Source organism: Leyella stercorea (assembly GCF_021531655.1).
This window is the reverse complement of record NZ_JADYUF010000020.1, coordinates 1-57,671: the sequence shown is the minus strand read 5'-3', so window position 1 is coordinate 57,671 and position 57,671 is coordinate 1. Positions and strand designations below refer to the sequence as shown.

Annotated in this window: 42 protein-coding genes, 3 tRNA genes and 2 pseudogenes (1 of these 47 running past the window's edge); 21 read left to right on the top strand and 26 right to left on the bottom strand. The window is 47.1% G+C overall.

What is annotated here, in order from left to right; all coding sequences use genetic code 11:
- On the top strand, nt 1–114 hold the end of the coding sequence (locus I6E49_RS07450; protein WP_235394451.1) for a phage holin family protein. The gene continues 237 nt to the left of window position 1, outside the view; 114 of the gene's 351 nt are visible here — the last part of the coding sequence; the start codon falls outside the window, past its left edge; its stop codon occupies nt 112–114.
- Between the two features lie 84 nt (nt 115–198).
- Complete coding sequence (locus I6E49_RS07445) at nt 199–489, top strand: hypothetical protein (protein ID WP_235401460.1); 291 nt, start codon at nt 199–201, stop codon at nt 487–489.
- 65 nt (nt 490–554) lie between these two features.
- Here the strand turns inward: I6E49_RS07445 and I6E49_RS07440 are convergent, their stop codons facing one another.
- Nucleotides 555–1,934 carry a threonine/serine ThrE exporter family protein gene (locus tag I6E49_RS07440; protein ID WP_235401457.1) on the bottom strand — a complete coding sequence of 460 codons (1,380 nt, stop codon included), beginning with the start codon at nt 1,932–1,934 and terminating at the stop codon, nt 555–557.
- Nucleotides 1,935–2,125: 191 nt separating this feature from the next.
- Between I6E49_RS07440 and sppA the strand changes: the two genes are divergently transcribed.
- From sppA to I6E49_RS07395, 9 genes are all read left to right on the top strand, one after another.
- Entirely contained in the window at nt 2,126–3,901 is a 1,776-nt protein-coding gene (gene sppA / locus I6E49_RS07435) for a signal peptide peptidase SppA (protein WP_235401454.1), read from the top strand.
- Nucleotides 3,902–3,913: 12 nt separating this feature from the next.
- Nucleotides 3,914–5,038, top strand: coding sequence for a tetraacyldisaccharide 4'-kinase (gene lpxK, locus I6E49_RS07430; RefSeq protein WP_235401451.1), 1,125 nt, complete (start codon nt 3,914–3,916; stop codon nt 5,036–5,038).
- Complete coding sequence (locus I6E49_RS07425) at nt 4,977–5,786, top strand: purine-nucleoside phosphorylase (RefSeq protein WP_441006966.1); 810 nt, start codon at nt 4,977–4,979, stop codon at nt 5,784–5,786. The genes lpxK and I6E49_RS07425 overlap by 62 nt, the downstream gene beginning before the upstream one ends.
- Nucleotides 5,787–5,807: 21 nt before the next feature.
- A complete protein-coding gene (thiL, locus tag I6E49_RS07420; RefSeq protein ID WP_235401445.1) occupies nt 5,808–6,878 on the top strand; it encodes a thiamine-phosphate kinase in 1,071 nt (356 codons plus the stop codon).
- 291 nt (nt 6,879–7,169) lie between these two features.
- A tRNA-Phe gene (locus tag I6E49_RS07415) sits at nt 7,170–7,242 on the top strand.
- 740 nt (nt 7,243–7,982) lie between these two features.
- Entirely contained in the window at nt 7,983–8,288 is a 306-nt protein-coding gene (locus I6E49_RS07410; protein ID WP_235401442.1) for a hypothetical protein, read from the top strand.
- 75 nt (nt 8,289–8,363) lie between these two features.
- The gene (locus tag I6E49_RS07405) at nt 8,364–9,821 is read left to right on the top strand and encodes a hypothetical protein (RefSeq protein WP_235401440.1); all 1,458 of its coding nucleotides are present in this window, start codon (nt 8,364–8,366) and stop codon (nt 9,819–9,821) included.
- A 24-nt stretch (nt 9,822–9,845) separates the two neighbouring features.
- Entirely contained in the window at nt 9,846–10,346 is a 501-nt protein-coding gene (locus I6E49_RS07400; RefSeq protein WP_235401438.1) for an exonuclease domain-containing protein, read from the top strand.
- A gap of 11 nt (nt 10,347–10,357) precedes the next feature.
- Nucleotides 10,358–12,031: a DUF262 domain-containing protein gene (locus I6E49_RS07395; protein ID WP_235401435.1), complete on the top strand. Its 1,674-nt coding sequence runs from the start codon at nt 10,358–10,360 to the stop codon at nt 12,029–12,031.
- Between the two features lie 615 nt (nt 12,032–12,646).
- Here I6E49_RS07395 and I6E49_RS07390 read toward each other — a convergent pair.
- The 3 genes from I6E49_RS07390 to I6E49_RS07380 all read right to left on the bottom strand — a co-directional run bounded on the left by I6E49_RS07390 (nt 12,647) and on the right by I6E49_RS07380 (nt 13,919).
- Nucleotides 12,647–13,663, bottom strand: coding sequence for a Fic family protein (locus I6E49_RS07390; protein ID WP_235401432.1), 1,017 nt, complete (start codon nt 13,661–13,663; stop codon nt 12,647–12,649).
- A gap of 69 nt (nt 13,664–13,732) precedes the next feature.
- Nucleotides 13,733–13,803: transfer RNA gene (locus I6E49_RS07385), tRNA-Gln, on the bottom strand.
- 45 nt (nt 13,804–13,848) lie between these two features.
- Nucleotides 13,849–13,919, bottom strand: a tRNA-Gln gene (locus I6E49_RS07380).
- Nucleotides 13,920–14,148: 229 nt separating this feature from the next.
- Here I6E49_RS07380 and rsfS point away from each other — a divergent pair.
- The 3 genes from rsfS to I6E49_RS07365 all read left to right on the top strand — a co-directional run bounded on the left by rsfS (nt 14,149) and on the right by I6E49_RS07365 (nt 17,471).
- Nucleotides 14,149–14,508, top strand: coding sequence for a ribosome silencing factor (gene rsfS / locus I6E49_RS07375; RefSeq protein WP_235394638.1), 360 nt, complete (start codon nt 14,149–14,151; stop codon nt 14,506–14,508).
- 12 nt (nt 14,509–14,520) lie between these two features.
- The gene (gene ftsH / locus I6E49_RS07370) at nt 14,521–16,539 is read left to right on the top strand and encodes an ATP-dependent zinc metalloprotease FtsH (RefSeq protein ID WP_235401430.1); all 2,019 of its coding nucleotides are present in this window, start codon (nt 14,521–14,523) and stop codon (nt 16,537–16,539) included.
- Between the two features lie 62 nt (nt 16,540–16,601).
- Nucleotides 16,602–17,471 (top strand): phosphatidate cytidylyltransferase, encoded by an 870-nt coding sequence (locus I6E49_RS07365; RefSeq protein ID WP_235401427.1) that lies wholly within the window; start codon nt 16,602–16,604, stop codon nt 17,469–17,471.
- Between the two features lie 337 nt (nt 17,472–17,808).
- Here I6E49_RS07365 and I6E49_RS07360 read toward each other — a convergent pair whose 3' ends face one another.
- The 9 genes from I6E49_RS07360 to pepT form a co-directional block, all read right to left on the bottom strand.
- Entirely contained in the window at nt 17,809–18,954 is a 1,146-nt protein-coding gene (locus I6E49_RS07360; protein WP_235401425.1) for an OmpA family protein, read from the bottom strand.
- 36 nt (nt 18,955–18,990) lie between these two features.
- Nucleotides 18,991–19,587, bottom strand: coding sequence for a hypothetical protein (locus I6E49_RS07355; RefSeq protein ID WP_235401423.1), 597 nt, complete (start codon nt 19,585–19,587; stop codon nt 18,991–18,993).
- 107 nt (nt 19,588–19,694) lie between these two features.
- Nucleotides 19,695–22,865 carry a collagen-like protein gene (locus tag I6E49_RS07350; RefSeq protein ID WP_235401466.1) on the bottom strand — a complete coding sequence of 1,057 codons (3,171 nt, stop codon included), beginning with the start codon at nt 22,863–22,865 and terminating at the stop codon, nt 19,695–19,697.
- 208 nt (nt 22,866–23,073) lie between these two features.
- Nucleotides 23,074–24,156, bottom strand: a complete 1,083-nt coding sequence (locus I6E49_RS07345; protein ID WP_235401421.1) for a tyrosine-type recombinase/integrase — start codon at nt 24,154–24,156, stop codon at nt 23,074–23,076.
- A 628-nt stretch (nt 24,157–24,784) separates the two neighbouring features.
- Complete coding sequence (locus tag I6E49_RS07340) at nt 24,785–25,273, bottom strand: S-ribosylhomocysteine lyase (protein ID WP_235401419.1); 489 nt, start codon at nt 25,271–25,273, stop codon at nt 24,785–24,787.
- A gap of 61 nt (nt 25,274–25,334) precedes the next feature.
- On the bottom strand, nt 25,335–26,018 hold the full coding sequence (locus I6E49_RS07335) for a 5'-methylthioadenosine/adenosylhomocysteine nucleosidase (protein WP_235401417.1): 684 nt from the start codon (nt 26,016–26,018) through the stop codon (nt 25,335–25,337).
- Nucleotides 26,019–26,399: 381 nt separating this feature from the next.
- Nucleotides 26,400–28,682: a cation:proton antiporter gene (locus I6E49_RS07330; RefSeq protein WP_235401415.1), complete on the bottom strand. Its 2,283-nt coding sequence runs from the start codon at nt 28,680–28,682 to the stop codon at nt 26,400–26,402.
- 38 nt (nt 28,683–28,720) lie between these two features.
- Nucleotides 28,721–30,055 (bottom strand): ATP-binding protein, encoded by a 1,335-nt coding sequence (locus I6E49_RS07325; RefSeq protein ID WP_235401413.1) that lies wholly within the window; start codon nt 30,053–30,055, stop codon nt 28,721–28,723.
- Between the two features lie 624 nt (nt 30,056–30,679).
- Nucleotides 30,680–31,903 carry a peptidase T gene (gene pepT / locus I6E49_RS07320; RefSeq protein ID WP_235401407.1) on the bottom strand — a complete coding sequence of 408 codons (1,224 nt, stop codon included), beginning with the start codon at nt 31,901–31,903 and terminating at the stop codon, nt 30,680–30,682.
- Nucleotides 31,904–32,042: 139 nt separating this feature from the next.
- On the opposite strand from pepT, the gene nadB reads away from it, so the two are divergent.
- Nucleotides 32,043–33,629, top strand: a complete 1,587-nt coding sequence (gene nadB / locus I6E49_RS07315; protein WP_235401405.1) for an L-aspartate oxidase — start codon at nt 32,043–32,045, stop codon at nt 33,627–33,629.
- An 18-nt stretch (nt 33,630–33,647) separates the two neighbouring features.
- The gene (locus I6E49_RS07310; RefSeq protein ID WP_235401403.1) at nt 33,648–34,034 is read left to right on the top strand and encodes an FMN-binding protein; all 387 of its coding nucleotides are present in this window, start codon (nt 33,648–33,650) and stop codon (nt 34,032–34,034) included.
- A 227-nt stretch (nt 34,035–34,261) separates the two neighbouring features.
- Here the strand turns inward: I6E49_RS07310 and rhuM are convergent.
- A pseudogene (rhuM, locus tag I6E49_RS07305) lies at nt 34,262–34,387 on the bottom strand (RhuM family protein); the annotation flags it as partial.
- 474 nt (nt 34,388–34,861) lie between these two features.
- Here rhuM and I6E49_RS07300 point away from each other — a divergent pair.
- Both I6E49_RS07300 and I6E49_RS07295 read left to right on the top strand, forming a co-directional pair.
- Nucleotides 34,862–35,902: an adenine-specific methyltransferase EcoRI family protein gene (locus I6E49_RS07300; protein ID WP_235401399.1), complete on the top strand. Its 1,041-nt coding sequence runs from the start codon at nt 34,862–34,864 to the stop codon at nt 35,900–35,902.
- Between the two features lie 25 nt (nt 35,903–35,927).
- A complete protein-coding gene (locus I6E49_RS07295; protein WP_235401397.1) occupies nt 35,928–37,046 on the top strand; it encodes an HNH endonuclease family protein in 1,119 nt (372 codons plus the stop codon).
- A 102-nt stretch (nt 37,047–37,148) separates the two neighbouring features.
- Here I6E49_RS07295 and I6E49_RS07290 read toward each other — a convergent pair.
- The 6 genes and pseudogenes from I6E49_RS07290 to I6E49_RS07265 all read right to left on the bottom strand — a co-directional run.
- Nucleotides 37,149–37,295: pseudogene (locus I6E49_RS07290) on the bottom strand (GGGtGRT protein); the annotation flags it as partial.
- On the bottom strand, nt 37,285–38,307 hold the full coding sequence (locus I6E49_RS07285; RefSeq protein ID WP_235401395.1) for a virulence RhuM family protein: 1,023 nt from the start codon (nt 38,305–38,307) through the stop codon (nt 37,285–37,287). The gene I6E49_RS07285 and the pseudogene I6E49_RS07290, both read right to left, overlap by 11 nt.
- A 141-nt stretch (nt 38,308–38,448) precedes the next feature.
- Complete coding sequence (locus tag I6E49_RS07280) at nt 38,449–39,462, bottom strand: GGGtGRT protein (RefSeq protein ID WP_235401393.1); 1,014 nt, start codon at nt 39,460–39,462, stop codon at nt 38,449–38,451.
- A 17-nt stretch (nt 39,463–39,479) separates the two neighbouring features.
- A complete protein-coding gene (locus tag I6E49_RS07275) occupies nt 39,480–40,181 on the bottom strand; it encodes an iron-sulfur cluster assembly scaffold protein (RefSeq protein ID WP_007896975.1) in 702 nt (233 codons plus the stop codon).
- 212 nt (nt 40,182–40,393) lie between these two features.
- On the bottom strand, nt 40,394–42,010 hold the full coding sequence (locus I6E49_RS07270) for a RagB/SusD family nutrient uptake outer membrane protein (RefSeq protein ID WP_235401391.1): 1,617 nt from the start codon (nt 42,008–42,010) through the stop codon (nt 40,394–40,396).
- A gap of 22 nt (nt 42,011–42,032) precedes the next feature.
- On the bottom strand, nt 42,033–44,729 hold the full coding sequence (locus I6E49_RS07265) for a SusC/RagA family TonB-linked outer membrane protein (protein ID WP_235401389.1): 2,697 nt from the start codon (nt 44,727–44,729) through the stop codon (nt 42,033–42,035).
- Nucleotides 44,730–44,840: 111 nt separating this feature from the next.
- On the opposite strand from I6E49_RS07265, the gene I6E49_RS07260 reads away from it, so the two are divergent.
- On the top strand, nt 44,841–46,295 hold the full coding sequence (locus I6E49_RS07260) for an oligosaccharide flippase family protein (protein ID WP_235401386.1): 1,455 nt from the start codon (nt 44,841–44,843) through the stop codon (nt 46,293–46,295).
- Nucleotides 46,296–46,303: 8 nt separating this feature from the next.
- On the opposite strand, the gene I6E49_RS07255 is transcribed toward I6E49_RS07260, so the two are convergent.
- Genes I6E49_RS07255 through I6E49_RS07240 form a run of 4 tightly spaced genes read right to left on the bottom strand, consistent with a single transcriptional unit; the run spans nt 46,304 to nt 50,598 of the window.
- A complete protein-coding gene (locus tag I6E49_RS07255; RefSeq protein WP_235401383.1) occupies nt 46,304–48,190 on the bottom strand; it encodes a family 20 glycosylhydrolase in 1,887 nt (628 codons plus the stop codon).
- A 26-nt stretch (nt 48,191–48,216) separates the two neighbouring features.
- Nucleotides 48,217–48,663: a YhcH/YjgK/YiaL family protein gene (locus I6E49_RS07250; RefSeq protein WP_235393075.1), complete on the bottom strand. Its 447-nt coding sequence runs from the start codon at nt 48,661–48,663 to the stop codon at nt 48,217–48,219.
- Nucleotides 48,664–48,669: 6 nt separating this feature from the next.
- Nucleotides 48,670–49,782 carry an SGNH/GDSL hydrolase family protein gene (locus I6E49_RS07245; RefSeq protein WP_235401381.1) on the bottom strand — a complete coding sequence of 371 codons (1,113 nt, stop codon included), beginning with the start codon at nt 49,780–49,782 and terminating at the stop codon, nt 48,670–48,672.
- Between the two features lie 27 nt (nt 49,783–49,809).
- A complete protein-coding gene (locus I6E49_RS07240; protein ID WP_235401379.1) occupies nt 49,810–50,598 on the bottom strand; it encodes a Cof-type HAD-IIB family hydrolase in 789 nt (262 codons plus the stop codon).
- 325 nt (nt 50,599–50,923) lie between these two features.
- Between I6E49_RS07240 and I6E49_RS07235 the strand changes: the two genes are divergently transcribed.
- Entirely contained in the window at nt 50,924–52,741 is a 1,818-nt protein-coding gene (locus tag I6E49_RS07235; protein WP_235401377.1) for an ATP-dependent DNA helicase, read from the top strand.
- A gap of 96 nt (nt 52,742–52,837) precedes the next feature.
- Here I6E49_RS07235 and I6E49_RS07230 read toward each other — a convergent pair whose 3' ends face one another.
- Nucleotides 52,838–54,172, bottom strand: coding sequence for an NADP-specific glutamate dehydrogenase (locus I6E49_RS07230; RefSeq protein WP_235401375.1), 1,335 nt, complete (start codon nt 54,170–54,172; stop codon nt 52,838–52,840).
- A 40-nt stretch (nt 54,173–54,212) separates the two neighbouring features.
- Nucleotides 54,213–55,559, bottom strand: coding sequence for a citrate/2-methylcitrate synthase (locus tag I6E49_RS07225; protein WP_235401373.1), 1,347 nt, complete (start codon nt 55,557–55,559; stop codon nt 54,213–54,215).
- A gap of 649 nt (nt 55,560–56,208) precedes the next feature.
- Here I6E49_RS07225 and I6E49_RS07220 point away from each other — a divergent pair.
- A complete protein-coding gene (locus I6E49_RS07220; RefSeq protein ID WP_235401372.1) occupies nt 56,209–57,552 on the top strand; it encodes an ATP-binding protein in 1,344 nt (447 codons plus the stop codon).
- Nucleotides 57,553–57,671: the final 119 nt, after the last annotated feature.

The window sequence follows — 57,671 nt, the reverse complement described above, 5'->3', positions numbered from 1 at the left end:
GCGTGCATAGCCGGTGTTTACTTTGTAGTGCTCCTGCTGTTTGTAGTGTTCAGAAAGAAATGGATAGAGCGTCCGCTTGTGCGGTTTCTCGCCAGCATGCTTATGCAGGAATAGTCCATACCTAAGCTGAAGCATACACTAACGTAATTGCAGCACGACACACAAATAAGTGAAACATCCAAACAATAAATAAGCCGTATGAAACAAGACAATACAGTACACAGCGAACGCAAATTCAGTTCGCTCGACGACATAAGGGCATACAAGGAAGAATTGCTGGAGCAGATAAGACAGGACCGTGACGTAATATCGACAAAATGGAACGACCTGTTTCACCGGGAAGAGCCAACCCCACAGAGCAAGGCCCAGAAGATAATGAAAATGCTCAGTATGGGCACGGGCGTGCTCGACGGAGCTATGCTCGGATGGAAACTCTACCGCAAATATCAAGAAGGCGCTTTCCTATTCGGAAAACGTAGACGCAAATAAAAAGCCTATTGCCATTACAGCAATAGGCTTTTTATTTTTATATTCAATTTGTAATGCAACCAATATTAGTCGGCATTAAACTCTGACAAATCAACGAACTTGCCACGAGCCTTGCGGTCGGCAATGGCTTTCTGAAGACGCTTGCGACGTGAAGGCGCAATCCACTGACGGGCGAATACGTTAGGAATAGCCACACCAATGGCTATACACATGATGGTAATGGCTGAACCCATGCCGAACTTCACTGCATTGGTCAACTCGCCTACAACACCCTGCATCTCGATCAAAGCCACAAGAGCACGATACATGAGCACACCCGGCACCATAGGAATAACGCTCGGGATTGACAATACGTGATGGGGCACGTGGAACCAGTGTACTGCCTTGACGCAGATGAGCGAAATGAGCGCACTGCCAGCAAGCGAGCCGATTGCCAGTCCCATATCGAGACCGATGTTGTTGTTAGACGGACCAAGATTGACAAAGTTGCGTGTACATACTGCAATGATACCACCGATAGCTACTACCCACAACAGTCGACGCTGAATATTGAAAATCATAGAGAAGCCCATAGCCGAAATGGCGGCGGCAGCAGCGTAGCTTATATAATTATTGTGGGGAATCATCGGGATGGTATAGAACTGCGTCAAGTCGAAGTTGGACAGCTTCAGGAAGAAAGCAATACCAAACGACATAGCCACAATCATAAGGAACGTATTGATGGCACGCGTGAGTCCCACCTGTATATAATTGTCGAGCATGTCATCGACAAAGTTGATGAGAGGCACACCGGGCACGATGAAGAGCGCACAAGCCAACAGCGGATGCAGCGGTGTAGAAGTCCACGACGACGGAAGCCACATTGTAAGGAAAGCGATGAGCGTGCTGACGAAAGCAGCCACGGCAATGCCCATATAGTTGTTGAATCCCTTGCGAAGCAACCAGCCGCGCAGATACATGCCAATGGCAGCTGCCAACGATGCATAGAAGAAAGCAATCCAGTCGCAGCCGAACTGAATACAGAATCCACCGCAGGCAAAACCGGTTCCGATAGCCACCTGAAGCGGAGTGTAATTGCGCGGACGCTGACGAATCTTCTCGAGTTCTTCGGCATACTGCTCGATAGTGTAGTCCTCGGCGATGGCCTGCCATGAGAGCTTAGAGATGAGCGAAATGGTAGTCATGTTGATGCCGTGCTTGGTGCAGCGCTGAAACTTGGTGAACGAGTGTTCGCCGTCGCTGAGGTTCACCATGAGCATGTTGAACTGCACATACACATGGAGGTGCTCCTCGGGCAATCCGAGAAAAGCGGCCACACGGTTCATGTTGCGGATGATACGGTTGGTGTCGGCAGCGCTCTCGACAAGCATCTGACCAGTCTTCAAAAGCAAGTCGAGCTTGCGACGTAACAATTTTTCTTTGTCAAGTTCTTGAATCTGAGACATACGTTCTCTTTTTGTACTTTGATAAAATCTGTAAAATAGTTGTAGTTTACCTGCAAAACGTGTGCAAAGGTACGCTTTTTTTATGACATTATAAAATGTACGCATTCAAATATTAATAAGATTAATGGACAAGTGTCGGCAAAAAGTGTTATCTTTGCATTATTATAAACCAATAAAACACATTCATCAGTATGAAGGGTTTCATCAAAAGCGTACTCGCAACTATCGTAGGCATAGTTGTATTTGTAATCATAGCCGGAATATTCGGCGTGATGAGCATTGTAGGAATGGTGGCCTCGGGCCAGGCTACACAAACCGTGGAAGACGGTTCTGTACTCGTATTAGACCTATCTGGAACCATCGAGGAGCAGGGACAGGATGACATTATAGGCAAACTGACTGGCTCCTACGCATCGACTACGGGCCTCAACGACATACTCGCAGCCATAGGCAAAGCCAAGGACAACCCCAACGTGAAGGGAATATACATAGAGGCTGGCGTGCTAAGCGCAAGCTATGCCACACTGCAGGAGATACGTGGCGCACTGGAGCAGTTCCGCAAGAGCGGCAAGTGGATTGTAGCCTACGCCGACTCATACTCGCAAGGCGCCTACTACGTGTCGTCGGCTGCCAACAAGGTGTACATCAACCCGCAAGGTATGCTCGAATGGCACGGAATAGGCACCCAACCCATATTCTACAAGGACCTGCTTGCCAAGTTCGGCGTAAAGTTCCAGGTTGTGAAGGTTGGAACATTCAAGAGCGCCACCGAGACATATACCGAAGAGCACATGAGCGATGCCAACCGCCTGCAGACCCAGACCTTTGTGGGAGGAATGTGGAACAACGTGTGCCAGGCTGTAAGCAAGAGCCGCGGCATAAGCATCGACTCGCTCAACTCATACGCTGATGAACTGACAGAGTTCCAGCCTACCAACCTGCTCGTAAAGCGCAAGATGGTGGACGGTGTAATGTACACCGACAAGGTGAAGGACGTTGTGAAGAAGATGCTTAAGCTTGAAGACGACGATACGGTGCCGCAAATCAGCGTGAGCGACATGCTCAACACAAAGGACACAAATACTGCCGACGACGAGATTGCCGTATACTATGCCTACGGCAGCATCGTACAGAGCGATGCCGCATCGGCACTGACCGGTGGCGGACATAACATAGTAGCATCTAAGGTGTGCAAAGACCTCGAAGCACTGATGAACGACGACGGCGTCAAGGCTGTAGTAATACGCATCAATTCGGGTGGCGGCGACGCATACGCATCCGAACAGATATGGCACCAGGTGAGCATGCTGAAGCAGAAGAAGCCTGTAGTGATATCAATGGGCGATTATGCCGCATCGGGCGCCTACTATATGTCGGCTCCGGCATCGTGGATTGTGGCACAGCCCAACACCCTGACGGGCAGCATCGGAATATTCGCTGCCATTCCAGACATGAGCGGACTGGTGACACAGAAGCTCGGAGTGAAGTTTGACGAGGTGAAGACCAACCGCCACACTACCTTCGGCAACATAATGGCTCGTCCGTTCAGCGCTGAAGAGACAGCCATACTGCAGGCTTATGTCAACCGTGGCTACCAACTCTTCCGCAAGCGTGTAGCCGATGGACGACACATGCCGACAGAAGCTGTTGAAAAGATAGCACAAGGACGTGTATGGCTTGGCAACGATGCGTTGAAGATAAAGCTGGTAGACCAGCTTGGAAGTCTTGACGATGCTGTGCGTAAGGCTGCACAACTTGCCAAGGTGAAGAGCTACTACACAACCGACTACCCGGCTCCTTTGTCATGGACCGACCAGCTGCTCAGCTCTGTCAGCGGCGGCAACTACCTCGACGAACAGCTACGTCTGACGCTGGGCGACATGTATGAGCCGTTCTGCATGATGCGCAATCTCAACAACCGACAGGCTCTGCAGGCACGCATGCCATACGTATTGAACATTAGATAGCAAACAAAAAAAATGAGAACAGAAGGAGATTTCATAAAAATAAATGAGTGGCTTATGCCTTTGAGCTGGCTGTACGGCATCGGTGTGCGAATACGCAACTGGATGTTTGACATCGGAATGCTCAAAAGCCAAAGCTACGACATACCCATCATATCGGTGGGCAACATCACCGTGGGAGGTTCGGGCAAGACCCCTCACGTGGAATATCTCATAAACCTGTTGCACGACAAGTTGAAGATCGGAGTGCTCTCGCGCGGATACAAGCGCAAGAGCCACGGTTATGTGCTTGCCCATAAGGACACTACTATGCCCGAGATAGGCGACGAGCCCTATCAGATGCGACGTAAGTTTGACGACATATACGTGGCTGTAGACCGCAACCGCCGCAACGGCATCGACCGCCTTACGCACGACGACGAAACCAAGGACATCGACGTGATACTGCTCGACGATGCCTATCAGCACCGATATGTGAAGCCGGGCATCAACATACTGCTCGTCGACTACCACCGACTCATAATCTACGACAAGCTGTTGCCTGCCGGACGCATGCGCGAACCGCAGGAGGGCAAGTCGAGAGCCGACATAGTAATAGTGACAAAATGTCCGAAAGACCTGAAGCCGATGGAATATCGTGTACTGAAACGTGCCATGAACCTGTACCCATATCAGGAACTTTACTTCACCACGCTGCAATACGAAACGCTGAAACCCGTTTTCGAGGGTGAACGCAAATCTATCAGCTCGCTGCCGAAGGACATCAACATACTGCTGCTTACGGGCATCGCGTCGCCACAACAGATGATAGTAGACCTGCAACCCGTGTCGAAGAACATTACACCCGTCACCTTCGGCGACCACCATCAGTTTACCGACGCCGACATAGAGCGCATATGCCAGACATTCGACTCAATGCCTTCGCCCAAAATGATTATAACAACCGAGAAGGACGCAACGCGACTGACGCATACGGGCGACATCCCCGACGACGTTAAGAAGAACATCTACGCCCTACCTATCAGAATAAAATTCATGCAGGACGGCGAAGAGGAGTTTAACAATAAAATCATAAGCTATGTACGAAAAAATTCAAGAAACAGCATCTTGGCTAAAACAAAGGATGACCACAAGTCCTGAAACAGCCATCATACTCGGTACCGGACTCGGACAACTTGCCACGGAGATAACCGACAGCTACAAATTTTCATATAAGGACATACCTAACTTCCCCGTGTCGACAGTTGAAGGACATGCCGGAAAACTGATTTTCGGCAAACTCGGAGGCAAGGACATAATGGCTATGGAGGGACGCTTCCACTACTACGAGGGCTACTCGATGAAGGAGGTGACTTTCCCCATACGCGTCATGTACGAACTGGGCATCAAGACCCTGTTTGTAAGTAATGCGTCGGGCGGCATGAATCCCGAATTCAAGATTGGCGACCTCATGATCATCACCGACCATATCAACCTCTTCCCCGAACATCCGCTGCGCGGAAAGAACTTCCCCACGGGCCCGCGCTTCCCTGACATGCACGAGACATACGACCACGCTCTCATCAACGAGGCTGACAACATAGCCCGCGAGAAGGGCATCCGTGTGGTGCATGGCGTATACGTGGGCGTACAGGGTCCAACATTCGAGACTCCTGCCGAATATCGTATGTATCACCGCATGGGGGGCGACGCTGTGGGTATGAGCACCGTGCCTGAAGTCATTGTGGCTCACCATTGCGGCATACGCACCTTCGGCATATCCGTAATAACCGACCTCGGACTGGAGGACACGCCTGTTGAGGTGTCGCACGAGGAAGTGCAGGTGGCTGCCAATGCCGCCCAACCGCTCATGACCGAAATAATGCGCGAGATGATACGCAGAGCATAAATCACACATTATATAATATATATGACAGATATTTCAAAACTCGGTGAGTTCGGACTGATCCATCATCTCACCGATAACATAAAGACAAAGAACGAATCTACTATCAAAGGCGTGGGCGACGACTGCGCCGTACTGCACTATCCCGACTCAGAAGTGCTCGTGACTACCGATATGCTTATGGAGGGTGTACACTTCGACCTTACCTACATCGACATGCAGCACCTCGGATATAAGTCGGCTATGGTCAACATCAGCGACATATTCGCCATGAACGGCACTCCGCGACAGCTCACTGTGAGCTTGGCACTGAGCAAGCGATTCAAGGTGGAGGACATGGAGCAGTTCTACAGCGGTCTGCGTATGGCTTGCGAGAAATGGGGAGTTGACATCGCAGGTGGCGACACCACATCATCTTATACTGGTTTGGCTATAAGCATCACTTGTATAGGCGAGGCTCGCAAGGAGGACATTGTATATCGCAACGGTGCAAAGGACACCGACCTTATCTGCGTTACGGGCGACCTCGGAGCTGCCTATATGGGTCTGCAGCTGCTCGAACGCGAAAAGAGCGTCTACTATCAGCAGGTGGACGAGGCTCGCAAGAAGAACGACAAGCGTGCCCTGGAACAGTTACGCGACTTCCAGCCCGACTTTGCAGGAAAGGAATATCTGCTGCAACGCCAGTTGCAGACTGAAGCTCGTGGCGACATCATTGCACGCTTCCGCGAACTCAACATCCACCCTACTGCCATGATGGACATCAGCGACGGACTGTCGAGCGAACTGATGCACATCTGCAAACAGTCGAACTGCGGATGCCGAATCTACGAGAAGAACATTCCTATCGACTACCAGACTGCTGTCATGGCTGAAGAGCTGAACATGAATGTCACTACTTGTGCCCTGAACGGCGGCGAAGACTACGAATTGCTCTTCACCGTACCTATCGGCGACCACGAAAAGATTCAGCAGATGGATGGTGTGAAGATGATTGGACATATCACTCGCCCAGAACTCGGACAAATGCTCGTGACACGCGACAACCAGGAGTTTGAACTGAAAGCGCAGGGATGGAATCCGCTGAGCAAGTAATGATTGTTTTTTGAGAGTTGAGAATTGAGAGTTGAGAGTTATGATATGTATTGTATGCTATTGTTATTGATTGTGATGAATAATCCAAATGAGCAATCAAGCTAATCATAACTCTCAATTCTCCACTCTCAACTAACTCTCAACTAACTCTCAACTTTCAACTAACTCTCAAATTTCAACTAACTCTCAAATTTCAACGATTTTGGCTTTTAAAAGCAAAAAAAAATCGGATTTCGTTTTGTCAATTAAAAAATTATTTGTACCTTTGCACTCGCTAAACAAAACACAGTTGGTGCCATAGCTCAGTTGGTAGAGCAAAGGACTGAAAATCCTTGTGTCCCCGGTTCGATTCCTGGTGGCACCACGATAAAAAGGAGTTACTCTTGAAGAGTAACTCCTTTTTTGTTGTTATGGTGTTTTGTTGTGGTGGTGGGATTACCAAACCGTTTTGTAAAATATATAAGATTCGCCATATTCAAATGTGTACAAACAAAAACGACCCGCACATTTGAGCATCGTTGAGAGGCTTGGCGGGTTCTCGTGCTGCAAATATACGAATACACTCATTGATAATATATACTTTTCAGCATGGAAAATCACGCAAAATGGATTTCTTTGAAGTTCTTATATTTAATAATGTTAAATAGGGCTATAAAGCCATGTTCTTTCTACAAAATAAGAAAGAATATGAGAAAAAATGTTACCTTTGCATTGTCTATACCCATACCGGAAGCCCCGATGGGCAGAGGTTGGGCAGACATATATACATATAAGGCGTAACTGTACGCTTTGGTTTTGACGCAGTAAGAATCTGGCAGTTCGAGCAAAGTTGTCAAGAACAAAGCAACGGGAACGCCTCATAAGGTGTATTGTATACAGCCCTCATTGGCTTCGGACGATTCTATTGTTCATTGTCAAGAGTGCTTTCTATATACTTACACATGCGTGGGGCTTTCGGCGTTGCTCGTTTCGGACGAACAGGGCAATGCGAAGGCCTTAACAAGTGGAACGAGTGACAGGATTGGCTCCACGTTTTCATGTATATATACTAACCTTTTGTAAAACAAGCCAATATGGTAGCCGTTGGCAAAAAACATATGTAATATGGCAATATCAAGTATTGAGCATCGAAGCGGTTGGTATGATATATTCGATGCACGAGGTAAAAAAGCAAAAACTATTCCTGACTACATCGGAGAACTACTGGGGTGGAGTGACAGGTTTTTCATTGTTATGAAAGGTTCTTACTATGACACCTACGATGAGCAAGGTAAAAAAATAAAATCAATTCCAACATTCATCGGCAATTTCGTTTCTATCTGCGCTGATCAATTCATTGTCAGAAAGGGTTCATATCTTGATACATACGATGCTTGGGGAAAGAAAATAAGCTCTCGTGTTGCAAGATAAAATTTAGTAACCAACAAACTCTCCACTGTCATAATGGGGAGTTTGTTTTTATGACACCAGAAAAATAGCTCTTTTATGGAAAACAAAAGATTCTTCACATACACAGCAATTGCTGCTTGTATGATATGTGCTATTGCGGTAGCTTTCAATGTTTTTACGGACTTAGAGTTACCTGGCAGAATCATGGCTGCAATATTAGGCGTTGTCATTACGGCAACCATAACACAGGTTCTTCTTCAGGGACAAACCCAAAAAGAGGGAACGTTGAAACGGAATTCTAAAATATTCGAGGAAAAATTGAAAATATATCAGAATTTTCTCAACAGTCTCTACAAAGCCGTAAAAGACGGAAAATTAACCGACAGTGAGAAGATGGAGCTTCAATTCCAGACATCTCTTGTAGCCATGCATTGTGACCCTAAATTCATCAAGACTATAAGTGAGGCAGTAAATGGCGTGATAAAAAGCACTTGTCCAAACAAAGGTGATGAACATACTCCGCAGACAGCACTAATAGCCAGTCTGTTTGATGTGGTAGAAGCATTCAGACAGGATTTGTATCCAGATGAATTTGAAAAATTCGACAAAGAAGACAGGGACTATGCTATCAAGAAATTTGACGATGCATATCAGAATGCAAATGAGGGTGAAGATTCTCCAAAGGAGCATCTCATTGTTGATGTAAATTTGCTTTCTAATATATCAACGCTAATAACGCAAGCGACAACTCAAAATAGCCCAGAACTTGCTGACGACAATAACCCAAAGGTAAATAGCATAGAGAAGGAAAGTACAGGCAATCTTGGAAGTTTATGGGAAAAAGCTATTGAAAGATGGAAAAACGCAGGATGGACAGTAAACCCCGAGCCAATAACCGAGGAACGTCCTTTGTGGCTGAAGAGGGAAGATGGTGTTCTAGGCGAAATATACATGGGATTTCATGATGGTCATTACTATTTGGAGGCGAGTTATGAGAACGATTCCAATTTCTCGCAATGCCTGAAATGGAAGAATGGAGGTCGAAGAAGATATGGAGAGTGGTGGGAATATCCGCCATTATGTTTTGACACTCCACAAGGAGAATTCTTGCAGAAATTTGAATCTTCCTTAGAACTACGGAAGTATATTATAGACAAGGTGGAATACCTGCAATCTGTCATCATGAAGAATGATCTTACAACCCGTTGGATGAAGGCTGTAGGCAAGCAGAAAGACTGGTATTTGTTCACTTGGTATTGGTCTACTCTTGCCTGTGAATACCAGAATGATGCGGAAGGGAAAATCTATATGGATACTATGCCTATTGAGGGTAAGGAATCAGCAATCATCCAGTTGGGCAATAGGGCTAACGACAGAGAACTGCTCAAACAAACTTTGAATAGAATCGGATTGGCAGACAGAATCAGCGAAATTCAAGAAGACTGCTTCATCAACTTGGAAGAAACAGGCTCGTTAGATCCAAATGTCATAGGAGACAAACTGCAGCATTGGATAAAACTGATATCCGAATCTGTACCATCATCTGCCAATTGACTAACAGAAAAAGATTTTTCGAATATGAATAGTTTTGCAGCAATTGACTTTGAGACAGCCAACCAGCACCGCTCCAGCGTGTGCAGTGTTGGAGTGGTAGTTGTGCACAATGGCAAGGTGACGGACAAACTGTATCGGCTGATAAAGCCGACTCCCAATTTCTACACTTACTGGTGTACAGAAGTGCATGGAATGACCAATGCGGACACTGATGATGCTATGGATTTTCCAGAAGTATGGGCAGAAATTGCACCGCATATCCATGGCTTACCATTGGTTGCCCACAACAGTCCGTTTGACGAGAGTTGCCTGAAGGCTGCATTTGAGGCATACGACATGGAGTATCCTGGGTATAGATTCTACTGCACATGCCGTGCTTCAAGAAAATTGTTGGGGGACAAACTTCCCAATCATCAACTTCAAACTGTTGCTGCATATTGTGGATACGACCTCACCAAACATCACCATGCAATGGCAGATGCGGAAGCTTGCGCTGCCATTGCAATTAAACTCATAGACCTTTAAATGTTTTCATCATGGACGCTTCAACAACTATAAATCAAATGCTGTCGGGCAACAAAATCTTTGTCCCGACTTATCAAAGAGCATATTCCTGGGAAGACAAGCAGACAAAGCAGTTTCTTGTGGACTTGCAGGATTATGTAGAAAGCCATACGGCATCAAGTTATTATTTCGGACATTTTCTGTTCGAGGATAAAGGCAGTCGCAATTTTGCCATCATTGACGGTCAACAGCGTCTGACCACTATTACTATATTCATCTCCGCCATCTACAGAAGATTGGAAGAGTTGGCAGGGTCTTTATCAGAGGATGACGTTTTTCTTTATGGCACTCTTGTGAAAGTCGGACAAACCTACAGATTCTCTACTGTTGATTACGATAACCAATTGTTCCGTGACTATGTCATCAATAAAGTAAAAACTGACCGTAATGGGTTGGAGACAGAATCACAAAAGCGTATTGTCGCGGCTTACGACTACTTTGTTAGTCAATTGAATGCCTATGACGAGGAGTCATTGCATGATATATTAGAAGCAGTCGTAAATGCCACTTGCACTACGCATACAGTAAAGGACGAGACTGAAGCCATCCAGATGTTCATCTTCCAGAACAACCGTGGCAAAAAGCCATCCAATCTTGAAATAATCAAAGCGCAGTTCCTATACAATATTCATCTTTATTGTACATCTGAAGATGAGAAGGCAGAGTTGATAAGCGAGGTAAAGAATCGCTTTGAACACATCTACAAATCTATATCAAAGATAGAAGGCAATATAGATGAGGATGATATACTCACATACACTTTGCGTGTGTACTTCAATAGACTGGATGCAAGCAATGCCTTGCAAAGAGTGGATGAAGAATTAGGGAAAGATGATTCACGCATCAATTTCATTCGCAGTTTCACCCATTCACTTGCTGATAGTTTTGAACAAATGACCGTTTTCTTCCACAACGAGCAAACGGATATTATGGCACACACACTGTGGATTATCGGCCAGCCTGCTATTATTTTTCCATTTGTAATCAAGGCTTATAGCAATGGCGTTTCTGATGACGATTTCAGATTATTAGCCAAGGCTCTAACCTCTGTATTCTTGCGTCACAGAGTTATTGGTACACGCGCTGTTCTCACATGGAGATTGAATGATGTCTTCAAGGAATTTGAAGGTGACGTTCATGCTGTTGTCAATCATATAGAATGGATGAAGACTACAACAGACGGATGGTGGGATTATTGGAACAACGTTGAATTTAAACGTATGCTTGAAGGCAATTTCGATGGAGGACATGGCATTGCCAAAATCATCCTTTGGCTTTATGAGAATCACCTAATAGAAAAGGGCAAGTCTGGCTATGGGTTGAAACGTTATGATGCTGTTGAGAAATCTCAGTGTGAGCATATTGCTCCAAACACAGAAAATCAAGATGCCAATAGTGGCTATTGTCCGTACGATGATGAATTTAGAGAGTCGTATCTAAATTGTCTCGGAAACTACTTGCTGCTTTCTGGCCATCATAACGAATCTATCGGAAACAATTCTTTTGAAGCTAAACGAAACACCTATACCCAGTTACTCCAGCAACAGGAAATACGTAATATGACAGAACAGGATCATCTTTGGGACAAGGCTAAAATTGACAAAAGAAAAGAGCTTATTGTTGATTTTGTGATGGCAACATTCTAACTAATTATGACCTCAATGGAAGTCTACACCTTCCATTGAGGCTGCAAAGCTATCGTCAAATAGACTGCTGTCGTGAATACTCGTCATACGTGGATAGATGTCTGCAATCTCTGTCAACGCCTTCATACCAGCCTGAGCCCAAATCTTATTGATTATCTGTTGCTGGTATAAAACAGCTGTTTTTTCTAAAAAAAATTCAGTCTTCTACCATTTATATATTATCGATGCCCCTTAACATTGACGTTAACTCTCCTCGTTACTTATTCGTTACTTCTTCATTCGCTCTCCGATATTTCTCCGTTACACCTTCGTTATGGCTTCGTTATGCCTCCATTATGCCTTCGCTTCGTTAACGAAGGTAGATCGAGTTCACTACGGAGGATGATCGAGTTCACTACGAAGGATGAACGAAGGACGAACGAAGAACTAACGAAGGAACATATATACAAAAGAGACGGTCAGCATACGAATCTGCATTCCTCCCTTAACGTATTCTGCAATAACAGCACAGCTTGAAACAACCATATCATGGCATGAAACGACCGTATCACGACTTGAAACAATCATATCATGCCATGATACGACGATTTTTCCACACCATGATACATGAAAATATCAGGCAAGACCAACAACCCATTTGCCATTTTTGTTACTTCCCATACGAGACAGGATACCGGCAGACTTTAGTGTTGCAATATGTTTTCTTACCATACGTTCAGACATACCGAGAGCTTCAGCAGCAATTATAGCTGACGCACAGGTGTTTTCACCAAGATAATCAAGCACCTTCCATGCCGAATCTGAAACTTCCGGATATTTATCATGAACTTTATCATGAACTTTATCATGAACTTTATCGTGAACGTCATTCAATTCTTCACCTTGATGATTCTTGAGGGTTTCAAGAATTTCAGACAGCATAAAGTCGATAAACACACCAGAATCGGCAGTTTGCGTACTTGCTGTTATTGCATCATAGTAGGCTTGCTGATTAGAAAACACCATATTCTCTACTGGCAAATGCTCAAACAACGGATGCAGCTTGCCCAGAATAAGCGATTGCCACAACCTTCCCATACGTCCATTGCCATCAGCAAAAGGATGTATAAACTCAAACTCGTAATGGAACACACACGAGCGTATAAGCAGGTGGTCTTTGCTTTGCCTTAACCAAGCAAACAAATCCCCCATAAGATATGGAACCCTGTCGGCAGGGGGTGCCATGTGCACAAGCCCTTGTTCTGAAAACACACCTACGCCACTATGCCTATATCTACCAGGATAATCAATGATTGCCTCCATCATCTGTGCATGAGCCTTGAGCAAGTCTTCTTCCTTAAAAGCATCAAGATATGGATACATCTCATATGTCTTGATGGCATTCTTCACCTCTTGTATTTCCTTAAGTGGCGCAACGATATTTTTGCCGTTGATTATGTCGCGCACCTCACCCTCCGTCAGCTTATTACCTTCTATAGCAAGCGAGCTGTGGATTGTACGTATTCTGTTAACCTTGCGTAGATGCAGAGCATCCTTCTGTTCAAGTCGTATGGCATAACGCTCTATCAGACCTGAAATCTCAGCAATCTTATTGATTGCTTCTGCACTTATTGTGAACGGTGGCGTATACATAATCAATTAACATAAAATGCCTAATAACGCAAAAAGGTGCAACATCTATTTGTTGCACCTTTTCGTATGTTGGGATACTCGGACTCGAACCAAGAATGACAGGACCAGAATCTGTAGTGTTACCATTACACCATATCCCAATAAGATTGAATAAAGAACTGACGCTTCAGACTGAATGTCTGCTGTTGGGATACTCGGACTCGAACCAAGAATGACAGGACCAGAATCTGTAGTGTTACCATTACACCATATCCCAATATCAGCGCAACTCGTTCCCTAATTGCGAGTGCAAAGATACAAATAAAATTTGAAATGCAAACATTTTTCGTGTTTTTTTTTAATAAAATCTAATAAAAAGCCGTTTTTATAGGTTTTCAGCCGTTTTTCAGATTATTCACTGTACCTTTGCATTACTAAAAAATATACAAACCAAGCAGTATATACACATTATTATATATAATAAAGAAAACAATAAAGAAATCTGAATGGAAACTAAGAACAAACTTGTAGAAGCCATTGTTAAAGGTATTCAAGAGAAAAAGGGACAGGACATAACAATAGCCGACTTGCGCGAGTTGGACGGCTCAATAGCCAATTACTTCGTAATCTGCCAGGGTAATTCGCCGTCGCAGGTGGAAGCCATTGCCGACTCCGTAGAGGAGACAGCACGCATCGAAGCCGGCGACAAGCCAATACACGTACAGGGCCTGCCTCAGGCTTACTGGGTGGCTATGGACTACGGCGACGTACTCGTACATATATTTATCCCTGAAGCACGCGATTTCTACAATCTTGAAAATCTCTGGCAGGATGCTGCCATCACCAACGTGCCAAATCTCGATTAAGAGCAAACAATTATGGACAACAAAAAAAATCCTCTGGGAGACAACCAGCCGAAGATGCCACGGTTCAATATGAACTGGATATACACGATTATACTCGTGGTTCTGCTGGTGGCGTTATTCTCCGACGGAGGCTCTGCCATCATTGGCGGGCCATCGGCAAGCCAGGAAGCAACATACACCAGGTTCATGACCTATGTGCAGAAGGGCTACGCCAAGAGTGTAGTAATAAACAAGGACAAGGGTACGCTGCGTATGTACGTGAAGCCCGACAAGATACGCGACGTGTTCGGACAGTCGGGTCAGCAAGTAGGACGCGATCCCTTCGTGAGCGTTACCTATGGTTCGACCGATGCTGTCGACACCTATCTGTCGGCAGCACTGCAAAAAGGCAAGATAGCCGACTACAGCTATGAGAAGGACAGCAACTCCGGACTGATGTCACTGTTCTACACATTCGGTCCGATAGTATTGTTCGTACTGCTTTGGATGTTTATCATACGACGCATGAGTGGCGGAGGCGGAAGTGTCGGAGGCGGCATCTTCAACGTAGGCAAATCGAAAGCACAGATGTACGAGAAGGGCAACGACATGGGCATAACATTCAAGGATGTGGCTGGTCAGGCTGGTGCCAAGCAGGAGGTGCAGGAGATAGTCGACTTCCTGAAGGAACCTCAGAAATATACCGACCTTGGCGGTAAGATACCTAAGGGCGCATTGCTCGTAGGTCCTCCGGGAACCGGTAAGACTCTGCTTGCAAAAGCTGTGGCTGGCGAGGCCGGCGTACCTTTCTTCTCAATGAGCGGTTCGGACTTCGTCGAAATGTTCGTAGGTGTAGGTGCAAGTCGTGTTCGCGACCTGTTCCGCCAGGCCAAGGAGAAGGCTCCATGTATCATCTTCATCGACGAGATTGACGCTGTGGGTCGTGCACGTAGCAAGAACCCGTCAATGGGAGGCAACGATGAGCGCGAGAACACGCTCAACGCCTTGCTTACAGAGATGGACGGATTCGGCACCAATAGCGGTGTCATCATACTTGCAGCTACCAACCGTGTCGACATGCTCGACAAGGCATTGCTGCGCGCCGGACGTTTCGACCGTCAGATTAGCGTCGACCTGCCCGACCTTACCGAGCGTAAGGAGATATTCAACGTGCATCTGCGCAAGGTGAAGATTGATCATACTGTCGACATAGACTTCCTCTCACGCCAGACACCGGGATTCTCGGGTGCCGACATTGCCAACGTCTGCAACGAGGCTGCCCTTATAGCTGCACGCCATAACAAGAAGAGCGTGGGCAAGCAGGACTTCCTCGACGCTGTAGACCGTATCATCGGCGGACTGGAGAAGAAGACCAAGGTGATGACCAACGACGAGAAGCGCACCATTGCGCTGCACGAAGCAGGTCACGCCACTGTGTCATGGTTCTGCGAGCATGCCAATCCGCTCGTCAAGGTGAGCATTGTGCCGCGCGGACGTGCACTGGGTGCAGCATGGTATCTGCCCGAAGAACGACAAATCACTACCAAGGAGCAAATGCTCGACGAGATGTGCTCATTGCTGGGTGGACGTGCCGCTGAGGAACTCTTCACCGGACACATATCTACCGGTGCTATGAACGACCTGGAGCGCGCTACCAAGTCGGCTTACGGCATGATAGCCTATGCCGGCATGAGCGACCGACTGCCCAACATCTGCTATTACAACCAGCAGGAGTATCAGTTCCAGCGTCCTTACTCGGAGACAACGGCAAAGATTATGGACGACGAGGTGCTCAAGATGATCAACGACGAGTATGCACGCGCCAAGCAGATACTCAAGGAGCACAGCGAGGGACACAACCAGCTGGCTGAACTGCTTATGACACGCGAGGTGATATTCGCTGAAGACGTGGAGCGCATATTCGGCAAACGCCCCTGGGTGAGCCGCTCGGAAGAGATAATCGAGGACAATCTGCCCAAGCTTGAGGACATGCCCGAAGAAGTAAGAAAGGCACAGGAAGAGCACGAGGCAGCAAAACACAAAGAAGAGTAGCGGAGGCATTTGGCCTCCACCGCCAATAAGAAAATACTAATAAAACAAACTTCTTTCAGACTATGAGTGATAAAATGAAAAACCTCATCGTACGCTCGATTACAGGCGTGATATTCGTGGCAGCTGTAGTGACATGCTTCCTGCGCCCCGAGGCTATGATACTATTGTTTGCACTGATTACCGGACTGACCGTGTGGGAATATACGGGCATTGTAAACAACATCGAGAATGTGACGGTAAACCGCTTTCTCGCCACTGTGGCAGGTGTATATCTGTTCTTCGGCGTTGCGGGCTTCTGTTCGGGCATAGTGCCGTCGGCAGTATTCATCCCCTATCTGCTGACTGTAGTGTATATGTTCATATCGGAGCTGTACACCAAAGCGCCCAACCCCATCAACAACTGGGCATACACCATGCTGTCGCAGATGTACATCGCCCTACCCCTCTCGATGCTCAACGTGCTGGCATTCAGAGGCACTGCCGACGGTGTGGTTTATACATCGCTGCTGCCGCTGAGTGTGTTCATTTTCCTCTGGACCAACGACACAGGTGCCTACCTGAGCGGTTCGCTCTTCGGCAAGCACAAGCTGTTTCCACGTGTGTCGCCGGGCAAGAGTTGGGAAGGAAGTATTGGAGGCGGCATTCTGGTAATTGTAGTAGCAGCCTTGATTGGCATGTACGAGAACTCTGACATGCACACAGGCAATGCTGAGGTATCGCTCAATATAACACAGTGGATTGGTATGGGGCTCGTAGTCGTGTTCTTCGGAACATGGGGCGACCTCGTGGAGTCGCTGTTCAAGCGCACCATAGGCATCAAGGACTCGGGCAACATTCTGCCAGGACACGGTGGCATGCTCGACCGCTTCGACTCGTCGCTGATGGCTATTCCGGCAGCCGTGATTTATCTGTATACACTTACGCTGATGTAATTCTCAGGCTACGGCGAGGACGCAATAGCCTCCTATATAGAGTGCTGACATCCTGTCATTAATTGCGACAGAATGTCAGCGCTTTTTTGTTGGTACATATATTGCAGAATACATAATGTAAGAACATTTGAGAATGAATTGATTATTAGGTTACACATAGATTAGTAGGTTACACATAGTAGGTTTTAGTTAGGTTATAGGTTAATATTGATTGTTTCTGAAAAACACAAAAAAGTGGGGGATGCATCAAGACATTAAAGTCTTGGTGCATCCCCTTTACATTATACCTACATTTTAAACCATATAGAACTTTCACAAGTTCTGAAAACCATACATACTACTTTGCTATCATGATAGTAACACGGTTCTTATTGTTTTCAGCAAACGGCTGAACACGTGCACCCTTTGAATCTGTAGAAATACGTTCCTTAGCAATGCCATACTTCTCGACGAGAGCCTTTGTAACAACCTGAGCACGCTGCTTTGCAAGGCGGTCGTTGATAGTATTGTTGCCTGTGCCGGCATCGGCATAGCCAGTCACCTCTACCTTAGCCTCAGGATTGTTTTGGAGGAAGTCGACAATCTCCTGAATCTTATGCTGCTCCTGAGTACGGATAGTCTTAGAGTTGATGAGGAAGAATACGTCGCGACGGATGTCCTCTATCTTTGGCTCAGCCTTAGGCTGCTCTACGGGAGCTACATACTCCTGTACTGGTGCTGGAGCTGGTGCCGGAGTTTCCTCAACCGGCTGCGGCTTCTGGCGCTTTGTATGGCTCTTGCCAAGATTGATGCGCACACCAGCCAAAGCATTGAAATACCAGTCGGAATTGCCTGCCTTCTTTGAGTTGTACTTGTCGGTGAGAACATTGGCATTGCCCTCGAGCATGATGCTTACGTTCTTGCTGACACGAATAGAAACGTCTACACCGCCACGACCAAACGGACGTGCCTTAGTGCCGTCCCAGAGATACTCAAGATTGTACTTGTTGAGATTCTGCAGATTGGCAGCGATATCCTGCACCTCGTCGTTGCCGTATGCCACATTGACACCAGCACCGAGGAATGCTGTAACGTTGAGTACGCGGTTGGGGTTCCAACCACAGACAAGGTTGCTGAGGTTGAGCATGAAGTCAACACCAGGAGCAACATAGTTGAACTTATACTTAGCTGTGAAGGGGGCGTCGCCTACCTTGTCACGGAAGCCCGACCATCCGCCACGGCTCTGAAGTCCGTTAGCCTGCAGACGCATTGCGAAAGCGGGCGAGAACTGATAGCCCAAGCCAATCTGGAAGTTTGGTGAGAGCATATCGCCGAACTTGCCTTCGCCGAGTGTGTACTGTCCACCAGCCTGAAGGTCGAGGAACAGGTGCTTCTTAAACTGATAGTCGTTGCCTTCCTGGTCTGTATAAGTAGCCTGAGCTGCAGCAGTCATTGTCCCTGCAGCAAGCAATGAAGCTGCCAAAAATGTCTTTATTGATTTCATACTTTAAGATATTTAGTAGTTTATTTACTTGTTAGTTTATTTCTTACTCTCAAGTTTCTTGAGGTTTTTCTCACGCATCTGTCCTTCGTAAGAGTTCGTCACTGAATCGCGCTTGCTTGGATCGACAACAGCGTGATCGCCCGAAGGAGAATCCATCACACACAGTTTCCAAGCTCCCATATAGTCGACCGGCTTAAAGTAGAACACGGTGCGGATAGCATTAGGACCCTCAACCTCTTCAGAAAGAAAGACCGTACACTTCACCTCATTGAGATAGGTCTCATTGAACTTGATGTAGTCGATATGATGACTCTTTATCTTGAGTGCCTTGAGCTTGCTTATCATTACACCAAGTTGCTCATTGTTGAGAGGTTCCGGTTCAAGATAGAGCGAATCAGCCTCAGTATGTGCAGTGAAAAGCATGGCAGCAGCCTCCGTATAGCATTCGTTCTCGGCATAGCCAAAGAACTGGTCTACAAGCTGCACCACGGCTGTTGAGTCGGCATTTGTCATTGACAGTTCGAAACCAGTCTCAGTAGGTGCGGGCTTTTTCTGTTTACAGCCAACGGCAGCAAACATAACAATAGCAACGGCTATTGCAAGAACATATTGACTTTTAAAAATGTGTTTCATCTTAACGCTGTCTCTTAATGTTTATATTGTGAAAAAAGGCAGGCACGCGCTTCACAGCCATGCCTGCCATCCGTTATTAGTTATTGTATGAAAAAGTTCAAAAACCGTTACTTCTTAACAGTCTTTGCTGCAACCTGTGACTTGTTAACCTTAACGATAACGTTGGTCTTCAGTACACCCCACTCGTATGTGATCTCAGCAGGGATAGTGATTGTGAAGTCACCTACTGTTGTACCATTGTTGTTGTATGTCAAAGTACCATAATTGTCAGCTGCGATGAATTTGCCTGTAGGAGCAGTGTAGCTCAGCTGGATCTTCGTAGTAACCTCGCTCAGTTTCTCGTTGCCACCATTGAGGTTAGTTGTAGCATTCTTGGTATCAAGAGCAATCTTGGTAACCTTGTAGTACTTAAAGTAGTCAGTCGGAGCAAATGCACGTTTCGGATCAGTGAAGTCGTAACCATTCCAGTTTGTGAATGTCAACTTAACCGGAGCTGTTGTCTTAACAGCATCTGTGAACTCAGCAGAAGCACCCTCTACAGAGATAGGACGGATGAACTTAACGTCGAACTCATTGTTGTTAACAACGATAGGAGCACCCCAGCAAGTTTTCGACTTAACAGCTACACGAGCAGTAAGAACGTTGGCCAACTCCTTAGGACTGTAAGCGTTGAGCAATACAAGAGCCTGAGCATCCTTAGACATTTTAACAACACCAGTAGTTGTCATTGTAGCAACTTTGAATGTCTTAGCCTTGTCGCCAAAGAGAGTCTTACCGTCAGCGCTTGCGTAGAAGTCGTGACCATCAACGAAGCTGAATGAAGCCTGTTTGTTTACAATGCTCTCAAGAACATTGTAAGGAGCATCCATCTTGTCGAGAGTAATCTTGTTGCCAACGAGAGTGTTCTTGATGTCGAATACAAACTCGTCGTTTGAGTCATCCTTACCCATCTGCTCTACGTTGCCGTGGATTTCGTTATAGCCAGTACCAGCAACGAGTGAGTTCTGAGCATACCAAGACTTCTCAATCTTGTTCACATTGTTGAACGTTGTTACTGGATCGATATTGATTTCAGCAGGAGTCCATGTGAACTTAACGTAGATGTACTTGTGAGTAGCAGTCTTACCAGGCTTCAAGGTGTAACGTACGTAAGTAGAGTACTCCTTAACGTTCTTGTCCTTGAAGATAGAGTAAGCCTCCTGACCTGTGATAGTCCACTGAAGAACCTGAGTCATAGTACCCTGAACGTCAGCTGTAGTAACGGCAACCTTACCGATAGGACTTGTAAGAGCAGCTGCATCGATAGTGTTCTCCTCGAACTGAGCCAAGTCAGATGAGTTGTCGCCATCGAGCTTGTATGTATCCTCGAAGTCCTTCTTAGACATGTTAACATCAGCGTGAGCGAGAACCTGGTTCTCAATCTCGTACCAAGTGATGTTCTTAGCAAGTGCAGGTTTGTTGTTGTCGCAGTTCAAATTGAACTTAGTGTCATCAGCGAACGGAACAGTGATCTGTGTCGGTTCAGCCTCAACCTCATTCTCTACGATCTGTACCTTCAGATAGCCTACAGCAACGATGTGGTTGTTAACAGTATCATTGAGGACAACACGTACCAACGGCTCACGACCGATAGTAGAACGCTTCTGGGCAGCGCCATAAGGAAGCTGCTTACCGTTGTCGTCAACTACCTGAGGACGCAGAGTGTAGCCGTCAGCTGCGATAGCAGCGTGAGCACTCTGAGAAGTCTCGTTTTCGCCCTTATGATAACCTACAAGCTCGAATGTATACTTGAAGCCGTCCTTCTCAACAGCCTTTTCAGTAGCATCCTTAGTCTCTACGATTCTGCCCTTGTTAGCAGCAGCATCCCACCAGTATGTGCAAACATACTCACGGAGGTCGATACCCTTATCGTTGTCGTACTTAACAGTAGCGATAGGAGTCTTGTCCTTTATAGTACCATAGTTGCTCTTAATAGCCTTAGCAGCACCATCCCACAACTGTGATGAGGTCTTCTGCTTGCGAGTTGACTTAGCATTGAGAATCTGAACATTTGTGTAGTATGAAGCACGCAGAGTAGCGAAGTCAGATGTTACGACAGCGCCGTCCTTTGTATACTGCAGAGCTACGAGAGTCATATTCTTCTGGTCATTCTTCAAGTCAAGCTGCTTGAGAGCCTCATCGTGGTTGTATCTTGCATGTACATCAACCATGCCATTGCTATTCTTAACAGTCTTAACTGTGAAGATAGGATTGTTGGCTGCACGTGTTGATACATACTGTGCGTTGCTTACGAGGAACTTGTAATCCTTGGCATCCTCAGTAACGGCTGCGTTAGAAGGATTCAAGAAATAAGCAGCGTTCATATCAGGAGCATAGTAAACATGCTTGTCTGAAGTCTTCTGTGTAGGAGTATCCTCAGAGAAGTCTTCATTTGCATTCACCTCTTTTACATAATATGACTGATAATTATATGCAGCAAGATTGATAGCCTCAACACCGTCTACATAGTATGACGGGCTGAACACCAATGAGCGGAGCTCTGAGTTGAGGTTGATAACAACCTTACCATCCTTAGCATCCTTAACACCTACGAGAGTAAGAACGTTCTTCTCCCATGTTGCGGTGATCGTGCCTTCGCCCCAGAACTTGATGTTTGTAGACTCAACCTTCTTGCCATCCTGATACTTGTCGAAGAATCCGGTCTCGGCATTAGGAACATAGTAAGCACCGTTCTGACCAGGCTTACCCGGAACACCAGGTGCGCCAGGTGCGCCAGGTGCGCCAGTTTCGCCCTTTTCACCAGCAGGACCCTGAGCGCCAGTTGCGCCAGTTTCGCCCTTTTCACCAGTAGGACCCTGAGCGCCAGTTTCGCCCTGCTCGCCCTTTTCGCCACGTGAAGGAAGACCTGAATCCTTCAAACCAGTACCGTCGTTGTACCACCAGTTGCCGTTTTCACCGATTTGCCAAGACTTACCGTCCTTACCAGCAGCACCAGTTGCACCAGCAGCACCGTCCTTACCATTGGTAATGGTATAGTCCTTAGACTGGCCGTTCTCGTTCAATGTAATCTTGATACCGTCAGCTACCGGAGTAACAGAAGTAAGGATTGCACCGTTCTTGATCTGGGCCTGAATGTCCTTGATAGCCTCCGACAACTGATCGATCTGGGTCTGGAGACCGCTGATATCGTCATCGTAGTCCTTACAAGACGTAATAGTACCCACGGATGCTACAGCAAGAGCACCCATCAGCAATACGCTAAAATACTTTTTGTTCATACGATTTAAAAAAATTAATTAAACTATTATCAATACTCAATTATCTAATATCTAACGTAATCGCCTTAAAACGAACGTGTTAATACAACAATACGACTAATGCTCTTCTTCATTAGCCATACTATATATACATTCTCTGACTGGCAGTGTAAACCGCTAAGTCTACATTCTTTTCAATTTAGCTATTCGTTACATAATGCTAAAATTGCTACTCCATTCTTGTATCTCCTGCGCGGAGATTTGAATTCGAGTTGCCACCCTTTTCTATCGCAGCCATAAGCATATCGTTGGTACGATCGATGATGTCTTCATCAATGCTTTTCAGGTAGATTTGAGTGGTTTTTTCAGAGTCGTGCCCCAGACTATCGCTTATGACGCTGACCGGAATATGCATTCCACGAGCAATAGTAGCCCACGAGTGGCGCGCAACGTACATGGTAAGCGGTTTGGGCAGCGCCAATCTTATGGAAAGTCGGCGCAGATAATAGTTTACTTTATTTTGTTGCTGTAGATACTGACGACGCAAGCTCAAATCCAAATGGCTGTTGAGCACGCCCAAAAGATGTTCGCTATCGAGCGAAGGGTGTCTGTCGACAATCGCCTGCATATTTTCGCGCCAAGCCACACGCAGTTCCTGGCCCGTCTTCTGGCGGATATATACAAGCTGTCCGTTGCGCACGTCGCTCTTGCGCAGATTGACAATATCCACAAACGACATGCCACGGGTGTAGAAGCTGAAAAGGAAAAGGTCGCGAGCCAATGCCTCCTCAGCGTTTTTAGGTACACAATTGAGCACAACGGATATGATACCGGCATCTACTGCACGCTTCACTGTGCGCGGAAATCCGGTGTAGACATTGTCAAACGGACGTAGGTTGGCAATAGACAATCTACGTACAGCTTTGTTGTAAATAGCCCGTAACACCCTCATATAGAACGAGATAGTGTTAAGAGTAAGACCATCTTGGCGCAGACGACTCTCGAAAGCCTCAATTATTACACTGTCGATGTCGGTGAGTGCAATATCGTGGCCTCCACGAAATATTAGAAAACGATTGAGTGCTGCGGTATAAGTTTCCTGAACACGCACCTTATTGTTGGCACGTAGCTGTCCGACAAGCAATTCTACGAATGAGCCAAGTGTCATTGACACATTATTCTCACTATTTGACACGGTATTGGTTGGTACGACATTGACGCTGTCAGACGTCTTTGCCAATCTTATTGTATATTCTTCACGCATAATACCATCAGTCATCAAATCCTTAGGTAATTCTATCTTAAATATCATATAAATAATGTAATTTATACGCGCAGAATGAATATAGGATGTAGCAAAATGTAGCTTATCCACAACGTACAAATCAATTCAATATTGTACCTACAAACAAAAAATAACAACATTGTGTCCGCACAAAACATTGTTTAACAGATAAGGAATGACGATAAATAATAAGGCGATGATGCAAATTTTAAATTTTTTTGAAAAAAAGACTAAATCTCTTGCAGTTTCCAATAATTCTTTCTACATTTGCACTCGAATTCAAATCTCCGCGCAGGAGATAATGCAAAATTCTGCGCAGGAGACTGCAATCTCCGCGCAGGATATATAAAATGCCTCGTTTGAGGCATTTTTTGTTTCATCTGACGCTTGAATTATCGAAAATTCCGTTTCACATGTAATATTATGTGCAATGTTATCAGGTTTTATAGTATCAGTTTGATATTGTAGAATAAATACGTTGTGGGAATTTTCACAAAATGCCACTTATTATAATCAATCTTTCGCGATTATTAAGTAATAGAGTTAGTTTATTGATTGAAGCAACAAAAACAGCATTGTTCTTTCTTACAGAGAAGGGAAAATAATGTTGTTTTTGTTGCCTTTTGCCTTTTATGGCAAATGTGGGCAGACTTTGTTATTCCGCCTTGCTCGGATAGTGCATATTCTCCGGCTTGATACAGTCGAGCACTTCGTCGCAATACTTGCGTGACTCCCAACGTGCCATAGGCAGGTCGTGCAACAGCCAGTTGCCACAGTCTTGTGGTGCTGCACCCGGTATGTCACCATCGAAGTCGGCAACAAAACGGAATGTGCGCTGCATCAATTCCACTATATCCTCAGGCTGAAGGTCGCCACGCATAAGCAGATAGTTGCCGGTGAGGCATCCCATCGGTCCCCAGTACACGATGCGGTCTTTCCACTCGGCATCGTTGCGCAGATAGGTAGCAGCCAGATGCTCAATGGTGTGCAAGGCGCCTGGGTGAAGGGCTGGTTCGCGGTTGGGCTCCTTCATACGAATATCGAATGTGGTGACAACGTCGCCACCCACATTGTCCTTGCGCGACACATAGATGCCACGCAACAGACGGTTGTGATCGATTGTAAAGCTTGGTATCTTCTCCATATTATTTATGATTTAGCCTTTTTACCCTTTTACTTTTTTTTACCTTTTTACTCTTTTACCTTTAAATGCTTTCAAGGAACGCCTTTGTCACCTCGAACGAGCCTTCAGCCATACGCTCCCAGAAGTCGAAATACATCTGTGCCTTATGGTCTTTAAGCGGAATGTCGCTGATGATACGGAAGCTGATGAATGGCGTGCTGTATATATTGCACGTCTGGGCGATAGAGCAGCTCTCCATGTCGACAGCCTCAGCATCGGGGAAGTTATTGAGTATCGACTGCATCTTCTCGCGTGAATTGACAAACCAGTCGCCACTGACGATGAGACCGCTGCGCACATGGGTTTCGCAATTGAGCGAAGTAGCCTTATCTACGAGTTCGGCAGGACAGCCAAAGCGTGCCGGCTGACCCATAACCTGCCCCATCTGGCACTCGTCGCCACAATAAACGTCGTGATAGCAACACTCGGTGCTCACCACTACGTCGGTGACATTGAGCGAAGTATCGGCTCCACCAGCCACACCTGTCGAAATGACGAGGTCGGGGCTGTAACGGCTTATCATCTCCACAGCGCCAATGGCAGAGTTTACCTTGCCGATGCCACACTGCTGCATCACCACCTCGCTGGCACCGATACGCCCCTTTATAAACGTGCGGCCATCGTGTGTCTCAACAGCCTTGTCTGTGGCGAGAGTCTGCAACTGTGCAAACTCCTTGTCCATAGCCACTATTATTCCTATTCTCATTGCTATATCCTGTTATTAATGTTTTCGACTTGCAAAGTTACTCATTTTTGCCGATGGGACAATAGGATTGTACCAACAAAAAAACGGGGCCTTACGCAGGTCCCGTTGTATAATACCTTTTCTCACGAAAAGAATTATTAATCAACAACAAAATTCATTCATTTACGATTGTCCGCCTCTGCAGACGTACCTAATAAATTTAATAATTGTAGTCTTTGTAAAATAACATTGCTTAATGTGTATGAAACGTAATCTGATGTATGTCTTGTTATAATTCTCTAATCAATTATTTCTTTTTTACGATTGCAAAGTTATAAACATATACGTCAACATACAAATTAATTCAACAAACCACCATTTTTATTAGGCAAACCGCTTGTTTTAGCGTTTTACAGCCTCCACACTGCCACTATTGGCAAGCGTCAGACTCTGAATCGAGGCTTCTTCGCCTACTATCCATACTATGTCGCCAAGGCGCAAGCGATAGGTCGGGCTGACCATCGAGAGGTTCTCCTTGCCTTCCTCACGGCCTACTACCATACAGTTGTAGAGGTCGCGTATACCGGTCTCGGGGAGCGTCTTGCCTACGAAGGGCGAGTGGCGGTCGATGACAATCTGCGAGAGTCGCATCTCACGCTTCTCTATATCGGGGTCGTCGGGCACTATGTCGCCGTCGATGGCTGCATGCAAAGAGGCTAGCTGGGCATCGCTGCCAATCACCTGCAGACGGTCGCCCGGGAAGATGATGTTGTCGCCTCCAGGTATGTTGATGCGCTGATGACCACGCAGTATGCTGCTGACATGCACACCGAAGCGATTGCTCAAGCGCAGGTCGGCAAGACTATGCCCTGCCCATGTAGAGTTCTCGGGCACGTCAATATCGGATATGTGTATATCGCGGTCGAGCAGATGGCCTTCATACAGCGGCTTCTTGAGTCCGAGCACCTGCTGCTCTATATCGCGCGAACGAAGGTTCTGCACAAACAGACGTTCCATAAGTATGCTCTGCTTCTTGAGTCGTCGCGACAGAATCATGACAAACACTATCGCCACAGCTATTGTGAGCAGAAGGGCATTGGTGAATCGTGTGAGATAATTGCAGATGTAGAACACAAAAGCCGAGGCTATGACCAGACGTACAAAGATGGTAACAAGCAGCGGCATACGATTGCTGCGACTCTCGCCCCACAGCGCACGAAACTCCTCCGAGTGATTCTTCTTCATCACTATGGCACGCAGGAAGGGGGCTATAATCATGATGGTGAGCACACCGCATATTCCGTTTGCCCACCAGTGCATGCCTGGCATAAGATGGCGCACGAATGGCAGGAAGAACATGAACATCAGAGCGATGGCTGCAATGGACAGTATGGAGTAGATAAGCGTGATGCGTGCCATCTGCGCTATAAGGCTGTGCCAGTTGCTCTTGGGAGCTGTAGACGGATGCGAGAGCGTTATGTTGTTGAGCGCACGTATCCACGTCTTGGGCAATCGGCGCTCGAGCACTCCGTAGCAGGGCACCGAGAAGCGTATCATATAAGGTGTTAGGAATGTGGTGATGACCGAAACGGCTACTACTACGGGATAGAGAAATTCGCCCGTAACCTTCAGCGAAACGCCCAACGAAGCTATTATGAACGAGAACTCACCTATCTGAGCCATCGAAAAACCGCATCGCATTGCCGACTTGAGCGACTGTCCGCCTATGAGGAAGCCGAACGTGCCGAACACAGCCTGACCTACAAGTATCGTCAATACCAAAGCACCGATAGGCAAAGCGTAGCTGACTATGATTTTGGGGTCGACAAGCATGCCCACCGACACGAAGAATATGGCTCCGAAGAGGTCTTTCACGGGGGCTACGAGCTTCTCTATCTTGCCTGCCTCAATGGTTTCGGCAAGTATGCTACCCATAACGAATGCTCCGAAAGCCGAACTGAAACCCACCTTCGTAGACACTACTGCCATCAAGCAGCACAGTCCGAGCGACACGATGAGCAGAGTCTCGTTGTTGATGAGCTTGCGCGTAAGGCGCAGGAAGAGGGGCACGGCAAAGATGCCCACTACAAACCACAGCACAAGGAAGAAGCCTATCTTCATGACCGAACCTATCATCTCGCCTCCGTCGGGATTGGAGCCGCTCGCCAGTGCCGACAGCATCACCATCATCACAATGGCAAGCACGTCCTCAAGTATGAGCACGCTCATCACAGGACCCGCAAACTTCTGCTGTCGCAGTCCCATATCGGTGAACGCCTTATAGATAATAGTGGTGGAGCTCATTGCAAGCATACCGCCAAGGAAGATGCAGTCCATGCGGTTCCAACCGAACCCATGACCCACCACGATGCCCAGCGTCATCATTGCAAAGATGATGGTGAGCGTAGTGATGACGGGCGTTATGCCCATCTTGACAATCTTCTTGAACGAGAAGTCAAGACCCAAAGAGAACAGGAGGAACATCACACCTATGTCCGCCCACGTCTTGATGTCGGTGCGGTCGATGACGGACATGGTATACGGCATGTGCGGACTGACTATGAATCCAGCCATGATGTAGCCCAACACGAGCGGCTGCTTGAGTTTCTTGAATATGAGTGTGACCGCACCCGCCACAATGAGTATAAGGGCAAGGTCGTTTATTAGAGTGGGAACTTCTGACATATATCTTATATATTATGTTTGTTACTAATATCGATTGTTTATACCATAGCATTAAGTACGTCATGTATACGCCCAATCAGATAGAACGGCAGGTTTACCAACTTGAATGTCTTGCCGTTTACAGTCTTGATTTCGTCTACAGAGTATGGCTTCGACCATATTCTGATAGCGACATCTACGTTCGAGCTATCCATAAACACTTGCAGTGAGCGTAGATGCGAATTGGTTCCGCTCTTCACTTCTATAGGATACAATCGTGAATCATGACTTACGACAAAGTCGACTTCTGCACCATTGTTTGGCTTAGCCCAAAACGCACGATGCTGTCCTACCCTATCCTCCAAAGCCAACAACTCCTGCGCTGTTATTTGTTCAGCAATATGTCCGCGCCACGCATCCACCATATCTGTAGAACCAATTATCTCACTACGTATTCCAGCCTGATAATTCACAAGTCCTGTATCAAACCAAATCAGTTTGGGCATACGTCTTGTTTCAGGTATCACTGGCATTTGCGTAGAAGACACAGGGTAGACAAGTTCAAGCAACATCGCCTTTTCCAACAATCTGAACGCATCACCCACCTCACGCGACTTATAGCCAGAATTGGCAAAATTGCCCAATGTGATAGTTTCGCCAGCAAAAGCCCAACCATAAGAAAGGATAAAACGGACTGTATCTGTAAGTTTATTACCTACAACATACTTCTCTGCATCATCCTTATAAGCTTGCACCAATGTTTCATAAACATCCTCTATGGCTACCACATCCTTGGTTTCAGCATATTGCTGTATAGCTTCGGGCATACCTCCAATTATAGCATATTGATTGAACTGATGCATCAATTGCTCATGGAATGCCACTGTATACTCTGGCCTCTGGCTCAGAATGGCAAGAAGGTCATTCTTGGCTATCGCCCCAAGAAATTCATAAAACGAGCAAGGTCGCAATGCAAGATATTGCACACGTCCTACAGGGAAACTCACCTTTACATCAACAAGATTCTCAAGCTGACTGCCTGCCGCTATCACATAGAGGTCGGGACGTAGCTCGTAAAAATATCGGAGCAAGGCGATTGTCTTAGGCGAGTTTTGAATCTCGTCGATAAAAATCAAGGTTTTGCCTTCCTTTTTTGCCTTCCCCAAACTTGCAAACAACATGGAAACAAGATCGTCAATGTTGATGTCCATCTCAAACAACTTGACATTCTCATTCCGCTCCATATTGAAATAGAGATAATTTTCAAAATGCGAACCAAACTCATTGACAAGAGTTGTTTTGCCAACCTGCCTCGCACCTCGTAAAATCAAGGGCTTATGCCGATTAGCATTTTTCCATTCCTCAAGTTTCTCTAATATCTTACGTTTAAACATAATACATATATTTAGATTATGCAAAGATAACGATTTTGTTTGAAATCAGTGGCAACAACGCTGGATTTTTGTTGCAAATCATGGGCAACAACGCTATAAATTTGTTGCAAATCATTGGCAACAACGCTATAAATTTGTTGCAAATCAGTGGCAACAACGCTGGATTTTTGATGCAAATATCGTATACACAGTAAAAAAGTGTTACAAATAAAAAAGTGATTCTAGAGATTTGCGTGGCTGTTTTTGACGGTTTTTTAATAGCGAAATACTCGCAACTCTTCAATTAAGGCTTCTTTGCAATGCAAAGGGAGTACTTTTGGAAGGCAAAGGGACTACTTTTGGAAGGTAAAGGGACTACTTTTGGAAGGTAAAAGGATTACAGTTGAAGGGCAAAAGTAGTACATTTTAAACAAAAAGGAAGGTTTTTGAGGCTTAAAAAATTGCACACTTCAATTCCCTAAAACTATAAACAGCTGAAAATAAACAACATATCACTGCACGCGCAAAACTCGAGAATTTCGCGCCAAAGATTTCTTTGTGCGTTCAACTCGCAGTTTTGAGCGGTTAGGAATGCAAATATAAGATAAGTAGCGGAGGTCTCTGGCCTCCGCTACTATATACGGTTTAGTCGTTGTAGTGGGCTGTCAGCTCACAAATCTTGATTACTACCTGCATGGCTTTCTCCATAACCTGGATGCTCACAAACTCGTGAGGACCGTGGAAGTTGCAGCCACCGGCGAAGATGTTGGGACAAGGCAGACCCTTGAACGAAAGCTGTGCACCGTCTGTGCCGCCACGGATGGGCTGCACCTTAGGAGCGACACCACTCTCCTGCATTGCCTTGAGCACGATGTCGATGACGTGCATGTTGGGGTCTATCTTCTCCTTCATGTTGTAGTACTGGTCCTTAAGCTCAACGGTGACAGTACCCTCACCCCACTTCTCGTTCATCTTCTTGACGCAATCCTCGATGAAATCCTTGCGATCCTCAAAGCGGTTGCGGTCGTGGTCGCGTATGATGTACGACAGAGTAGCCTTCTCGCAGCATGAGTTGATGCCGAGCAGATGGTAGAATCCCTCATAGCCCTCAGTCTCCTCTGGAGTCTCGGCCGCCGGAATCATCTCGGCAAACTCTACAGCCAGGCGTGAAGCGTTGACCATCTTGCCCTTAGCATAACCAGTATGTACGCTGACACCCTTGATGTATACCTTGGCACCGGCAGCGTTGAAGTTCTCATACTCCAATTCGCCGAGGTCGCCACCGTCGATAGTGTAAGCCCACTGGCATCCGAACTTAGCCACGTCGAAGTGGTGTGCGCCCATACCTATCTCCTCATCGGGATTGAAAGCTACGCGGATGTCGCCGTGCTCAATCTCGTCGTGGTCGCGCAACCAGCACACAGCCTGCACTATCTCGGCAATACCAGCCTTGTCGTCGGCACCAAGCAGAGTGGTACCATCGGTAACGATGATGTCCTCGCCCACGTGAGCCTTCAGCTCAGGGAACTTAGCCGGGCTTGATACTATGCCCTCAGAGAGCACGATATCGCCGCCGTCGTAGTTCTTGACTATGCGCGGATGGATATTGGCACCGCTGCAGTCGGGCGATGTATCATAGTGAGAGATGAATCCGATAGTGGGGATGTTCTTCTTGGTGTTGGCCTTCAGCGTAGCGTAGATGTAGCCTTGCTCGTCCATCTCCACATCGCTCAAGCCCTCGCGCTCAAGTTCCTCCTTAAGGTATTTGGCGAATATCAATTGCTTGGAAGTACTCGGAACGGTATCCGACTCTTCACTCGACTGGGTGTCGAACTGGGTGTAGTTCAAAAATCTTTCGGTTATTTCCATTTTTATAGATATGTTTGTAGTATTATTATATGAGCAAAGTTAGTCCATTTATTCGGGAACGACAAAAAAAAACACAATTATTATTACAAGTTCTTCAGAATTTTACCTAAATTTGCAACGTCTTAGAAAAAGTTGAAAGATGGTTTTCAAATACGACTTTCTTATTATCGGAGCCGGTGTAGCCGGCATGAGCTACGCATTGAAGGTAGCCAGAGCACACAAAGGTAAGGTGTGCATCATTTGCAAGACTTCGCTCGACGAGGCAAACACATCGTTTGCCCAGGGTGGCGTGGCCTCAGTAACTAATCTCGCAGTCGACAATTTCGACAAGCACATAGAGGACACTATGATTGCGGGCGACTATATCAGCGACCGCAAGGCCGTAGAACAGGTAGTACGCAATGCGCCCGAACAAATAAAGGAACTTGTGAATTGGGGTGTCAACTTCGACCGCAAGGAAAACGGCGAGTTCGACCTGCATCGCGAGGGCGGACACTCTGAATTCCGCATTCTGCACCACGCCGACGATACGGGTGCCGAAATACAGCGCGGACTGATGGAGGCTGTGCGCAATTGTCCTGACATCGACATCAAGGAGAACCACTTCGCCGTGGAGATTATCACTCAGCACCACCTCGGAGCTCGCGTGACACGCCGCACACCATACATCAACTGCTATGGTGCATACGTGTTGAACCCCGAAACAGAGAAAGTGGACACTTATCTGAGCAAGGTGACGCTGATGTGTACCGGCGGTTGCGGCGCTGTATATCAGACCACTACCAACCCGGTCATCGCTACAGGCGACGGTGAGGCTATGGTATATCGTGCCAAGGGAACAGTTAAGGACATGGAGTTTGTACAGTTCCACCCTACTGCCCTTTATCACCCAGGCGAGACTCATCCAGCCTTCCTCATCACCGAGGCTATGCGCGGCTATGGTGGCATATTGCGTCTGCCTAACGGCGAGTCGTTCATGGAGAAATACGACAAGCGCCTTTCGCTTGCTCCGCGCGACATCGTGGCTCGTGCCATCGACAAGGAGATGAAGATACACGGCATCGACCATGTTTGTCTCGACGTAACGCACAAGAATCCGGAAGAGACAAAGAAGCACTTCCCCAACATCTATATGAAGTGCAAATCTATAGGCATCGACATTACTACCGACTATATTCCAGTTCGCCCGGCTGCCCACTATATGTGCGGTGGCATCAAGGTTGACCTGAACGGACAGTCGAGCATTGAGCGACTTTACGCCATCGGCGAATGCTCATGCACGGGTCTGCACGGTGGCAACCGCCTTGCCAGCAACTCGCTGATTGAGGCTGTGGTATATGCCGATGCTGCTGCAAAGCACTCGTTGGAGCATGTCGACGAGTATGACTTCAACGATAAGGTGCCCGAATGGAACGACGAGGGAACCATGACCAATGAGGAGAAGGTGCTCATCACACAGAGCGTGAAGGAGGTTGGCGAGATTATGTCAAACTATGTAGGCATAGTACGCTCCGACTTAAGACTGAAACGTGCGTGGGACCGTCTCGACCTGCTGTATGAGGAGACAGAAGCTCTCTTCAAGCGCGTGAAGGCAAGCCGCGACATCTGCGAACTGCGCAACATGATCAACGTTGGCTATCTCATCACTCGCCAGGCTATTGAGCGCAAAGAGTGCCGCGGACTCCACTATACTACCGACTATCCGCTGCACGCTTACGACAAATAAATAATTGAGAGTTGAACTATGAAGCAATTTATTTTTTCCTTCACCGTTGCTGCATTTGCCTTCGCTCTTATGGGCGCAGGAGTTGCCAAGGACGTAATAAAGTATAGCAAGGGCACAGCCATTGTCAATACATCGTCAATCGTTAAGGCTCGTGGCTATCAGGGCAAGACTCCAGTAAAGATATACATCAAGGGCAACAAAATAACGAAGATAGAGTCGCTGCCCAATCATGAGACACCTTCGGTATATGCAAATGCTGAAGAATTGCTAAAGAAGTTCATTGGTAAGACCGTAAACGAAGCCTCAACAATGAAAGTGGACGGCGTGAGCGGTGCCACCTATTCATCAAAAGCACTCATTGAGAACGTCAAGGGCGGACTGAAATATTATAAGGAAAATAAATAAGCCAACAAATTGTATAAATACAAAAGGCTCCCATAATCCTTGCGGACTATGGGAGCCTTTATTATTTTAGAATCTCGCTACGAGATATGAGTTTCGACACACCCTTCTCCTATATATTTAAGGTAATTCTGAACTGTTACTTATTCTGATACGCTTGTATCTGTCTCCTAATACGAATACGTATTCATCTGCCAACGATAACGTTATCATCGGGTTATGATAACGTATTCATAATCGAGACTTAGGGCATAAATCTCCAACACCTTGCGATAGAACACCTTTTCACTGGAGCGGATGTCACGTATTCTTGCAAGTATCTCGTCAAAGTAATTGCCGCCTACAGCCCTCTTCAACGTGAGCAATACTTTATTTTAGAATACAAATTCTATAGTTTTTATCTGATTTTTCAAAGCTGATAAAGCCATATTTTCATCTTTATTTCGTAACTTTGCATTTATGGCAAAGTATTGTTGGTCATTGGCTCTAAAAAGCATGGCACACAACGACATTGCACATGACATCGTTGGTAAAAAACAAAGCATTCGCTATTATTTCGCGTTCAGCCAAAAGCCTCGGAAACTTATTGGATGGAAATAACGTAATAGAAATAATTGTGATAAGGCATTCGGTATGGTGTGCCTTAGTCTACTATGTAATAGAAATGCATCTTGCAATAGGCGTGGTGTATTCTTAATTAGTAGACTGAGGTTTCCATTCCGAGGCTGCCTCATAGCTGAACGCAATAAGGAGCATCACGCCCTTTTTGCGTCTTGGCGTGATTGATAGTTCGTGCTCCTAACTCACATAACTATCAATCTTATACGTTTATGGCAAAAAGAAGCATAGACAGGGCAAAAGCTGCCAAGAAAGACGAATTCTACACCCAACTTGAGGACATCAATAACGAACTACGCCATTATCGTGAGCATTTTCGCGGCAAGACGGTGCTGTGCAACTGCGATGACCCTCGCGTTAGCAACTTCTTCACTTATTTCGCCTACAACTTCGAGTTTCTTGGATTGAAGAAACTCATAACCACTTGCTACAAGAATCAAGACATGGACCTATTCAGCCAAAACCAAAGTGAGCAGGCTGTGTATCTCGTTTATGAAGGCGACAAAAACGGTAACAGTATCCCCGATGCTGAGGAAATAGGGGTAAAGCCACTTAAAGGCGACGGCGACTTTCGCAGCAAGGAATGTATTGAGTTGCTGAAAGAGGCTGATATTGTGGTTACCAATCCGCCCTTCTCGTTGTTTAGGGAATATATAGGGCAGTTGATGGAATATGAAAAAAAGTTCTTGATAATTGGACATCAAAATGCTTTGTCATATAAAGAAATTTTTCCTTTGATAAAAGGAAATAAAATGTGGCTTGGATTTGGGTTCAAAGGAAACGCCGGACATTTTATTTCTGTGTATGAGGATACTGCTACTGCTGGAGACCACAGGAAAGGTATGATTAGAGTTTCTGGCGTAACTTGGTTCACCAACCTCGATTACAAAGAACGCCACGAAAACCTCATCCTATACAAAAGCTATACTCCCGAAGAATATCCTCGATACATCAATTATGATGCCATTGAGGTTTCTAAGACGGAGTTGATTCCTTGTGATTATGATGGCGTAATGGGAGTACCAATTACATTCATGGACAAATACAATCCCGACCAATTCGAGATAATAGGCATAGGCAATGGTGGAGAGCTTGGCGTGGAATGTGGAGTTAGCGCTAATCTGACGGCAGAACAATGTGCCGCATTATTCCGTGAGGACAAGACTTTTCGCAAAGGCAAATTGTGCTATCGTAATGACAAAGGTAAGCTCATTGGTTGCTATGCCAGAATACTAATAAGAAAAAGAGCATGATTTATCGCACCATAAAATTCAACTTATGAACATCGAACTAAAATCAATCGCAATACGCGACCTTATATCCGGTTACACCAACGACCCCAATAATGGAGTTTATGGTTACCATGGCAAACTGAACATACGCCCACCCTACCAGCGTGAGTTTCGCTACGACTTGAAACAGCAGCAAGCCGTTATAGAAACTATATTGAAAGGCTTTCCGCTCAACATAATGTATTGGAGCGTTGTAGGGGATGGTAGTTATGAAATGATAGACGGACAGCAACGCACACTGTCCATCTGCGAATACTTCCAACATGCCTTCAACATTGTCGACAAAGACCGTCCCGTGTTATATTTCGACAATCTCACTGATAAAGAAAAACAGCATTTTCTCAACTACGAGTTGACAGTGTATTTCTGCACAGGCACAGACAAAGAGAAACTCGACTGGTTTCGTGTCATCAACATAGCAGGTGAGCGTCTGCTTGACCAAGAGTTGAGAAACGCCGTGTATGTAGGACCTTTCGTTACAGACGCACGCCGCTACTTCAGCAAGCATGGATGCGCGGCATACAAGATAGGCAGTGACTATATGACAGGAAAATTAGAGGAGCAGGCGTACTTGGAAACCGCCTTGAAATGGGCGGCACGCCATGACGGTATAGCAGACACCACACCTGTTGACAAATATATGGCAATACATCAGTACGACCATAACGCCTACAAGCTGTGGGCCTACTACATGCAGGTCATAACATGGGTAAAATCTACTTTCACCAAATACCGCAAGGAGATGAAGGGACTTGATTGGGGCGAGATGTTTGATGAGTTCGGCAGTGAAGATTACAACACAGACAAACTTGAACAGCAGATACATGACCTCATGGAAGATGACGAGATAATGAAGAAATCGGGCATTTACCGTTATGTATTGAGTAACGACCTACGCGATCTTAGTTTTCGCACCTTCGACAAAAAACAAAAAAGAGAGGCTTATGAACGCCAAAAAGGCATTTGTCCGCATTGCGGCAAGCACTTCGAGTTGGAAGAAATGGAAGCTGACCATATAAAACCATGGCATGAAGGTGGTACTACCATAGCAGAAAACTGCCAAATGCTTTGCCGCAACTGTAATAGAGTAAAAGGTGGCAAATGAATGACTTTTAGGCAAACCTCCCCTCCTATTTACAGAAAAATCCTTCATAATCCGCAGCCGGACTATGGAGGATTTATTATTTTAAACTGATAAGACTATCAATTACTTCTTGTTCAGTGCGAGGTCGATAGCAACGGCGATAGCTACAGAAGCACCTACCATCGGGTTATTACCCATACCGAGGAAGCCCATCATCTCTACGTGAGCAGGAACTGAAGAAGAACCTGCGAACTGAGCGTCAGAGTGCATTGTCTCCTCCCATCAACCTTTTCTGTTCACGCTCAAAGTTCTCCAAGAAGTGAATCTCTACAGGCGAGAGGTTGTTCTTGGTACGTTCCTTGAATTTGTCGTATTCATGGTCGGCTTTCTCTTTGGCGAGCTTGGCGGAGATTTTGCCTGCATGAGTGAGGATGTCTTTTCGGGAGATACGGAGGAAGTCATCGAGAATATTAATCCAGTCCTTCATATACATAGGGCGGTGTTCCTCGGCTTGCATTTCGGCGAAGTCAAGATATAGGCTCACGATGCGGTTCAAGGACTTTACTTCTTCGTGGGTGAGGTAGTTTTTGGCTATTTCTGCTTCTGGTTTTGACGGCATAGCTCCAGACCACGTTGTAAGTCCCATAAAGTCTTTCTCAGCATCGGCTCTCTCGTATATTATTTCCGCCGCCGTATGACCATGAACCGAATAGTGCATCTTGTTCTGTACTGTCTTGAAGAACTTTTGTGTCATTTCTACTCGTGGGTCATAGTCGATACTTAGGGCGTAAATCTCCAACACCTTGCGATAGAATACCTTTTCACTGGAGCGGATGTCACGTATTCTTGCAAGCAGTTCGTCAAAATAGTTGCCACCTCCAGCTCTCTTCAACAGGTCATCGTTAATGGCGAAGCCTTTTACTATATACTCCTTCAGTACCTTGGTTGCCCATATACGAAACTGAACGCCACGATAGGAATGCACACGATAACCAACGCTGATAATCATGTCGAGGTTGTAGAAAGTAACTTGATGCTCTTGTACCTTTCCTGTTATGGCACCATGCTTAGTGGTTGTTGCAAAAAATGCAACAACCTCTTTTTCGTCAAGTTCTCCATCCTCTAACACATTCTTTATATGTCGTGAGATAGTGGACTTGTTACGCTGAAACAACTCTGCCATCTGGTCAAGCGAGAGCCAAACGGTATCGTTTTGCAGCTTCACCTCTATCCTTGAATCGCCGTCAGGAGTTTGATATAATAAAAATTGCCCTTTATCCATAATAATATAATAATATGCAAATATATAGCTTTTCTTTTGAAACCGACTGCGTTTTTCAAGTTAAATAACAAAAAAGGCTCCCATAATCCTTGCGGACTATGGGAGCCTTTATTATTTTAGAATCTCGCTAAGAGCGAAGAATTACTTCTTGTTCAGTGCGAGGTCGATAGCCACGGCGATAGCTACAGAAGCACCTACCATCGGGTTATTACCCATACCGAGGAAGCCCATCATCTCTACGTGAGCAGGAACTGAAGAAGAACCTGCGAACTGAGCGTCAGAGTGCATACGACCGAGGGTATCAGTCATACCGTAAGAAGCAGGACCTGCAGCCATGTTATCCGGGTGCAATGTACGGCCTGTACCACCACCTGAAGCTACTGAGAAGTAAGGCTTACCGGCGAGGATACGCTCCTTCTTGTATGTACCAGCTACCGGGTGCTGGAAACGTGTCGGGTTGGTTGAGTTACCAGTGATTGATACGTCTACGTCCTCGCTCCAGTTGATTGCTACACCCTCGCGAACGTCGTTGGCACCGTAGCAGTTAACCTTAGCACGGGGACCGTCTGAGTAAGCGATGCGGTCAACAACCTTCAACTCACCTGTGTAGTAGTCGAACTCTGTCTTAACGTATGTGAAACCGTTGATACGGCTGATGATCTGAGCAGCATCCTTGCCAAGACCGTTGAGGATAACGCGCAGAGGGTTCTTACGAACCTTGTTAGCCATCTCAGCAATCTTGATAGCACCCTCAGCAGCAGCGAATGACTCGTGACCTGCCAAGAAAGCGAAGCACTGTGTGTCCTCGCGGAGCAGACGAGCAGCGAGGTTACCATGGCCAAGACCTACCTTACGGTCATCAGCTACAGAACCTGGGATGCAGAATGCCTGCAAACCTACACCGATAGCCTCAGCAGCATCAGCAGCTGTCTTAACGCCACGCTTGATAGCGATGGCAGCACCTGCAACATATGCCCACTTTGCGTTCTCGAAGCAGATACGCTGTGTGTCCTCACACATCTGATAAGGATCAACACCTACAGCTTCGCAAATCTCGTTAGCCTCTTCAAGGCTCTTGATTCCCTCAGCGTTGAGAGCGGCAAGAACCTGAGCCTCGCGGCGCTCCTGACTTTCGTAACTTACTTTTCTAATCATAGTTGTATATCTCCTTATTATTCTTTACGTGGATCAATTGCTTTAACAACACCCTGCTCAGCAGTTGTACGACCGTAAGAGCCAGTGAACTTCTTCACAGCCTCGTTAGCGTCCATACCGTTCTTGATGGCTTCCATCATCTTGCCGAGGTGAACATACTCATAACCGCAAACCTGGTTGTCCTTGTCGAGGAACTGACGTGTGATGTAGCCCTCTGTGAGCTCCAAGTAACGTGTACCCTTAGCTACTGTACCGTAGAGAGTACCTGTCTGTGAGCGAAGACCCTTGCCGAGGTCCTCAAGACCAGCACCGATAACGAGACCGCCCTCAGAGAAAGCACTCTGTGTACGTCCGTAAACGATCTGGAGGAAAAGCTCGCGCATAGCTGTATTGATAGCGTCGCAAACGAGGTCAGTATTCAGAGCCTCGAGGATTGTCTTGCCGGGGAGAATCTCAGAAGCCATAGCTGCTGAGTGAGTCATACCGGTGCAACCGATAGTCTCAACAAGAGCCTCCTGGATAACGCCGTCCTTTACGTTCAAAGACAGCTTGCAAGCACCCTGCTGAGGAGCACACCAACCCACACCGTGAGTATAACCAGAAATATCCTTAATCTCCTTGGCATAAATCCATTTTCCCTCTTCAGGAATTGGAGCCGGTCCGTGGTTAGGACCCTTTGCGACAACGCACATGTTGTCTACTTCTTTTGAATAAATCATAATCGGTATAATAAAATAAATTATTAATGAAAAATCTTCGCTGTATTGAGTGGTTTATACCTTATATATAAATAAGGTGTACTCACCTTACCCATTAACGATTACAAAATTACAAAAAAAGAATCACACCATACCTATTAAAAGGTATTTTTTTGATTACATTTTCGTATTTCTACATTATTTGTTTTCAATCGTTAAAATAAGGCAGCGTATCAATAACCCGGATTCTGTTCGAGGTTAGGATTCAGCTCACGAGCCTTACCTGGAATTGGGAACACAGTTGTGTAGCCTTTATTGTCGGCTTCGGATGGAGTGTGTATGTCATACGGCTTGTTGTATGTGCCGAAACGTATCATGTCCTGACGGCGCCAACCTTCCCAAACAAGTTCCAACAAACGTTCATTGAGTATGTTGTCAAGTGTGGCTCGAAGCGAAGGCATTCCAACACGATTGCGCACTGCATTCAACTCTTCATCGCCTGATTCTCCATTCCTCACCTTGGCTTCAGCCTTCATGAGCATTACGTCGGCATAGCGATAGAGCACGATATCGTTGTCGGGCATACGACCATCGGAATATGCCGTGCGGTCTACCTCATACTTCTTCATACGTGCACCAGCAGTCTCGATATACTGACTTGACGTGAGATTCCGTTCGACGGCAAGAGGTTTGTATTCAAGCGGTGTGCCATCGTCGAGCGTTACGTTGCTGCCGTCAACCTCAACCTTGCCCGTGTAGAAATTCATGTCAAGACGTGCGTCGGGCGATGATGTATTGTAGCCATATACCGCCATTGTATGAAGAGTGGCGCAAGTACCATTCTCCGATGCTCCACCATAAGCCCCACCATGAGCGTAGTGGCGTGAACGGAAGAGATAATGAAACTCGTTAAGATAAAGCATCTTGTCCAACGGAATGGTGAAGATATTCTCATTGGAATTCTCATTATGTACGGCAAAGTTCTTGGTATAGTCGCTCGCAAGTGAATATCCGGCTGAAGCAATCAGGTTGCAATAATGAATACATGTGAGCCAAGCGTTCTTCTGCGTGCCGTCTACATCAATCATTATCGTCTTGCCATCAGGACGATACGAATCAGTCCAATTGTCGTCGGTATACACCTCTGCATTGAGGGCAAGTTTGGCAAGCAGAAACCAAGCCACGGGGCGTGTCACCCTACCGTAATAGTTGCCCTGCAAGTTGCTGTGCTCATTTGGCAGGAGCGGTGCAACAGTCTGCAGTTCATTCACGATATACTTGAATACATCGCTGCGATTGCTCTGCCGTATATCGGCCGTCTTCTGTGTTGACGACTCCAATATCGGAATGCGTCCGAACATATCCATAGCATAATAATAGAACATGGCACGAACGGCACGTACCTCAGCCTTATACTCGTCACGTTGCTGGTCGTTGAGCAGAGATTTATGCTGGTCGATAGTCTCAAGCGACTTCGTTGAAAGTACTATAACCTTGTAGAGATATTTCCACACGTTATACAGGTCGGTGTCAGTAGCTGTCCATGTATGGTCGTACATGTTCTCCCACAGACCACCGTCATACCAGTTGCCACCACGAATGGGGATAATAGCCTCATCAGTAGTTAGCGTATTGTAGTCGTATATTCCTCGACATGTGCCCTGCAATCCCTCGCCTTCCTCGTGCGCACCGATATAGTTGTAGAGCGAGGCGACTGCATTGACATACAGACTGTTTGCAGAATCGTAAATCTCCGACTCGGGTATCTGATCCTTTGGAGTCTCATCGAGACAACTCGTAAATGAAAGCGAGATGGCGAGCAAAGGCAATGCGAATATTTTCTTGTTCATAATCTTGAATACTTTTATAAGTTTAGAACTGCACGCTAACTCCTACCGAATATGTACGATATGTAGGATAACACCGTTTGTCGTCAATGCCCATTGACGAATTGACAACATAGGAGTTGATCATTGGTGTGAGTCCGCTGTAGGAAGTGATAGTTGCAAGATTGTTGACGCTGCACGATACACGCAGCGAGCGCACCACGCGACTCTTCAACGGCACGTTGTAGCCTATGGTGAGATACTCGAAGTTGAGATAGTCGCCACGTTCAAGCCAATAATCCGACACATTCTGGTCGACAATGTTACGTTCGGGCGCGCCTTTCAGCACGTTGTATATAGGGAACGACGACATATTGTTGTATGCCAAAGCCGTACCGTTGAATATTTTGTGTCCGAATGCTCCATTCATTTGCAGCGACATATAGAAATCCTTATAGCGCAGCGAGATGTTCGAACCCAGCGTAGCCTTAGGTGTAGCCTGTCCGCAAATGCGTCGGTCGCCACCATCGCCGAAGTCAATTGTTCCGTTGTTGTCGAGGTCTTCAATCTTATACTTCATAGTGCCTTGCTCGTCCTTGTAAAGTCCTGTGCAGTGCGGCAGATAGAACACGCCCAAGGGTTGACCCACAATCTGATAGAGCACATGATTGTTGTCGCCACCGTTCTGACCGGCTCCGTCTATAGAGCCTATAGCAGTGATATTGGCAGCCGACATTTTCATACCATTGTAGTTGCCCGACAGCGACAGCAGCTTGTTCTTCTGCAACGAGAGATTCATACTTATGTTCAGGTCAACGTCCTTAGTCTGAACCGGTGCTATAGAGAAACCCATTTCAAGACCCTGATTGGACATCGAACCTATATTTGCCAACAACTTGTCGTAAGCGAACGGCGGCACCGGCACGTCGTACGAGTAGAGCATGTCGGAAGTCTTAGAGTAGTAATACTCAGCAGTAAGCATCAGTCGGTTGTGCCACAATCCTATCTCTCCACCGATATTGAATGTCGACTTTGTCTCCCACATCAAGTCGGGGTTGTTGTTGCGTATTGTGCCGAGCGTCACCGTTGGAGTATTATTCACCGGAACGATGCCCGTCTGCTGTACATTGTTCATTGTGGTGTAGGCAGAGATTCCACCGAGATTGCCCGAACGTCCGTAACCGGCTCGCAGCTTCAATGTGTTGATGCCATTAAAATCACGCAAGAAGCCTTCCTTCTTGACATCCCATTCTGCCGATACCGAAGGGAAGAATCCCCAAGTATGGTTGTCGCCCACCATCGACGAACCGTCGCCACGCATGGTAAGCGTCAGCTTATACTTATTATATAATGTATATGAAGCGTTGGCCATAACAGATGCCAACGACTGGTCCTCGTATGTGCTGCCCGTAGCGCCATAAGGACGCGACGACGTAGCACCAATATTGTCGTAGCCGAAATCATTGGTTGTTATGCCTTTGGCACGACTCCAGAATGCCGTACGTTCCTGATAGTGATACTCAGCAGACAATCCGGCTGAGAGAGCGTGTGCTCCCCACGTATGCGCATAGTCGAGCGATACGTTGCCAAGATACTCCTGCTTCTTGAACTCACCACGATAGACATTACCCTGCGCCCACACCCATGTAGGGCAGAACTCGGAGTTCTCGTCAGACGAATAGGAATAGCTGCCGAATGCCGACAGCTTGAGCGACGGTGCAAGATTGTACACCAGTCGCATGTGCGTATTGAAGTACATCTCCTTCTGGTCGCTTCGTTCGGCAAGAACGGCACCGGGAGGATTGATGCGATAAGCCGAACCATTCTTGGTCCAATTGCCATTGGCATCGCGTCCGGCAGGATATGTAGGGTTCTGGCATGCTGCTGAATAGAAAAGCATCTGCGGGTCGAATATGTCATTGTTCTTGTATGTAGAACCGAACACACCGAAGTCGCCCGTCAGACGATTGTCGAAGGCATGTTGCATGACGTCAATCTTTGCCACGAAATTGTTGTAGTCCTTATCCTTGATGATGGTGTTGTGGTCGATATATCCAAACGACGCACGATAGTTGGACTGCTCCGAACCGCCGCTGAACGCCAGATAATGGTTCTGTACAAATCCTGTTCGGGTGATGACATCATAGAAGTTGTTGTTGAATCCGCCATTGTTGGCATGCACACCGAGCCGTTTGGCAGTGGCGAGATATTCGTCAGCCGACAGCATATTGAGTTTCTTCGACATCGACTCAATACCTATATTAGTCTCATACGAAATCTGGAATCCCTTGCCCGTACCCTTCTTGGTCTTCACCTCTATCACGCCCGAAGCGCCACGCGAACCATACAGGGCTGTCTCGGAAGCATTCTTCAGCACCGAGAAACTCTCAATGTCGGCAGGATAGATAGTGGACAGTGTGGCAATGTCGCTCGTCACGCCGTCGATGATGACAAGCGGGTCGTTGCCTCCAACGATAGATGTGGTACCACGCACTCTTACTGACGACAGCTGAGCCATGCGGTCCATACCGTTGGACGTGACATTGACACCGGCAGCATTGCCGTTCAACACATCAAGGGCATTGTTAATGATACCTTTGTTCTGAACCTTCAGATAAGTTGGGATTGTATCGCGCTGCACACGCAGTTCCTGCACCTGTGCTGCTATCGGAGTTGTGACAAACAGCGACAGTCCTGCCGCTGCTAAAACGTAGGGATATAGTTTCAGCTGTTGTCCAATCATAGGGTTTTGGTGTTTTAGATTTATTATAATGGTGCTAAGTTACAAATTAATTTGCAATTAGATGTTAATGCACAGATAATATTTTAACCTTTATATCGTTAGTGATATATAATGAAGAACAATAACGGCAGCTATTCGCACATATTAAAATACACGAGCCTTTTTGGTGGCGTGCAGATGCTCAACATACTTATCGGACTGATTCGCAACAAGCTCGTTGCCGTATTGCTCGGTCCGTTTGGTATGGGCATTGTCGCATTATATACGTCGACTATCAATTTCATTGTCAATACATCCAACCTCGGCATTCATGCCAGTGCTGTAAAAGAACTGTCGCAGGCTTTCGAGACGGGCGACACTGGTGTGCTTAATCACAAGATACACGTGCTCAGACACTGGACGTGCATTACGTCGCTATTGGGCATGATGGCGTTCGCATGCCTGTCGCCATTGCTCAGCAGGTGGACATTCGCCACCTACAACTACACCATACAATTCATCTGCCTTGCTCCGGTAGTTGCCCTTACCATCATTGCATTGGGCGAAACAGCCATACTGAAAGCCACCCGACTGCTACGACAGCTTGCCATCGTATCCGTATGCGGTGCTGTGGGCGTACTGGCTGTGTCGGTACCGATATATTGGATATACGGTTGCGATGGCATAGTGGCGTCGCTTGTGCTTATGGCTGTAGTGCAGGCACTTACCGTAACAGCCTATTCGCTACGCCGCTATCCGCTCAGTTTCGCCATAAGCAGGGCATGTGTGCACGAAGGCAGGGCTTTCCTCGGGCTTGGCATCGCCTTTGTAGTGTCGGGCATTATGGGAAGTGGCGTCGAGATGGCGATAAGAGCCTATCTGAGCAACGCTGCCGACATAGCCACCGTAGGACTCTACAATGCAGTGTATGCTATGGTGTTCACATACGCTGGCATTGTGTTTACGGCTATGGACACCGACTATTTTCCTCGTCTTTCGGGCATAAGTAGCAACGGCAGCGAACTCAACGATGCCGTAAACCGACAGATTGGTGCAACCATGGCTATCGTCTCGCCCCTCGCTGTACTCTTCATACTGTGCATGCCCGTGCTTTTGCCGTTGCTGTACAGCGGAAAGTTCGCCGCAGCTCTGCCTATGCTGCAAGTTGCAGCGCTTTCGATGTACTGCCGCGGAGTGTATCTGCCGATTGAATATGTAGCATTGTCACGCGGCGACTCTAAAACGTTTATTGCGGTGGAAATATTCAGCGGAGTGCTGCTCGTGTCGTTTGTAGTATTGGGATTTGAGACGCTTGGCCTAAAGGGAATGGGTATCGGCATAACGGCAGCCTACTTTGTCGAGATGTTTTTCGCATGGGCAGTATGCCGTATGAGGTACGGCTACCGAATGTCGGGCAGCATCATCAAGACCACCGTAATGCACATGATTTGCGGACTTTGCATGTATTCCATAACAAACGTAGGCAACACCTTATGGTATTGCCTACTTGGAGTGATGGTTTTCGTTATCGACGCATTTCTGTCGATAAGTTCTATACGCGAAAACGTTGGTAAATTAAAACGTTGACATTATCATTACGGCATGACAACCGTGGCTGAGAACATCCATTTTACGAGTCGAGTCTCTTTAGCCTGGAACTTGCCTACGGGCAACTTCAGCACCAGCTTGTTCCAACCCTTGTTCAATCGGATGTCGACGGGCGGACGCGATACGCAGTTCTCGTTGCGCATCGGCAGTTCGTTGGTGCGTTCGGTGTGGGTGTTTGTCCACACGGGTGGCATTATCTCATTGCCGTTTATCCATGCACGGCTGCCCTTATAGTCCCACGTTCCGGCACGTGGTGGCAGGTCGCTTTCCGAACGGCTGTAGTTGTAAGTTTCCAGATACAGATGTGCCGTACACGGTTTCTTTGAGTATATCCAGCGTGTAGCGTATGCCGTACTGTTCTCCTTAGGGTCTTTGTAGAATTCCGGAACGAGCGTTCCCCAGACATGGCGCAGATAGATTCCGTTGCCTGTAATGGTGCGCGAATTGTACGTATTGCCGTTGTATTCATACGATTTCACATCAGTAGCAGGCGTGCCAACAGCTGCAAGATGTTCTTCGGGCGGAAAACTCATCTGCAGATTGCCGTTGTTTGGGAAAGCATCGGTGATGCGCCATTCTACGTCAGCCTGACGCTCGTAGGCGAAAGGCTGTCCCTTCAACGTGTGCTGCTTGTGCCACAGCATACGGTTCTCAAACTCGGCAAACTCAGCCTTCTGCTCTGGTTCGTCGTCCCACAACAGCGTAGTCTTTCCGTCGAAATAGCCACGGCCTCCACCTCGCCATGCACGCTCAGCCAGTGTGAGCATGTAAGGATAGAAGTTGTTCTCGTCGAGAAGCTGTCGGGTGTTGTCGATATAGCGGTCGTTCCAGAATGCTATGATGCAGCCTGCCAGGTCGTCGCTGCCCATCGGCTGGTTGTAGATGCGGGAGTTGAAGAGCGCCACGAGGTCGGCATAGTTGTCGAAGTGGTTGGCATAGTGAAAACGGCAGTCGATAGCAGGAATGCCGGGCTGCGCCTTGCCACGATAGCTCCACAACTGTGTCATGTCAATCTCGCCCTTCTTGTAGTTCCAACCAGGATTCCACGAAATCACCTTCTTGCCCTTTGAGCGGACAAACGCCACCATTTCGGGCACAAACTGAGGATTGGTGAACTGCACTTCGTCTGTTCCTATATGCAGATAGGGCACATCGAGGGCGTCGCAAGCCTCAGCTATGATGTCCTTCATGATGCGTGTGCCCTCAGCAGTCTGCATGCCGAAGCCGAAGGTGCGCTCAAAGGCTGCGCTATGTCCCGGCATGTCAATCTCAGGAATGAGCAACACATGGTGCTGGCGGCAGAACTCGACGAGGTCGCGAGCCTCAGCCAGTGTGTAATACTTGCCCTTCGAGCGCTCCATATTGGCAGGAGCGTTGAGCTGCGGATAAAGTTTGCTCTCCAGTCGCCACGCCTGATTCTCGGTGAGATGCCAGTGGAAGGTGTTGATCTTGAAGCGGTTGAGCATGGCTATTTCAGCCTTCAGCTCGTCCACGGGAATGTAGCTGCGCCCGATGTCGTGCATATATCCACGAATGCGGAACGCCGGCCAGTCGGTGATTTCGCACAGCGGCAAGAGTTGTTTGCCCTTCTTGTCTGTCTTCAGTTGTGCCATGGTCTGACGTGCCCAATATAGTCCGCGCTGTGTTGTCGCCTCAATGTTTACGCCCTTCGACGTTATGAGTATGTGGTAAGCCTCATCCTGGAATATGGCTCCGTCGATGTGGCTCACTATCTTTTCGTTCACAGGCACATCAGCCTTGACATACTTGCCCGTGAATGCAGACTTTTGCGGCATTGGCAGCAATGGCGGTATCGTGGCGTTAGCCAAGCAGCAGAATGTGATTATCAGTAGAGTAGTCAGTATTCGTTTCATATAAGATAGTTGTAAAGATATTCTATCTACAGCTTCACCTTCACGCAAAGCTTGCGCAACTTGCCTTCGCCGATGATAGGCGCGTGCGGATCCTCCGGCCAAACAATCATGAACTGGCCCGGCTGCAGATTGATGTAGCTTGTGGCTGGCTCGGTGTAGAGTTCGCAGTCGGCTGCTTCGTCGTAGGGTTTGGTCAGATTGGTGCAGTCCTCAAGCGGTTTCCATCCTATCACCTCTACTCCGTCGAGCGGAATATGGATGTCGATGTACTGGCGATGAACCTCAAGCACCTGCTTGTCGGCTGTCACGCAAGTAGGATTGGTGTTGTTGATGAACAGATTGTCGCCGTCGATGTCAATGCGTCCGCATGGAGTGTTGAGCAGGTCGTGGCTCTTGACATAGTCGAATACTTTCTTGAACAGTGGGTGCAGCGACTCGATGCGGTCGCTATGCTTAAGTGTTGATACGATCATAGATTTTTATTTTTTAGTTAATATTGTTCTTATCTTGCGCTTGTAGGCCTCAGCGTAGGCACGGCAACCGGTGTCGTTGGGGTGGGTTCCCTCAATCATGTCGTCCTCCTTGAGCTTTATCTCGCTGCCATACATATAGTATAGTCCCTTCACGCCTTCTGCCTGGAGCTGCTTGTAGGCCTTGTGCAGAGCCTGACTTGCACGACGATAGTGGCCGGCTATGTCGGCACGGAAGATGCTGTCGGGTTGTGGATGGTTCTCAACCAGCAATATCGGAGCCTTGCTCACGCTGCGAAGCTTGCGCACTCCAGCCAATGCCCGCTTGGTGATTTCGGCTACGGGCAGGTTGTTGCTGTTGGGGATGGGGTCGAGTACGAACAGACGTGCGTCTATCTCGCCCAACATGTCGAACACGGCTGGCTCCATATAGGCGCTGCCCGAGAATCCGAGATTGATCAAAGGAAAGCCCATCTCACGACCTACGATATTGGGAATGGACATGCCTGGACGCGAAGGCGATGCTCCGTGAATGATTGACGAGCCGTAAATCACTACGGGACGCTCCTTCGACTGGCGCATAAACTGGAAGTTGCTCTTGCTGTCAACACCCACGGCAAGCCATTTTACGCCATTGTAGTTGGGCAGATACAGGGTGTATTCGGTACTGCGATTGGCAGGAACCGAGAGCTTGGGGAAGGATATTGTTATGGTGTCGCCCTTCATGCTCCATCGCATATGGTTGCCTATCCAGTGCGTCTTGCCGTCAGCGGCTTTGCCGTAGAGGTCGACACCCGAGTGAACCATGCCCGAGAGGTTGAACGTGCCGTAGCTTTGCGATGTACAGACATACTTGACTGCGATGTTGGGCGATGTTGTGGCAAAGCGCACGGTGAGTCCGGCGGTCATCGTTGAGTTGCCCCATACTCTTCCCGGCACAGTGGCCTTGAAGCGTTGCGGCAGTCGGTTGTACGACTTTCCCATCTCCTTGTTCCAAGCACGGCCGCAGATGTAAGGCTCGTTGGCATCGGTAGGGTTCATCCATTTGGTCTGGGCGCTTGCCATAGCAGGGATGCCCACAATGATAATCAGTAAAGAACGTAGAATAGTAGATATCTTCATAGTTTTCAGTTATTTTGTAGTTTCAGGTCAGTTGTCTATGACTCCGAAGTGGAGCAATGCGTTTCTTATGCCGTCGTCGTCGACGCTTGTGGTGACATAGTCGGCCTCGGCCTTCACCTTGTCGAGTGCATTGCCCATGGCTACACCTACCCCGGCGGCACTAAGCATCGACATGTCGTTGCCTCCGTCGCCAAACGCCATTGTCTCGCTTATGTCCAGTCCCATGTATTCGGCTATGGCACGTATGCCGTTGGCCTTGTCGGCTGCTGCCGATGTGATGTCGCAGAAGGCAGGATACCAGCGTGCCGAAGTGCATCCCGGCAGATCGGGCAATATGCTGCGCTCCTCGTCTTCGGTGAGGAACGGCGTTATCTGCAATATGCCCTGACGGATGACGTCATCGACGGGCACGTCAAACTTGTCATAGTCTATCTTCAGCATGTCGTAGAAGACGTGGTTGACAAGGTCGTTGCGGTTCACTATCTGTATGTCTTTCTTGCCCACAACCACAGCCGGCAAGTTGCGCTCTATGCAGAAGTCGACCACGGCATGGGCTTCGTCAAAGGGTATGAGGTCTTCGCGCACGGTATGGTCGCCATACGTGCAGAGTGCTCCTGTGGCGAGTATGTAGCCGTCCATTATCTGTTCCACCTCGCGAATGTTGTTGAGCAACTGGCGCGGACGACCCGTAGCCGTAAATATCTTAACGCCACGGTCGTGAGCCTCGTTCAACGCCTGGATTGTAGACTCGGGTATACAGTGGGTATTGAAGCTGACGAGCGTGCCGTCAACATCAAAGAACATTGCTTTTATCATATCACTGGCAAAGGTACTCAAAAAATGCCAATCATACAAAATACATACTCTTGATTGTTGCCAACAATGGTATAAGAATGGTGTAAATGTGGGCTGAATCATAAAAAATGACTACTTTTGCACAGCATTAAAATGCCGTCAAAACGAAATGTAGTCCTTTTGCACTCCAAAAGGACTCCTTTTACACTCCAAAAGGACTCCTTTTGCCACCTAAAAGGACTCCTTTCGCAACCCAAAAGGACTCCTTTTGAAAAGGGTGGGAAAAACATACAAATCTGCATTGAACAACTGTACTACAAGAAGCACATACATACGAACAATGGAAATGAACGAACAGACGCAACTCGCGTGGAACATCATTGAGACAACCAATACAAACCTGTTCCTTACCGGTAAAGCCGGTACGGGTAAGACTACGTTTCTGCGCCGACTGAAGCAGGAGTCGTCGAAGCGCATTATCGTAGTGGCTCCTACGGGTATTGCTGCCATCAACGCCGAGGGCACTACCATTCATTCGTTCTTCCAACTGTCGTTTGCACCCTTTATTCCCGATGCGCAGTATAAGACGAAGGAACAGCAATACCGATTCTCCAAACAGAAGATTCGCGTTATACAATCCATCGACACGCTCGTGATAGACGAGATTTCCATGGTGCGAGCCGACCTGCTCGACGCTGTGGATGCCGTGCTGCGTCGTTTCCGCAAAAACCAGCTGCCGTTTGGAGGTGTTCAGATGGTCATGATAGGCGACCTTGGTCAGCTGGCACCCGTCGCCAAGGACGACGAGTGGCAACTGCTGGCACGCTATTATGCCACGCCCTACTTCTTCTCATCGCTCGCCTTGCAGCGCACCCGATATGCTATCGTAGAGCTGAAGACCGTTTACCGACAGAACGACCAGCGTTTTCTCGACATACTTAATAAGGTGCGCGACAACCGTGCCGACGCTTCGGTGCTGGCTGCGCTCAACTCCCGATACATTCAGGGATTCCAACCTGACGCAGACGAGGGCTACATACGACTCGTTACGCACAACTTCCAGGCGCAACGCGAGAACGACCGACAGCTCGACCTGCTGCCTGGCAAGGAGTTTACTTACGAGGCTAAGATTACGGGCAAATTCCCCGAAATGCTGTTTCCTACCGAACAGACGCTCACTCTGAAGCAGGGTGCGCAGGTGATGTTCGTCAAGAACGATTCGTCGGCTGAAAAGGCATACTACAACGGTATGATTGGCACCATCGAGGACATCAACCCTAAGAACTTCACGGTACGCACCAAGGACACTGGCAATGTGATAAAGGTGGAGCCAGACCAATGGGAAAACACACGATACGAAATCAACGAGAAGACAAACGAGATAACCGAGGAGATTGACGGCACCTTCAAGCAGTTCCCCGTGAAGCCGGCTTGGGCTATAACCGTACACAAGAGCCAGGGATTGACGTTCGATAAGGCTATCATCGACGTTCAGCGTGCCTTCACACACGGTCAGACCTACGTGGCTCTGTCGCGTTGTCGCACGCTCGAAGGACTCGTGCTGAGCGCTCCCCTGCCCCAGCAGGCCATCATACGCGACGCTGCTGTTGACGAATACGCCACACACGCCATCGAACACACGCCTAACAACGAGCAGATAGGCCAACTGCAGCGCGACTACTATCTGTCGGTGGTGAGCGAACTGTTCGACTTCCGTCCGCTGCTCGACTCGTTCAACCGTATGATCGACCTGCTCACGGGACATTTCCGCCGTGCTTACCCCAAACTGATATTGGAGTATAAGGCACGACTGGGCACCATAAAGACACAGATGTATGACGTGGCTGAACGCTTCAAGTTGCAATACAACCAAATCGTAATATCCACAGCCGACTATCAGCACGACCCGCATCTGCAGGAACGGCTCACCAAGGGTGCCACGTATTTCGCACGCACGCTGTCGGATGTTGAGCAACTGGTGAAATCGACCAAGGTGACTACCGACACACAGGACGTAAAGAAGCGTTTCACCGAGCAACATGCAGCTCTCAAGGAAATGATAATGCAGAAGCGCGCACTACTCAATTATGTCAAGGACGAGGGGTTCCGACTCAACGACTATCTGCATCAGCGCGCCACAGTATTAATCGGTAAGAAGCCGTAATAGCAGTTAATTGAATGAACATAAAAAAAGGCTCTCGCCCATTCCGTTATTTAGGAATGGAGAGAGCCTTTTAAAATATGGATAGGATTTTATATTTTATACAATACCCTGAGCCATCATTGCCTTGGCAACCTTAAGGAAGCCTGTGACGTTGGCACCACGTACGTAGTTGACATAACCGTCGGCCTGAGTGCCGTACTTGACGCAGTTGGCGTGGATTTCGTTCATGATGCCGTGCAGCTTGGCGTCAACCTCCTCGCTGCTCCAACGCAGACGCTCAGAGTTCTGGCTCATCTCAAGACCAGATACAGCCACACCACCGGCGTTGGCAGCCTTGCCCGGAGCATAAAGCAACTTGGCATCCTGGAACACCTTGATAGCTTCAGGAGTAGAAGGCATGTTGGCACCCTCACTAACAGCAATCACGCCGTTGGCAACGAGTGTGCGGGCATCGTCGCCGTCAATCTCGTTCTGTGTTGCTGAAGGCAGAGCAATGTCGGCCTTCTCGCCCCAAGGACGTGCACCGGCTACATACTTCACACCGTATTCCTCAGCATACTCACGGATACGTCCACGCTCTACGTTCTTCAACTCCTTAACGTATGCGAGCTTCTCTGCATCGATTCCGTCCGGATCGTAGATGTAGCCGTCAGAGTCAGAGAGAGTAACAGGAATAGCACCAAGCTGGATGAGCTTCTCGACAGTATACTGTGCCACGTTGCCCGAACCACTCACAAGCACACGCTTGCCCTTGATGTCGATGCCACGTGTCTTGAGCATGTTTTCGAGGAAGTAAACGTTGCCATAGCCAGTAGCCTCAGGACGAATCAGCGAACCGCCGAACTCCTGACCCTTACCAGTCAATACGCCTACGAATGTATGAGTAAGCTTCTTGTACTGACCGAACATGTAGCCTACCTCACGACCACCTACACCTATGTCACCAGCCGGAACGTCCTCGTCAGGACCGATGTGACGATACAGCTCGTTCATAAACGCCTGGCAGAAACGCATCACTTCAGCGTTGCTCTTGCCACGTGGAGAGAAGTCGGAACCTCCCTTGCCACCACCCATAGGCAGAGTAGTGAGGGCATTCTTGAATGTCTGCTCGAAGGCAAGGAACTTCAAGATTGACGGATTTACAGATGCGTGGAAACGGATACCTCCCTTGTACGGACCGATGGCATTGTTGTGCTGTATACGGTAGCCCATGTTGGTCTGTACGTTGCCCTTGTCATCAACCCATGTCACACGGAATGTGATGATACGATCGGGAATGCAAAGACGCTCAATAAGATTGGCGCGGTCGAATTCCGGATGACGGTTGTACTCCTCCTCGATAGTACCGAGAACCTGGCTTACGGCCTGTATATACTCAGGCTCGTTGGGGAAGCGCTGCTTAAGGCGCTCTACTGTTTCAATTGCATTCATTCTTTTATGGTGTTTAAGTTTTATCCTTAATGTTAAGTGTTTATCTCTCTGCCAACGGACGATACTCCTTCACGCCAAGCACATTCTTGTATGCAGGACGTATTATTCGGCGGCCGTCCATGTTCAACTCCTCAATTCGGTGTGCCATCCATCCTACGATACGCGCCATGGCGAATATCGGAGTGTAGATTTCCTGCGGCAGTCCAATCATCTCGTAGATGAAACCAGAGTAGAAGTCGACATTGGCACAGATAGGTTTCTTGGTGTTGCGGTGAGCCTGGACACACTTGATGCCTTCCTGCTCAAGCAGTCGCAAGAATTCATATTCCTTCTCTCTGCCCTTCTCTTTTGCCAGTTCGCCAGCCAGACGCTTCAGCTCCTTGGCACGCGGGTCGCTCAGTGTGTACACCGCATGACCTATACCATATATAAGACCCGTCTTGTCGTACACCTCCTTGTTGAGTATACGGTTGAGATAAGTGTCAATCTCGTCAATCGAAGTCCAGTCATGAATCTGCTCCTTGAGGTGATGAATCATGTTTATCACCTTAATATTGGCACCACCATGAAGCGGACCTTTCAGCGAACCTATGCCGGCAGCAATGCTCGAGTAAGTGTCGGTGCGCGATGAAGAAGTTACGCGCACGGTGAACGTAGAGTTGTTACCGCCGCCATGCTCAGCCTGAATGATAAGCAGGAGGTCGAGCATGCGAGCATCAAGCTCGGTGAAGTCTTCATGCTTGAGCATATACAGGAAGTTCTCGGCTATCGACATATTCTCACGCGGATGGCGTATATGCAGCGAACGTCCCTGCACGCTATGACGATAGATGTTGTAAGCATAAGCTATGACAGTGGGGAAACGCGCAATCAGTTCCACCGCCTGACGCATCAGATTGTCGCGCGAGAGATCGTCGGGATTTGGGTCGAACGTGTACATCTCCAATACGCTGCGCGCAAGTATGTTCATGATGTTCGAACCCTCAAGGTCGATGATGTGAACGATGGTCTTGTGGTCGAGCGACATATTCTCGTTGATAAGCTCACGGAATGCGTCAAGATCCTCTTTGTCGGGCAAATTTCCCGAAAGAAGCAAATAGGCAATCTCCTCAAAACCGAAACGGCGCTCATTTATAATAGGTGTAACAAGGTCGTCAAGCTCATAGCCACGATAGAACAATTTGCCCTCGGTAGGCTCCAGATGTCCGTCGTCCGATCGCTCGTAGCCCACAACATTACCAATGTTGGTAAGACCAACAAGCACACCGCTTCCGTCCTCGTTGCGCAAACCCCGCTTCACGCCATACTTCAGAAACAAATCGTTGTCAATCTTGCACGAGTTCTTAACCTCGTCAGACAATTTATAAATCAAATATTCCTTGTTCATAAATGCTACCGTTTATTGATTGTACGCTTTTGGGTGTTATCTATCTCTTTACCTTTACGGTGCATGCCGACTAAATACTATTGTTTAACAATTCTGTGCGGCAATAATGATTATTCGACTGCAAAAATACGAAAAATATTTTATTTCGTCATATTTTTCTCAAAATAAATTACTAAATGACAAGAAAAATCGCAAAAACCGACAATTTGAATAAAAACAACGCAAAAATACCATAAAAAAACAATTTGTATACAATATACGCTTCGTATTAATGTTTATACGTCTCTACACTTATATTTCTTCATATATGTGTGGGAACACGGAACTTTTTTCAAAAAATAAACGCCAAAAAAGTTTGGAGTGTGTAAAAAATATCATATCTTTGCATCAGTTATCCTGAAAACAATCTTTTTACCTTAAAGAAAGGCTAATACCTATTGAAGATTTGAAGCGGTCGCCTGTGAAGGCTGTCGCTTTTTTTTTGCCCTATATTTCGGAATTTTGTGATAACAGAGGCAAAAGAATTAGGAATTTTGTGATTTTCACAACGAAAACACATGGAATTTTGTGATTTTCAAGTCGTTTTCCTTTGGAATTTTGTGATAATGTAGTATTTTTGCATCATAACAACTATAATACGGCACTGATTATGAAGCTATTACGCAGAAAGATAGACGAATACCTAAAGAATTGGAAGGAAAACAAGGACAAAATGCCCCTAATCATCAAAGGAGCACGCCAAGTGGGAAAAACAGCCTCCATTCTACAGTTTGCTAATGACAACTACAAGCATGTGGTTGCCATCAACTTTGTATTGCAGCAAAAATACAAGGCTATCTTCGAAGACGGCTACGAGGTAGACAGCATAATACAGAATCTGACACTTATCGACCCCTCCCTTGTATTCGAACCAGGCAACACGCTCATATTCTTCGACGAGATGCAAGACTGCCCTGCATGTGCCACAAGTCTTAAGGCATTCAAGATAGACGGTAGATACGATGTCATCTGCTCCGGTTCGCTGATGGGTATCAATTACAGAGAGATTGAATCCAACAGCGTTGGATATAAGGAAGACTACACTATGCATTCTATGGATTTCGAAGAATTTCTTTGGGCTAAGGGCTACGATGCTTCATTCATAGAACGTATATACGAAAAAATGGCAAGCATCACACCTCTCTCTAATATAGAAATGGATACTTTAGGAGGTATATTCCGTGAATACATGACCATAGGCGGAATGCCAGCAGTGGTAAACATGTTCGTAAGCAACAGCAACTTCAGCGGAACGCTCAAAATGCAGAGCCAATTGCTTCTCGACTACGAAGAAGATATCACTAAATACGCACAAGGATTGGACAAGGGAAGAATCAAAAACATATACAACCATATATCTGTATTCCTTGGACAAGACAACAAGAAATTCCAAATAAGCAAGGTTGCCCATGGAGCCCGAAACCGGGAATACGTAGGCACGGTAGAATGGCTTCGTGACGCCGGCATCATCAATGTCTGCTATTGCCTAGCCCAGGTATCATTGCCATTAAAAGGCAACTACGACCCGAAATCATACAAACTCTACTACAAGGACACCGGTCTGCTTGTCGCATCACTCGACGAGGAGTCGCAGGAGGACATGAGAGTCAACAAAAACTATGGTACATATAAAGGTGCAATATACGAAAACATAGTAGGCGACATGTTGGTAAAACAAGGCTACGACCTCTATTTCTATCGTAATGAGAAGTCAACACTGGAAATGGACTTTTTCATACGTGACACCCAATCACTCATTCCCGTAGAAGTGAAAGCTACCGACAATGCCACCAAATCACTCTCCAAACTGACTGCACAAGACGGCAAGTTCCCAGACATAAAATACGGCATAAAACTCTGCAACAAGAACATTGGTTTCAACGGCAAGTTCTATACCTTCCCCTACTTCCTGACCTTCTTGCTCAAGCGGTTTGTGAGGAGAGAGAGGCAATAAAAAATCCTTAAAACGGCGATAATGCTATAGGCTTAATTACATGGACTACCCCAATTCGGGATAAAATAGCGATTAGTTGCATATGAAGACAGATACACGAGTTCTCTTCTCATGCCATC

Excerpts from the sequence above, each read along its gene's own strand:
- I6E49_RS07445 (WP_235401460.1), top strand. The coding sequence starts at position 199 with ATGAAACAAGACAATACAGTACACAGCGAACGCAAATTCAGTTCGCTC.
- I6E49_RS07440 (WP_235401457.1), bottom strand. The coding sequence starts at position 1,934 with ATGTCTCAGATTCAAGAACTTGACAAAGAAAAATTGTTACGTCGCAAG.
- sppA (WP_235401454.1), top strand. The coding sequence starts at position 2,126 with ATGAAGGGTTTCATCAAAAGCGTACTCGCAACTATCGTAGGCATAGTT.
- lpxK (WP_235401451.1), top strand. The coding sequence starts at position 3,914 with ATGAGAACAGAAGGAGATTTCATAAAAATAAATGAGTGGCTTATGCCT.
- I6E49_RS07425 (WP_441006966.1), top strand. The coding sequence starts at position 4,977 with ATGTACGAAAAAATTCAAGAAACAGCATCTTGGCTAAAACAAAGGATG.
- thiL (WP_235401445.1), top strand. The coding sequence starts at position 5,808 with ATGACAGATATTTCAAAACTCGGTGAGTTCGGACTGATCCATCATCTC.
- I6E49_RS07410 (WP_235401442.1), top strand. The coding sequence starts at position 7,983 with ATGGCAATATCAAGTATTGAGCATCGAAGCGGTTGGTATGATATATTC.
- I6E49_RS07405 (WP_235401440.1), top strand. The coding sequence starts at position 8,364 with ATGGAAAACAAAAGATTCTTCACATACACAGCAATTGCTGCTTGTATG.
- I6E49_RS07400 (WP_235401438.1), top strand. The coding sequence starts at position 9,846 with ATGAATAGTTTTGCAGCAATTGACTTTGAGACAGCCAACCAGCACCGC.
- I6E49_RS07395 (WP_235401435.1), top strand. The coding sequence starts at position 10,358 with ATGGACGCTTCAACAACTATAAATCAAATGCTGTCGGGCAACAAAATC.
- I6E49_RS07390 (WP_235401432.1), bottom strand. The coding sequence starts at position 13,663 with ATGTATACGCCACCGTTCACAATAAGTGCAGAAGCAATCAATAAGATT.
- rsfS (WP_235394638.1), top strand. The coding sequence starts at position 14,149 with ATGGAAACTAAGAACAAACTTGTAGAAGCCATTGTTAAAGGTATTCAA.
- ftsH (WP_235401430.1), top strand. The coding sequence starts at position 14,521 with ATGGACAACAAAAAAAATCCTCTGGGAGACAACCAGCCGAAGATGCCA.
- I6E49_RS07365 (WP_235401427.1), top strand. The coding sequence starts at position 16,602 with ATGAGTGATAAAATGAAAAACCTCATCGTACGCTCGATTACAGGCGTG.
- I6E49_RS07360 (WP_235401425.1), bottom strand. The coding sequence starts at position 18,954 with ATGAAATCAATAAAGACATTTTTGGCAGCTTCATTGCTTGCTGCAGGG.
- I6E49_RS07355 (WP_235401423.1), bottom strand. The coding sequence starts at position 19,587 with ATGAAACACATTTTTAAAAGTCAATATGTTCTTGCAATAGCCGTTGCT.
- I6E49_RS07350 (WP_235401466.1), bottom strand. The coding sequence starts at position 22,865 with ATGAACAAAAAGTATTTTAGCGTATTGCTGATGGGTGCTCTTGCTGTA.
- I6E49_RS07345 (WP_235401421.1), bottom strand. The coding sequence starts at position 24,156 with ATGATATTTAAGATAGAATTACCTAAGGATTTGATGACTGATGGTATT.
- I6E49_RS07340 (WP_235401419.1), bottom strand. The coding sequence starts at position 25,273 with ATGGAGAAGATACCAAGCTTTACAATCGATCACAACCGTCTGTTGCGT.
- I6E49_RS07335 (WP_235401417.1), bottom strand. The coding sequence starts at position 26,018 with ATGAGAATAGGAATAATAGTGGCTATGGACAAGGAGTTTGCACAGTTG.
- I6E49_RS07330 (WP_235401415.1), bottom strand. The coding sequence starts at position 28,682 with ATGTCAGAAGTTCCCACTCTAATAAACGACCTTGCCCTTATACTCATT.
- I6E49_RS07325 (WP_235401413.1), bottom strand. The coding sequence starts at position 30,055 with ATGTTTAAACGTAAGATATTAGAGAAACTTGAGGAATGGAAAAATGCT.
- pepT (WP_235401407.1), bottom strand. The coding sequence starts at position 31,903 with ATGGAAATAACCGAAAGATTTTTGAACTACACCCAGTTCGACACCCAG.
- nadB (WP_235401405.1), top strand. The coding sequence starts at position 32,043 with ATGGTTTTCAAATACGACTTTCTTATTATCGGAGCCGGTGTAGCCGGC.
- I6E49_RS07310 (WP_235401403.1), top strand. The coding sequence starts at position 33,648 with ATGAAGCAATTTATTTTTTCCTTCACCGTTGCTGCATTTGCCTTCGCT.
- I6E49_RS07300 (WP_235401399.1), top strand. The coding sequence starts at position 34,862 with ATGGCAAAAAGAAGCATAGACAGGGCAAAAGCTGCCAAGAAAGACGAA.
- I6E49_RS07295 (WP_235401397.1), top strand. The coding sequence starts at position 35,928 with ATGAACATCGAACTAAAATCAATCGCAATACGCGACCTTATATCCGGT.
- I6E49_RS07285 (WP_235401395.1), bottom strand. The coding sequence starts at position 38,307 with ATGGATAAAGGGCAATTTTTATTATATCAAACTCCTGACGGCGATTCA.
- I6E49_RS07280 (WP_235401393.1), bottom strand. The coding sequence starts at position 39,462 with ATGATTAGAAAAGTAAGTTACGAAAGTCAGGAGCGCCGCGAGGCTCAG.
- I6E49_RS07275 (WP_007896975.1), bottom strand. The coding sequence starts at position 40,181 with ATGATTTATTCAAAAGAAGTAGACAACATGTGCGTTGTCGCAAAGGGT.
- I6E49_RS07270 (WP_235401391.1), bottom strand. The coding sequence starts at position 42,010 with ATGAACAAGAAAATATTCGCATTGCCTTTGCTCGCCATCTCGCTTTCA.
- I6E49_RS07265 (WP_235401389.1), bottom strand. The coding sequence starts at position 44,729 with ATGATTGGACAACAGCTGAAACTATATCCCTACGTTTTAGCAGCGGCA.
- I6E49_RS07260 (WP_235401386.1), top strand. The coding sequence starts at position 44,841 with ATGAAGAACAATAACGGCAGCTATTCGCACATATTAAAATACACGAGC.
- I6E49_RS07255 (WP_235401383.1), bottom strand. The coding sequence starts at position 48,190 with ATGAAACGAATACTGACTACTCTACTGATAATCACATTCTGCTGCTTG.
- I6E49_RS07250 (WP_235393075.1), bottom strand. The coding sequence starts at position 48,663 with ATGATCGTATCAACACTTAAGCATAGCGACCGCATCGAGTCGCTGCAC.
- I6E49_RS07245 (WP_235401381.1), bottom strand. The coding sequence starts at position 49,782 with ATGAAGATATCTACTATTCTACGTTCTTTACTGATTATCATTGTGGGC.
- I6E49_RS07240 (WP_235401379.1), bottom strand. The coding sequence starts at position 50,598 with ATGATAAAAGCAATGTTCTTTGATGTTGACGGCACGCTCGTCAGCTTC.
- I6E49_RS07235 (WP_235401377.1), top strand. The coding sequence starts at position 50,924 with ATGAACGAACAGACGCAACTCGCGTGGAACATCATTGAGACAACCAAT.
- I6E49_RS07230 (WP_235401375.1), bottom strand. The coding sequence starts at position 54,172 with ATGAATGCAATTGAAACAGTAGAGCGCCTTAAGCAGCGCTTCCCCAAC.
- I6E49_RS07225 (WP_235401373.1), bottom strand. The coding sequence starts at position 55,559 with ATGAACAAGGAATATTTGATTTATAAATTGTCTGACGAGGTTAAGAAC.
- I6E49_RS07220 (WP_235401372.1), top strand. The coding sequence starts at position 56,209 with ATGAAGCTATTACGCAGAAAGATAGACGAATACCTAAAGAATTGGAAG.